Below are 57,671 nucleotides of genomic sequence, written 5' to 3' on the forward strand. Positions count from 1 at the left end.
ATGTAAGTTTTAGTGCTTTTAATTTCGCTTCTTTTTCGCTGCTCATGGCTTTGTTTTTTTACTAAAAATTGAAGGGCTAAAATACTATAAGTTTTATCATAACACAATAATAGTTTTCAACATAAATTCATGAAAAATAGAACGTTGTTTTGTGTCATTATCAATAAAAACAGAAGTGCTACGCAACCTTTATGAAGTGGTTGCATCTCATTATAAAGAACGAGTATTTTTAAAAATCTTGTTCTAAATAAAAGTAGTTTGACTAACTCAAAATTAAGCACTTAGACTTATGTTTAAGTGCTTTTTTTGTCTAAAAAATGGGATAACTACGATAAAATCGTACCTTTGCGCCTTCAAAAATAGTCTTTAACCTTATAAATTAGTATAGCATGCAACTGTACAATAAATTAAGTGCCAAAGAAAGAGCCGAATTAATCGAAAAAGCCGGAAAGGATCGATTAACACTTTCTTTTTATCAATATGCCAAAATTGAGAACCCTCAAGAATTTAGAGATCACCTTTTTTTAACCTGGGATCAATTGGATGTTTTAGGACGTATTTATGTCGCTACCGAAGGCATAAACGGTCAGTTATCCTTACCTGCCGATCGTTTTAACGAATTCAAATCACACCTAGATACCATCGATTTTTTAAAAGATATCCGTTTGAATATTGCCGTAGAGCAGGACAACATGTCTTTTTTAAAGTTGAAAGTTAAAGTGCGTAACAAAATTGTTGCCGATGGTTTAAACGATGACACTTTCGATGTGACTAATAAAGGTGTGCATGTGGCTGCGAATGATTTTAATGCCCTTATTGAAGATGAAAACACGGTATTGGTTGATATGCGTAACCATTACGAAAGTGAAATAGGCCATTTTAAAAACGCCATTACCCCCGATGTTGATACTTTTAGAGAGTCTTTGGATATTATTGAAGACGATTTAAAAGACCATAAAGAAGATAAAAACCTTGTGATGTATTGTACAGGCGGTATCCGTTGTGAAAAAGCGAGTGCCTATTTTAAGCATAAAGGTTTTAAAAACGTATTTCAGTTAGAAGGCGGTATCATTGAGTATACCCGTCAAATTAAAGAGCAAGGGCTCGAAAATAAATTTGTAGGTAAGAATTTTGTTTTCGACGAGCGTCGTGCTGAAAAAATTAGCGACGATGTCATTGCCTGCTGCCATCAATGTGGAGCTCCTGCCGATATTCATACCAATTGCGCTAATGATGCCTGTCATTTACTTTTTATTCAGTGCGATAGCTGTAAAGAAGAAATGAATAACTGTTGTTCTAACAATTGTAAAGAAATTCATGCCTTACCGTTTGAAGAGCAAAAAGCCCTTCGAAAAGGACAAGCCAACAGTAACGACATTTTTAAAAAAGGTCGTGCGGACCATTTACCTTTCAAAAAAGATTTAAGAAACATTTTTGAGACACTAAAAGTGGACAAACTTTAAAACTTAAAATCATGCAAAAAATTGAATTAATGGCACCTGCAGGGAACTTTGAATCTCTACAGGCTGCTTTAGATAATGGTGCCGATTCTGTTTATTTTGGTGTTGAACAATTAAACATGCGCGCTAGAGCAACGGTAAATTTTACTTTAGATGATTTAGATGAAATCGTAAAACGTTGCGAAGCTAAAAACGTAAGAAGTTATTTAACGCTTAATACCATCATTTACGATCACGATTTATCGATTGTAAAAACCTTAGTAAATAAAGCCAAAGAAGCGAATATTACTGCCGTTATTGCTATGGATCAGGCCGTTATTTCCATGGCTATAGAAGCTGGTATGGAAGTGCACATTTCTACACAAATTAACGTGACAAACATCGAAACTGTAAAGTTTTATGCCATGTTTGCCGATACCATGGTGTTGAGTCGTGAATTGAGCTTGCGTCAGGTTAAAAAAATTACAGAGCAAATAGAAAAAGATCAAATTAAAGGGCCTTCGGGAAACCTAGTTGAAATTGAAATATTTGGTCATGGTGCACTTTGTATGGCGGTTTCGGGTAAATGTTATTTGAGTTTGCATTCCGATAATTCCTCGGCTAACCGTGGCGCTTGCAAACAGAATTGCAGAAAGAAATACACCGTTATCGATCAAGAAACAGGCTTTGAAATGGAGTTGGATAACGAATATATCATGTCTCCAAAAGACTTGTGTACTATCGATTTTTTAAATGAAGTGGTCGATGCTGGTATAAAAGTTTTAAAAATTGAAGGGCGTGGTCGTGCACCTGAATACGTTGCTAAGGTGATAAAATGTTACCGTGAAGCCATTGATAGTATTGAAAATGGTACTTATAGCAAAGAAGAAGTTATAGAATGGATGAAAACGCTAGAAACGGTTTACAATCGCGGCTTTTGGAGTGGGTATTATTTAGGTCAGAAACTGGGCGAATGGAGTAAAGGCTCAGGGTCGCATGCTACACAAAAGAAAGTCTATATAGGTAAAGGAACGCACTACTTTCCAAAAGCAGAGGTTGGCGAATTTAAAATTGAAGCTTATAACTTAAATGTAGGGGATACCATTTTAATTACGGGGCCATCAACAGGGGCGCAGGAAATGCAAGTGGAAGATATGCTTGTTAATGATCAAAAGTTAAGTGAAGGTACCAAAGGCGATATGGTAACTCTAAAATTACCATTTAGAATCCGTCAATCCGATAAACTATACAAGATTGTCGAAAATAAAGTCGAAGCCTAATGGTTGTAGTTACCCTTCAGCGTAAAAAGTGTATTGGTTGTAATTATTGTGTAGAATTGGCTCCCAACCAGTTTCAAATGTCTAAAAAAGATGGTAAAACCGTTTTACTGCATGGGCAGGATAAAAAGGGGTTTTTTACATTAAAATCGAACGACGAATTTATCTTTGATAGTTGCGATAATGCCGCCAAAGCTTGTCCTGTAAAAATTATATCCGTAAAGCAAGTTTAACTTATAAAAGGTGAGTAATTAAGGGGTTGAGAACTATATTCTCATCTTCTTTTTTTAAGTCTTTAGAATAATCATATCTTTACGTCGTAAATGTTCTTGAAACTTGGTTTTAAAAACATAAAGAAAATGTGTTCTTCACGCGAAAGCGGAAAACAAAAAATTAATAAATCTTCATTCGTAATAAGTTAATTATTAGCGAATTCAATATATAATATATGGCTTGCGCAAGTTGCTCAACAAAAGACGGCTCTCCTAAGGGCTGCAAGAATAATGGTACTTGTGGTACAGATAGTTGTAATAAACTAACGGTATTCGATTGGCTGTCAAACATGTCCTTACCCGGTGGGGAAGCCCCATTTAGCTGGGTTGAGGTACGCTATAAGAACGGCAGAAAAGAATATTATAACAATACAGAAAACTTAACTTTAAGCATTGGCGATATTGTGGCGACACAAGCTAAAGCTGGTCACGATATTGGTATGGTTACCCTTACGGGGGAATTGGTGCGCGTTCAAATGAAGCGTAAAAATATACCAGTAAATGCTGAAGAAGGCCTGAAAATTTACCGTAAAGCAAGTCAGAAAGATATTGATATCTGGCAAACCGCTCGCGAACGTGAAGAAGCCATGAAGGTTAAAGCACGCCAGTTTGCGATCGATTTGAAGCTGCAAATGAAAATTTCAGACATCGAATTTCAAGGTGATGCCAGTAAAGCAACTTTCTATTATACGGCTGAAGATCGTGTTGATTTTCGTGAACTGATTAAGGTTTTTGCACGAGAATTTAGAACGCGTATCGAAATGAAACAAGTTGGTTTTCGTCAAGAAGCCGCTAGACTTGGTGGTATAGGTTCTTGTGGGCGCGAATTATGTTGCTCTACCTGGCTAACCGATTTTCGTTCGGTGAGTACTTCAGCAGCGCGTTATCAACAATTATCCCTAAACCCGCAAAAGTTAGCTGGGCAATGTGGTAAACTTAAATGTTGTTTAAACTACGAGTTAGATACTTATCTTGATGCTTTAAAAAGTTTCCCGAAATCGGATGTTAAATTATATACCGAAAAAGGTACGGCTGTTTGTCAAAAAACTGATATTTTTAAAGGCCATATGTGGTTTGCTTACGAAGGTGAATGGATGAACTGGCATAAGATAACCACCGAGCAGGCTAACGAAATTATTGCAATTAATAAGAAAAAAGAAAAAATTACAAGTCTTGAGGAGTACGCTTTAGATTTGGTTGAAGATACTAAAACAGAATTTGAAAACGTTGTAGGGCAAGATAGTTTAACACGTTTTGATAATCCGAAACCTAATAAAAAACGTAGAAATAACAGACGTAAAAAAGGTCCGGCTCAAGGCCAAAAAAATACTGGAGGTGATACGAAGTCAACACCAAGAAAAAATACACAGCCAGCAAATAAAAATACAGATCCTAATAAGCCAAAGGCTAAACCAAAGCAACGACCAAACCGATCGAATAAACCAAAGGCTGAAGGTGACGTGAAAAAACAAAATCCTAATCAAAATAGGAATAGAAACCAAAGAAGAAAACCTGGCAATAACCAGAATAAATCTCAAAACAGTAAAAATGCTGAAAAATAGAGTCTTATTACTTTTAGTTTGTGTTTTTTTTAGTCTTTCATCCTGCGATTCAAAATATTATTTTGATGAGTACAAATCGGTACCTAAAAAATGGCATAAAGATTCGGTTGTTAGTTTTAAAATCCATCCGCCAGATTCCATAAATCCCTATAATTTATTTGTAAACCTTAGAAATACGACTGCTTATAAGTACAGTAACTTATTTCTAATTGTCGAAATGGTTTTTCCTCACGGTAAAACGGTTAAAGACACCCTAGAATATAAAATGGCCGAGCCTAGCGGTAAATTTTTGGGCACTGGATATTCCGATATTAAGGAGAATAAATTGTGGTATAAAGAACAAGTTATTTTTAATGAGTCTGGAGAGTATGAAGTTAAAATACAACAGGCTATGCGTGAAAATGGTATGGTAAATGGCGTTGAAGAATTGGAGGGGATTACCGATGTTGGGTTTAGTATTGAAAAAAATAAAATTAAAAAATAGAGGCATCTTCTGTTTTGTATAAGCGAAGTAGTATCAAGATGTAGTAATAAATAGTACATGGCAAAGGCAAAAAAAGAAACGATCAACGTTCAAGATTTTTCAAAGTACATCCGTTGGATGTGGATTTTGTTTGTAGCAGGATTACTATCTGTAGTCTTCCTTTTTTTATTAGCATCATGGGGTGCATTTGGTGAAATGCCCGATCATACGGTTTTAGAAAACCCGAAAACCAATTTAGCTACCGAAATTATCTCTTCAGATGGTAAAACATTAGGGAAATTCTATTTTAACGATAATAGAACACCAGTGAGTTACGACGAGTTACCACAACACTTAGTAAATGCCTTAATTGCCACGGAAGACGCCCGTTTTCATGAACATTCTGGTGTTGATGCCCGAGGGACGCTTAGAGCAGTAATTAAGCCAGGAAGTGGTGGAGCAAGTACCATTTCACAACAGTTAGCCAAGCAATTATTTCATGGTGAAGGATCTAAGAATATTATTGAAAGGGTGCTTCAAAAAATTAAAGAATGGATTATTGCCATCCGTTTAGAGCGTCAATATACCAAAGAGGAAATTATCGCCCAGTACTTTAATATTTATGATTTTGGTAACAATGCCGATGGTATTCGAAGTGCATCAAGAATCTATTTCAATAAGGAACCAAAAGAATTAGACGTTAAAGAATCGGCTATGTTGGTAGGGATGTTTAAAAACTCTTCGCTTTATAATCCGAGACCTGAGCGTAACCCTATAGGAGTAAAAAACCGTAGAAATGTGGTTTTATCTCAAATGTATAAGTATGATTTCATTTCTGAAAAGGAAAAGGATTCACTTCAAAAAACAGAACTTGATTTACGTTATTCTCCGGAATCACACCGCGAAGGGATCGCCACATATTTTAGAGGTTACCTCGATGGATTTATGAAGGATTGGATTAAAAATAACCCGAAGCCCGATGGTACCAAGTGGAATTTATACAACGACGGACTAAAAATTTATACAACGATAGACTCTCGTATGCAAACCTATGCCGAAGATGCTGTGCAACAACACATGCCAAGGTTACAAGCCGAGTTTTTTCATCAAAATACCCCAGAAAGAAATCCAACAGCACCGTTTTTAGACTTAACTCCCGAAGAGGAACAAGCTTTAATGCGCCGTTCGATGCGTCAATCGGAACGTTGGAGACATATGAAATACGATTTGAAAAAATCGAACAAAGAGATTGAAGAATCTTTTAAGAAACCTATTAAAATGACTGTTTTTAAATGGGTTGATGGGAAACCTTCTGAGGTTGATACTCTTATGAAACCTATGGATTCCATGCGTTATTACAAATCGTTTTTAAGAACGGGTATGATGTCTATGGATCCTAAAACGGGACATGTAAAAGCATGGGTTGGTGGTATGAACTACAGACATTTCCAATATGATATGGTGAAACAAGGTAGACGACAAACAGGTTCTACATTCAAGCCTTTTGTTTATGCTACAGCTATTGATCAGTTGCATTTTTCTCCATGTGATGAATTTCCAGATACACCGTTTTGTATTGAAGCTGGGAAATTTGGAAACCCAGAAGAGTGGTGTCCTAAAAACTCAGGGAACGAATACGGCGGTAAGCGTACTTTAAAAGATGCTTTAGCAAATTCTGTGAATACTGTTACGGCGCGATTAATCGATAAAGTAGGGCCGCAAACTGTAGTTGATTTGGTTAAAAAACTAGGCGTTGAGGCCGATATTCCTGCGGTACCTTCCATTGCCTTAGGAACTACTGATATTAGTGTTTACGACATGGTTGGGGCTTATTCGACTTTTGCCAACCAAGGGGTGTATACCAAGCCTGTAATGGTGTTGAATATTGAAGATAAAAATGGTACTGTTTTATACCAATTTAAACCTGAAACGCGCGATGTGTTAAATGCTGAAACAGCTTATGTGACGGTAAAACTTATGGAAGGTGTTACACAGTCTGGTTCGGGCGGACGCTTACGTGGTAAAGGACGTGATTCGTATAGAGCCGATTATAGAGAAATCGTAACAGGGTATCCTTACGAATTTACAAATCCGATTGCCGGAAAAACAGGAACGACACAAAACCAAAGTGATGGTTGGTTTATGGGTATGGTACCTAATTTAGTGACTGGCGTTTGGGTTGGTGCCGAAGATCGTGCAGCACACTTTAAAACGATTACCTACGGTCAAGGTGCTGCTATGGCTCTACCGATTTGGGGTATTTATATGAAAAGTTGTTACGCCGATAAAGAGCTTGATGTGTCTAAAGAAGATTTTGTTGCGCCAGATAACTTGTCTATTAATGTGGATTGCTCGGCCGTTTCTCAAGATCAAAATAACGACGATGAAGAGGATCGTCTAGACGAGCTAGAGTTTTAAAAGGCATACTTAAAACGCTTAGAAGCTGATATCATGAACGATAATTTCGTAAATGAATTTTTTGGTATAGGTATTTTTAACGGAAAGACTCCCGAAAACCTTGGTGTTTTATGGCGTTCTGCACAAAATTTGGGCGCTAGTTTCATCTTCACCATTGGAAACCGTTATGCTAAACAGGCCTGCGATACCCACAATGCGGTTAAATCCATGCCTTATTACCACTATGAAAACTTCGATGAATTTTTTAATAACTTACCAAAAGGCACCAGAATTGTTGGTATCGAGCTAGACGATTCTGCAGAGGACCTAGAAACCTTTCATCACCCCAGACGTTGTGTATATTTATTGGGAGCCGAAGATCATGGACTAAGTAAAGAAGCTATCGAGAAATCGCACTTCTTGGTAAAGTTTAAATCTGAATTAAGCCTGAATGTTTCTGTGGCCGGTAGTATCGTCATGTATGATAGGGGTATCGATAAGCCAAGAAGTTAATTTATAGGGAATTCAAATATTTGAGACTGTTTTAAAAGTCGATTTCACGTCAATCTGAATTTATTTCAGATTCTTGTAATCTTTGAACTGCAATGGAATGAGATGCTGTGTTAAGCACATCATAACGGTTGTTTTTACTTTTTAGACAGCCCTATTTGTTTATATATGCTTAATTCTTAACAGTTACTTCCTTCCTAATTTCATTGAAATATTCGTAAATTTATAAGCATAAATATGACGAAATGATAAATAAAACGGTATCTAGTGTTGAAGAAGCTTTACAAGGGCTTTCTAGTGGTAACACACTCATGTTGGGTGGTTTCGGACTATGCGGTATTCCTGAGAATGCTATCGCACGTTTAGTGCAACTTGGTGTGACTAGCTTAACCTGTATTTCTAACAATGCTGGTGTCGATGATTTCGGATTGGGTTTACTGCTCCAAAAGAAACAAATTAAGAAGATGATATCTTCCTACGTTGGTGAGAACGATGAGTTTGAACGACAAATGCTTTCGGGTGAATTAGAAGTCGATTTAATCCCGCAAGGGACTTTAGCCGAACGTTGCCGCGCTGCTCAAGCAGGGATCCCAGCTTTTTACACTCCGGCGGGCTATGGCACCGAAGTAGCCGAAGGAAAAGAAACCAGAGAATTTGATGGCAAAATGTATGTGTTAGAGCATGCTTTTAAGGCCGATTTTAGCCTGGTTAAAGCGTGGAAAGGCGATGCCGCAGGTAATCTCGTTTTTAAAGGAACCGCCAGAAATTTTAACCCTGTAATGTGTGGCGCTGCAAAAATTACAGTCGCTGAGGTTGAAGAATTAGTGCCCCTAGGAACTTTAGACTCCAATCAAATTCATATCCCAGGCATTTTTGTACAACGTATTTTTCAAGGAAAAAATTACGAAAAACGGATTGAACAACGGACGGTAAGGGAGAGACGATGAGAAATATAAATGAATTGATTTGAAGATTTTTCAATTTGAAAATGAGGAAACAAAGATTGAATTTAAAAGTTTTAGCTGTTAGAAACTAGAAATAAAAAAGAGATATTTTTAAAAGATGATTTAGTTTATAAATGAGGAATGATAGTGATAATTTAATAGTAAGACTAAGCTTTGAGTTAGCCCTTGATGTTGTTTCTTTTTCTGAAATGATAAGAGAACAAAGAAAGTTTGAAATGGCTTCTCAAATTTTTAGATGCGGAACTTCTATTGGAGCTAATATTAGAGAAGCACAAAATGCAGAAAGTAAAAGAGATTTTATTCATAAGTTTAAAATTTCAGCTAAGGAAGCAGATGAACTTGAATATTGGTTGAAACTATGTCAGGCATCAGAGCATTATCCAGACCCAACTGAAAAATTATTAAAAGATTTAAAATCTATTATTTTAATTATATCAAAAATCATTTCATCAAGTAAAAAATCTTAATTAATCTTCAAATTTTCATATTGAACATAAGATTTTAATTAACCAATTTTCAAATCAAATAAGATGTTAGACAAAACAGGTATAGCAAAACGTATTGCACAGGAAGTTCAAGATGGTTACTATGTGAATTTAGGCATAGGGATACCGACTTTGGTGGCTAATTATGTTCGAGATGATATTCAGGTTGAATTTCAAAGTGAAAATGGCGTACTTGGTATGGGACCATTTCCTTTTGAAGGTGAAGAGGATGCTGATATTATTAATGCTGGGAAACAAACTATTACGACCTTGCCTGGAGCTAGTTTTTTCGATTCGGCATTAAGTTTTTCAATGATTCGTGGGCAACATGTGGATTTAACCATTTTAGGAGCTATGGAGGTTGCTGAAAATGGCGATATCGCCAATTGGAAAATTCCAGGGCGTATGGTTAAAGGTATGGGAGGCGCTATGGATTTAGTATCGAGTGCCGAAAACATCATCGTAGCCATGATGCATACGAATAAGCATGGCGATTCGAAATTATTAAAGCAATGTTCGTTGCCACTTACGGGTGTAGGCTGTGTAAAAAAGATAGTGACTAACCTGGCAGTCCTTGAAGTGACCGAACAAGGTTTTAAATTATTAGAACGAGCTCCAGGGGTATCTGTGGAACATATCCAAGAAGCTACAGAAGGGAAGTTAATAGTTGTAGGAAATATTCCAGAAATGAAAATTTAGAGTCGTAATATCTTACCTGATGTAGGGATGAAAATTACGAGTTTGTTAAAAAAATATGCGTTTCATCGATTTTATATGTTTTTAATCGGATAAAAGGAATATATTATCGATATTAGACTCAGTAAACAAAAAGAAAGTCTATAAACGGTTTTCCCCCAAAACTATCATAAATTTCAACCTTATGAACACTGCAACCAACCTACATGAAGTACCTACTAACCAAAGCAAATTTAGAGCGTCTGTAAAAGATACTTATGAGTTTGTAAGAAGCTTATGTTATTTAACAAAAAAGATTTTCATGCTATAATCCTTTCGGAATAGCATGAATAAGCTTTTTTGTATATGCTTTCTCAGGCTTTTTATAGATGATGTCTGCATCGTCTAACTCTTCAATTTGACCCTGGTTCATAACCAATAATTGATCTGACATGTATTTCACAACTGCTAAGTCATGTGAGATGAAAATATAGGTAAAATTGAAGTCTTTTTTAAGTGAATTAAGTAAGTTTAAAACCTGAGCTTGAACAGAAATGTCTAAGGCCGAAACTGATTCGTCACAAACAATGAGTTTCGGTTGAAGGGCAATGGTTCTAGCAATACCAATACGCTGGCGCTGACCGCCCGAAAACTCATGGGGGTAACGGTTAAAATATGCCTCCGACAGCCCAACTTTTTCCAATATATCAATCACTTTCTCTTTACGTTCGGCATCCGAGCTGTAAAGCTTATGCACTTTCATAGGCTCCATTATGGCTTCGCCAACAGGGATTCTCGGATTTAAGGAAGAGTACGGATCTTGAAAAATGATTTGAATATCTTTTCTAAGTTTTCTAGTTTCAGACTTTGACAGTTTTGTGGTATCAACGCCTTTATAAATTATTTTTCCTGCAGTAGCTTTATCTAATTGAAGTATGGCATTACCAAGTGTCGATTTTCCACAACCCGATTCGCCAACCAATCCTAAAGTTTCCCCTTCATATAGTTTAAAACTGACGTCATTTACCGCCTTAAAACGTTCTGGTTTGGAAAAGAATCCAGATTTTGAAAGATATTCCTTCTCCACATTTATCACTTCTAATAATGGCGGTTTACTATAAATTTTTTCGTGATTTTTTTTGCGATCTTCTGGTGTAATGATGCTGTTGGAGATGTTGTCCTCTAAAAAGTCTTTGATGGTGGGTAATACCTCCAAGCGAACATCTAAAGCAGGTCTAGAATTAATTAAAGCTTTGGTGTAATTGTGTTCGGGATGTTTAAAAATACGGGCTACCAAGCCTTGTTCGACGATGTTGCCTTTATACATCACTAAAACACGATCGGCAATTTCTGAAATTAAGGCCAAATCGTGGGTGATAAAAATGATGCTCATTTTTGTTTGTGCCTGCAGTTCTTTCAGTAAAATAATGATGTCTTTTTGTACCGTAACATCTAAAGCCGTAGTAGGCTCGTCGGCAATTAAAACATCGGGTTTACAGGCAATAGCCATGGCAATCATAACCCGTTGCTTTTGACCACCAGAAATCTCATGCGGATAGGCTTTAAAAACACGCTCAGGATCTGGAAGTTTAACCATGTTAAACAGGGCTAAAGTTTCTTCCTTGGCTAATTTTTTGGAAACATGAGTATGTTGTAATAAGATTTCTAAAACCTGGTTTCCACAGGTCATAGACGGATTCAAAGAACTCATAGGTTCTTGAAAAATCATGGCAATTTTGTTGCCTCGAATGCTTTCAAATGATGAGGACGATAATTCAATTAAATCACGATCTTCAAAGAGAATAGAACCAGAATTTATTTTAGCGATCTTTTTCGGTAGTAAACCCAGAATTGCTAAAGAGGATACTGATTTACCTGAGCCCGATTCACCTACAATGCCTAAAACTTCATTAGTATGTAGTTTATAGGAAATGTTATGAACCACTTCATTATCGCCAAATGAAACACTTAAATTCCGTACTTCTAAAATCTCGTTTTCTTTCATTAAATATGAATAATTTCATCATCAGTTAAAATGTCATCACCCCGTAATCGCAAAAATATTTGAGCTACCGCAATGGTATCTTTTTCACAATAGGTTACAATACGATCAATTTCATTTTCTTTATAATACACACGGTAGACTTCACTGCCATCAATATCATCTTTTGGTGATGGAATGCCTAAAACATGGGTGAGTAATTTTAAAGAGGTATAACTTTTAAAATCGCCAAATTTCCAGAGTTCTAAGGTGTCTAAATGCGGAACTTCCCATGGTTTTTTACCAAATAAATTGAGTTTATGAGGTAATTCGATGTTATGGATAATCATGCGTCGAGCAATATACGGAAAGTCAAATTCTTTAGCGTTATGACCACAAAGTAAATGCTTGGATTCGTTGTAGTGTGTGTTTATAAGGTTTTTAAAGTCTTTGAGTATTTTAGCTTCATCACCAAAAAAAGAGGTGGTTCTAAATTTTCTTAAGTCGTTTTGAAAGTTAAAATAGCCCACCGAAATACAAACAATTTTACCAAATTCGGCCCATATACCAGCACGATCATAAAATTCTTCGGCGGTATAATCATCCTTTCTTTGGTATTTGGATTTGTCTTCCCAAAGGATTTGTTTGGTGTCGTTCAGTTCTGAAAAATGCTCAGTTTCTGGAACGGTTTCAATATCGAGAAATAAAATATTCTCAAGATTAATCTTTCTAATCATGCCCTAGCATTTTATAGGCTTCTTCAATATAAACATCTTGGTCTTTGGTGAAGTGTGTGGTGCCTTCATCATCGGAGGTTCTTTGCCCAAGCCTCACAATAATTACATTGTCCTCTGGCTCGACCATAACCAATTGACTGTGGTGCCCTAGCATCATAAAAAAGTTTTTGTCTTCATGTTTTCGCAACCACCAGCCGTAACCATATTCTGGACTTTCTTTAAAACGAGGGCGAATTGATTTTGCCACATAGGCAGAATCTAAAAGCTGTTGGCCTTGCCATTTTCCGTGGTCTTTATAGAGTTTTCCAAAACGGGCAAAATCTCTCGCATTACTTGAAATACAACAAAATGTCTTTGCCAAACGATGCTCTTTGCCATCCAATTGCCATAAAGCATCTTGCGCAGCACCCATAGGTTTCCAAAAGTTTTCCGAAAGGTATTCTGCAAGGGGTTGTCCTGTAGCTTTTTGAATAATCATGCCTAACAATTCGGTGTTTCCGCTTAAATACTCAAAGGATTCCCCTGGGGTTTCAACAACTTTTTGATTTAAAATGGCCTTGGCTAAATTATTGTCATAATTAGCTCTAGCGGTAACCGAAAACGGACTGCTATAATGTTCAACCCAGTCTAAACCTGACGACATAGACGCCAAATCACCAACGGTAGTTTTTGCATAGCTGTATTGCGGATAAAAATCACTTATTGGCTGATCCAAGCTTTTGATATGTCCTTGCATGATGGCTTTTCCTAATAAAGCTGTGGTGATGCTTTTTGCCATTGAAAAGGAGTTGGTTTTTGAGGCATCGCTATAATCTGGCGCATACCACTCGTAATATATACTGTCGTTTTTAATTATTAAATAGGCTACAGTACCTAATTTTTCATTAAAAGCGTTAAGTTTTTCAGTAGATTCTACCGTGTTGTAATTTTTATGAAGTGGCCATGGCGAAATGTTGTTTCCTTTTTTAATAGTGTCGTTTTCAAAATATGGATAGTCGTCAATAAAAACGGTTTTATGTCCTGTGAAATATACAATTCTAGCACCTCTTAAAATATAGTCGTAATCGAAAATATACAGTAATGCAATGATGGCTACAACAAGAATAGCAAGCCATTTAATAACGCGTTTAATGAATTTCATATAAAAAACTTTTAGTTGAAATAAATATAGGAAATATTTTAAGTTTTAGTACCTATAACCGCTTTGAAAGCTTTTAAAACAAAGTTTGTTGCTTGTTAGAGCTCTCGTGATTGAGAAGCCATTGTTTACGATGTAAGCCACCAGCATACCCGGTTAAACTACCGCCGCTACCAATGACGCGATGGCAAGGCACGATAATCCACAAGGGATTTTTGGCATTAGCATTGGCTACAGCCCGAATGGCTTTTGGTTGATCCATTTGCTTTGATAACTCTAGATAAGACAGGCTTTTTCCAAAAGGAATTTGTTCCAAATATTTCCAGACTTTCTTTTGAAAATCGGTGCCTTCGGGGTTTAATGGTAATTGGAATCTTTGCCGTTCTCCGTTAAAATATTCTTGAAGTTGCCTAGTACAGTCCTTTAAAACATGAGGAATGATTTCGGTTTCTTTGGCTTCAGAATTGCTTATGCTAACCGAATTAATGCCGTTTTCATCACCACAAATTTTTGCATAGCCTAAGGGCGTATGGATGATGCAGCTTTCCATCTACTCTAAAGGCTTCGTTTTATCTTCAAAAATCCCGAGTTTTTTGGCGCGTACTTCCCAGCTTTTTCTGGCTAAAAGTTGCAGGTCTGATACGTTGTCACTCTCATCCATAATTTCTAGACCTAATAAGGTTTCGATAACATCTTCCATAGTTACTAGGCCGCTTACGGTACCATATTCATCGACTACCAAAGCCATGTGATTTCGGCTTTCGATAAGTTGTTCAAACAAATCGGGGATGGGCAGGGTACGGTTAACAATAATAATGTTTCGTTTAAGTTCGGAAAGTGTTTTGCTACCGTTCCCTAAAGCCATTTCTTTAAAAATTTCATCTTTAAGTACCAACCCTTTGATATCGTCGGGTTCGTTCACAAAAACTGGAATACGAGAAAAACGCAAATTGATATTTTGTTTGAAAAATTCTTCAACGGTGGTGTTTTCATCAACGGTTTTCATGACGGTTCTGGGCGTCATGATGTCTTTCGCGAAGACCTCTTTAAAAGTTAATAGGTTTTTTATGACTTTGCTCTCATTCTCTTGAAAAACGCCTTCTTCATGAGCTAAATCGGTCATATCCATAAAACTTTGGCGGGTTAAAACGCTACCATGACCTTTACCGCCTATAAGTTTAGTGGTAAGTTGTAGTAACCATAAAATACCCGTCCATTTTAATGGGAAAATTAAAATTGTTAAGGTTTTTGAAGTAAAATTAGCCAACTGCCTCCAATAGGTAGCGCCAATAGTTTTCGGAATAATTTCTGAAGCTACTAGAATTAAAAAAGTCATAATAGCCGATACTACACCAACGGTATTAATGCCAAAAAGTTCAATTTTAAATGGTAATTTTTCTGCTTGTATACCAACCATCATAGCTCCTAAGGTATGTGCAATGGTGTTAAGAGTTAAAATGGCTATAAGCGGTTTATCGACATCTTTTTTAAGGGACTCTAAAGTGAGTGCGTATTCTTTTTGTTCACGCTTTTTAAGGTTGATAAAAGTAGGCGTGACGCTCAGTAAAACGGCTTCCAGTATGGAACATAAAAAGGAAAAAAAGATGGATAAGGTTGCCCAAAAAATTAATGTGCTCATTAACATGTGTTTTGTTAAAAGCTAAATTACAAAATCAAATTAGATTAAGATAAGCTTTTAAAAAAGATCGCATAGTAACGCGGTTGATTAAATGAACAAAAACTATTAACTTAGTCAAATGAGCGCTTTATTCACTGGAAGACATTTTGATGTGAATTTTAAACTTTAAAAAAGCATTCCGTTACAACATTCATGTTAAAAATTATGAAAGGATCTTTCCTATTTTCTTTGTGTTTATTTTGTGTACAACTGCAGGCTCAAGCAAATTTGAGTGAAATGGAGCTGAATTTAATTTCATTAAGTTTAGAGAAGAGCTACGCCTTAAAAGAGGTAGGATACGATTTATCAATTGATAGTATTATACATAAAGGAATTCGTCAAAATTTTATACCAACACTAGAGTTTGATGCTTCTTATGGTTATGGTTCTACACGAATTACTGCAGATGTTCCAACCATTCAACTTCCCATTACTGGGCTTAATTTATTTGAAGGCGATACCCAATTTAATGCTAAAGGAAATATTCTTAACGCAAATCTTACAGCAAAAGCCTTGTTGTTTTCAGGGCTTCAAGTTAGCTATGGGTCAAAAGCATCCAGCGAAAAAATAAAAGCGAAAAACTTTATGCTTTTTAAAGAACGTGCCGATATCATTAAAGATGTTATCGATACTTTTGATAAGATTGAATTGCTTAACCAATCTAAGCATGTTTTAGAAGCAGGTATATTAAGGCTTAGTAAAGAAAAAGAACGGGTGCAAAAGGCGATTAACAATGGGCTAGCAACACCTTATGATCGAGGTAAAATTACCGCAGCAGAACTTAATTTAGCTTCAAAAAAAACTGAATTATACGGAAATTTGAACCTCTTGTATTTAAAATTATCCATGCTTACAGGCGTTGAAATTTCTAAATTGGAAGCACAAAAATTTGAGTTAAAACCTTGGCTTGTTAAATCAAATAAAAATACGTTTGTAGATCGTCCAGAGGTTAAAGCTTTAGATGCCTCCATTAATGCTTACGATTATAAATTAAAAATGAATAGAAATTTGTTTTTACCCAAAGTACAAGCCCTAGCATCTTTATCATATACCAATTTATTTAATGCCGAATTCGATACACCATATACCCTTCCTACAGTAAGTGATCCTGTGAATTTAGAGTTGAATAAATTAGAATTGTTTCCTACTTATTTCGTTGGATTGGGTATGAAATGGGACATTTTTACTGGACTAAAACATGATAATGAGATTCAAAAAACACGTATAGAAAAAAGCATTTCTGAAAACAAAAAGGCAGATGCTATTGAGAAATTAGAGCTGTTTAATAAGAAAGTTCTAGTGGATTTTGAAGTTAAAAATCAACAAATCTTATATAAAGAACAGGAGATACAAGTGGCATTGAACACTTTAAATTTAGCCATCAAAAGCTATAAAATAGGACTAATTTCCATTTCAGATCGATTAAAGGCTGAGACCGATTATCAAGATGTTGTGTTTGAATATTACAAGCTTATTGCCGAGCAACGTATGGTGGCATTAGAGTTATTAATATCAACAGGAAGTTTACAATTACAGAATTTGAACCCATAGAAACATGAAAAATAAAAAACAAATCTTCATATTGATAATTCCTATAGTGGTAATACTTGTTGGTATTATCGCATTATATATTTTAAAACCCGATAAAAAATCGAACCGTGTTTTTGTGGGTTTATTTGAAACGGTTGAAATTAAAGTTGCTTCAGAAATCCCTGGCCGAATAGAATCCATTTACGTAAGCTTAGGTGAGGAGGTTGAAAAAGGTCAGTTATTGGCAACTATTGAAAGTGATATTTTGGATGCCAAAATTCAGCAAGCCGAAGGTATGTTTAATGCCGCACAGTCGATAAGCGAAAAGGCTAATTCTGGCGCTAGAAGTCAAGAAGTATTGGCCGCAAAAAACAGTTATAAAATGGCTTTAAGTCAGTATAATTATGCTGAAAAATCTTATAATCGTTTAAAAAATCTGGTAGCAGATAGTCTAGTTTCTCAACAACAAATGGATGAAGTCACCTTTAAGCGTGATGCCGCATTTGATCAAATGAATGCCGCAAAGTCAATTTATGACATGGCGACAGAAGGAGCAAGATTAGAAGATAAGAAAGCGGCTAAAGGACAAATGAATGCGGCGGGAGGTAAGGTCAATGAAGCAAAGGCGTATTATAAAGAATTAGAAATTTACGCCCCGGTTTCAGGTGAGATATCATCAAAATTGGCTGAAGAAAGCGAAGTTATGCCTGCAGGATATCCCATATTTACCGTTCAAAAGCTTGAAACTATTTATGCGGTAATTCATATTAGAGAAGACTTCCTAAATGATTTTAAAATGGGTGCAGAAATTTCAGGTAAGTTACCCGCTTTTAATAATGATTCTTACAAATTTAAGGTGACTTATATTGCGCCCATGGCCGATTTTGCCGATTGGATTCCAACTGCCGATAAAGGCCGATTGGATATGAAAACATTCGAAATTCATTTAAAACCTGTTGATAAAATTGAAAATCTACGCCCTGGAATGAGTGTTAATATTAAACTTTGAAATATTCTATTGTAAACATAATTGTTAGAGAGTTTTTAATATTAAAAAAAAGACCAGCTGCCTGGGTTTTAATATTGGTAATTCCTACGGTTATATTTTTCTATTTAGGGTATATCTATAAAGAAGGTGGTATTGAAACAGTTAATATTGCGGTGTTAGATTTAGATCACTCTGCTTTAAGTAGAAAAGTGATTTCAAATGTTGAAGCGGCACCGAAATTAAAAATTATTAAGTTTTTAAATTCCAATGATAAGCTGGAAGATGTTTTTATTAAATATCCTGAGGTCAAAGGATTTTATGTGATTCCCGAGCATTTTGAAAAACAAATATTTAGAGGCGAACAGGCTAAACTTTTGGTTTACTCCAATGCATCAAATATTGTTTTTGGAAATTTAATTTATAAAGAAGCCGCAAGTTTTATAAATACAATGTCTGCCGGAATTAATTATAATGCTTTTAAAACACAAGGAATTCCAAACGAAAAAGCACTAAAAATGATTATGCCTGTAAAGGTTCATGTTAAACCATTATACAACCCTTATTATAACTATTTGTTTTATTTGATTCCGGGATTAACTACGGTATTACTTCAAATGTTGGTGTTTTTATTGGCTGCCCGTTCTATAAATTCTGAATATACGAATAACACATATAGTGAACTTTTAAACCTGGCTAATGGTAAGCTTTTTAATATTATTTTCGGCAAATTATTAGCTTATACCATCGTAGGATTTATGGTTGGTGTTTTTATTTTTTCAACTGTACATCCGCTTTTAGGAATTCCAATGAGTCCAAGTACTCTGGCTTTTTTGCCTGTTGTTTTATTATTTGTTATGGTCAATGCCATGTTAGGGATGATGGTTTCAGCCATTTTTAAAAATGAAGCCATAGCTATGGATGTTTCGTTTGTATATAATTCACCTGCCTTTGTTTTTAGCGGTTTTACGTTTCCAATTATGGCCATGCCTGCATTTAATATGTGGTATGCACAACTTATACCATATACCCATTTTTTAAGCGCTTTTATAAAAGGAGTAGAAATGAGTACACCTTTTGTTTTTTTAACGCAGCAAGTTATTTATTTGCTTTTGTTTTTAGCCGTGGGCTATATAGTTACAACCACCATATTGTTAGTACGACATAAAAAGAGTATGGTATGAAAAATTGGTTTTCTATATTAAAAAATGAGCTTGCGCTTATATTGGAGGACAAAAGTATTTTACTAACATGTTTAGTAGCTCCCTTGCTTTATGCCTTTTTTATAGGCTCTATATATTCTGAAAAAGAGGTAAATGAAATTCCTATAGCCGTTGTAGATTACGACCATTCTAATCTATCCAGAAAGGTTTCACAGCTTATTAATTCATCTGAAAAAGTAAACATAAATGGTCATTTTTCAAGTTTGGAAGAGGCCATGTTCTATTTTAATAATTTAGAGGTGCAAGGGATTGTTGTTATCCCTAAGGGTTTTCAGAATAAAACCATGAATTTAGATGGTTCTCATGTTGAATTGATTTTAAATAACACCAAGTTTTTAACGTCAAATGAAATAAATAAAGCAGTACAGCAGGTTGTTTTAACCGTTGCTGGAGGCGTACGAATGAGTTATTATGTTAGCAATAAAATACCTTTAGATATTGCGAAACAAAAAGCACAACCGATAATGCCGGTAATTAAATCAATATATAATGCAACCAATAATTATGGTGATTATTTATTGCCTATTTTATTGATTTTAATTTTACAACAAACCCTAATTATTGGTTTTGGGCAAAGTGTTGTTCATGAATTTAACCACGGCATGTTACAACATATTGAGAGCTATTCGTTTTATGATTATATGCGTGTTTTATCAGCGAAAAGTACTTATTATATCGTGCTTTATGTGGTGTACTTTTTCATTTTTTACAAATTGATATTTCCGCATTTCTTTTTGGCTTTCAACGGATCTATCGGCTTTCACTTGATGTTAAGTTGTTTGTTTATTACAATCGTTTTATTATACACCATTTTGTTGGCAAGTTTTTTTAAAACTACCATTGGTTGGACAGAAATATTAGCATTTTCCACCTATCCCTTATTTTTAATTTCGGGCTATTCTTGGCCTATAGAGTCTATGCCTGAACCTCTTCAGGTAGTTGCGAATTTGTTACCTTCAACACCTTTTTTTAAAATTTTTAATGCTTTGTCTAATGAAGGTGCACATCTAGTAGATATTACTAAAGAAGTCATGCACCTAATTATTTTATTAGCGCTTGGATATATGATGTTGTTTGTCCGATTTAAATTTTTAAAACGAAGAAAGCCTAAAGCAATAACTGATTAGGTTTTGTTGAAAAATTAAAACAGTGGTATGAATTTTAGCCGTTTAAAATTTTAACCACATCTTTTGCAAAATAAGAAGCGATAATATCGGCGCCAGCACGTTTAAAAGCGGTGGTAGTTTCCATCATAACTTGATCGTGGTCTAACCAGCCTTTTTCTGCAGCAGCTTTTATCATGGCATATTCACCAGAAACTTGATACACAGCTACGGGAACATCCGCTTCGTTTTTAATGTCTCTTAAAATATCCAAATAAGAAAGTCCTGGTTTTACCATCACGATATCGGCACCTTCATCAATATCCATTTCGGTTTCACGAAGTGCTTCAAAACGGTTACCGTAATCCATTTGATAGGTTTTTTTATCTTTTGGAATATCAACTAAATCCACAGGAGCAGAATCTAAAGCATCACGAAAAGGACCATAAAAAGCAGAGGCATATTTTGCTGAGTAGCTCATAATCCCTGTGTTGATGAAACCTTCATCTTCCAAAGCTTCACGAATGCTTAAAATACGACCATCCATCATATCGCTTGGCGCAACAAAATCGGCACCAGCTGTAGCGTGAGAAATGCTCATTTCGGCTAAAAACGCGGCAGTATCGTCGTTTATAATTTGTCCGTTTTCAATAATACCATCATGTCCGTAAATTGAGTATGGATCTAGGGCTACATCGGTCATAACCAACATATCAGGGCAGGCATTTTTAACGGTTTTAATAGCGCGTTGCATCAAACCGTTTGGGTTTAAGGCTTCAGTACCCTTATTGTCTTTTAAGTTATCTGGTACTTTTACAAAAAGTAACACCGATTTTAAGCCTAGTTGCCAAAGTGCTTTAACTTCAGCTTCTAATAAATCTAAACTGTAACGGAAGTAATTAGGCATCGATGGAATTTCATCTTTAACCCCTTTGCCTTCAACCACAAAAAGCGGTACTAAAAAATCGTTTGGCGTAAGTATAGTTTCTCTAACTAGCGAACGAATGGCTTCATTGGTTCTTAATCGTCTATTTCTTTTTAAAGGGAACATAGTTTTTTTATTTACTGAGTCCTAAATACATCCAAAGGTTGTTTTCTTTTAAAAATGCCGATTTTTCATGAATACAGTCTACTTTACCATTTTCATAAAAATAAGCATTAAAGGTAACAGTGCCTTCAGAATCTTTTTCTAGGCCTTTTGTGGTTTCTAATACGTCTAATTTAATCCATTGTAGCGATTTTGCCCAGTTTACAATGGCTTTCTTTTCTTTAGGTTGCCTTGTTTTACTGTGGTGACTAGCCATTAAATAATCGCCATCGGCCAAAACAAAAGCACTATATCTAGAGCGCATAAGTTGCTCGGCAGTTTTAGCATGAGCTATGTTTTGGTGCGCTTTTTTGCAACAATTGGCATAGGTTTCTTGGCTTCCGCAGGGGCAATTCATAACTTAGTTAAAATGTAGTTTTTTGTTAACGCTATCGGCTTTGTTTACCATTTTTCTGGAAGCTTTAAAACGATATCCTACAAAAAATTGTATGAAGGGGATGTTATCATTTAGATATGTAGAGCTATCGGAATTATGGTTTAAAACCAAATAACTGTAATCAGCACCTAAATAAATATTATCGACATCGTAGGTTAAAGTTCCTCTAAAATCTAGTTCAGTTAATAATGCGGTAGATTTCTTCCCATTGTCTTCTTTCGAGTAGTTAATTCCTATTCCTGCGGAAACTCCGGCAGATAAAAACAGGTTTTTAGTAGGTACAAAATTATAGAAATATGAAGGAGCAAGAGCTACATCAAAAGATTTTGAACCATCGGGAGGTGAGCCTAAAGTGTCTTCAAAATCAACATCATAATCTGTGTAGTAATACACAATTCTAGGAATAAAACTTCCTACACTTTTTAGTTGCTTTTCGTCCTGAGAAGCTATGGCACGGAATGAAAAATTTTCATTCATAATATATGAAGTCGAACCACCTATTTTTAGAGATTTTGTTCTGTTGGAATAGAAGTTGAAATCATTGTTTTTATTACTTAAATAAAACCCTTTTTGTGAATATATGTCTAAGGTTTGCATAAAGTGTTTGCCAAAATATGTTCTTATATTAAAATTTAAGAGTCTTGAATCTTCATTGTCCTTATTTTCGGCTAAGAAATTAGGTGCAAATGAATATGACATATTAATGGATCTAAACGCAATAGAAGCTCCAATTCTATTTTGTTTGTTAGGCGTTAAATCTGCACTTAAATCAGAATCGGTATCTTTAATTCTTAATGAATTAGAGGTATTTACATAGAATAACCTTGCTGTAACCCTATTCTTATACACGTAAATATAATCGTTATTTTGTACGCCGTAAATAATTTCTTGTAAGCTGTCGTTTACTGCATTTTGTGGTTCATTTTGAGCATAAAGTGAGGTGCTTAATAAGCTCAGAAGTAGGTAGATCGGTTTTAATTTCAAACCCATGATTTTGGTTCTTGTAATGTTTTAATTAGTTTTTCTTCGTCACTGCCAGGTTCTGGGTGGTGGTCATACACCCATTGTACATGCGGCGGTAAACTCATTAAAATACTTTCTATACGGCCGTTTGTTTTTAAACCGAAAAGGGTCCCTTTATCGTGTACCAGATTAAATTCTACATAGCGTCCACGACGAATTTCTTGCCAATTACGCTGGTCTTGGGTATAGGGAAGATCTTTTCTACGTTCAATAATAGGAACATAAGCATCTAGGAAACTATTGCCAACTTCGGTAACAAAGTTGTACCAATCTTCCATGGACATGGTGTCATTGGCTTTGCAATAATCGAAAAACAAGCCACCAATACCACGTCCCTCATTGCGGTGGGCATTATAAAAGTATTCGTCGCAACGTTTTTTATAGGTTGGGTAAAACTCGTGGTTGTGCTTATCGCAAGCTATTTTACAGGTTTGATGAAAATGTTTAGCATCTTCATCAAACAAGTAATACGGTGTTAAATCTTGTCCGCCACCAAACCAGCTATCAATAATTTCACCTTTATCATCATACATTTCAAAGTAGCGCCAATTGGCGTGCACCGTCGGAGCCATGGGGTTTTTAGGGTGGAGCACTAAACTTAATCCGCAGGCAAAAAAATCGACATCACCTACTTTAAAATAGGCCTGCATAGATTTAGGTAACTTACCATGTACCCCCGATATGTTAACGCCACCTTTTTCAAAAACATGTCCATTTTCAATTACTCGGGTTCTTCCGCCGCCACCTTCTGGGCGTTCCCATAAATCTTCTTGAAATGTGGCTTTACCATCAATAAGCTCTAATTTAGAAGTGATTTGATCTTGTAAATTTTGAATGTATTGATAAAATTTATCTTTCATCTATAAATGAATCTTCTTGTTTTAAATGGTGTTTAAGGTATTATTACTTCATCAGGATCTTGATTTTGTTTCACTTTCGAGCCCTGACTTTTAAGCAGCAAATAACCAATAATCCCTGAAATTGATGAACCAATTAAGATACCTATTTTGGCAGAATCTATATATTTTGGTTGATCTGCAAATGCTAAACTAGCAATAAATATCGCCATAGTAAACCCGATACCCGCTAAAAACGAAACACCAATAATTTGCGATTTCGAAATATCGATAGGGATACTAATGATTTTCAATTTATTTGCTAACAACACAAATACAGAAACCCCAATACTTTTACCTAATAATAAACATAAAGCAATATTAAGAACTAGTGGAAAATCTAAACCTTCGCTACTGCTTAATATAACTCCCGAATTGGCCAGTGCAAATATAGGAATGATAAAGTAAGCCACCCAATCGTGTAAATGATGTTCTAAATTTTGAAGTGGAGACTGGTATTTATAAGTCCATTCTTGTAATTCGTCAATTTCATGAATTTGTTCGGCAGAAAGAATGGGTTCTTTTAGCTCTGAAGATCCCTTAATTTTGGTGGTAATTTCCTCTAATCTTGATAAGAATTGCGAGGTGTCCACTTTTTGTCTAATCGGCACAGAAAAGGCTAATAAGATACCTGCAAGAGTAGGATGTACTCCAGATTTTAGGAATAAAATCCAAATGGCAATTCCGAAAATAATCATTAAGAATTTAGAATAATACCCTTTATTAGATAAGAAATATAAAATAGCTAGTAGTCCTAATGCAACACCTAAAAACACCATTTTAATAGTGCCCGTATAGAATAAGGCAATGACAATAACAGCACCTAAATCGTCTACAATGGCGAAGGCTGTTAAAAATATTTTAAGGCTGATAGGCACTCGATCTCCCAAAACTTTTAAAATAGCTAAAGAAAAGGCAATATCGGTAGCCATAGGAATTCCCCAACCGTGTAAAGTCGCATCGGCATGTCCGCTAAAATATTTATTGATTATAAGAAAAAACACTACGGGAATTACCATACCGCCAATAGCTCCAACAAGTGGGAAAGCTAATTTTTTAGGGGAATTAAGTTCTCCAATCAGAAATTCTCTTTTAATTTCCAGACCAATAAGGAAAAAGAAAACCGCCATGAATCCATCGTTTATCCAATGTAATAAGGATAAATTAAGTTCAAAACGATCCGATTTGTATCCTAAATGATAGTGCTGTAATGCTGTATACCCCTCTGCAAATGGCGAATTTGCCCAGATAAGGGCTGCAATGGCAGCAAAAAGGAGTAGTATACCACTAAAACTCTCAATTTTGATGAATTTTTGAAATGGGGATAAAAAGCTATTTTTTGTTTCCATATGTCTATTGTATTAATTTCTGATTTAGAACTTTAACGGTTTGGGTTGTAGCGGCGGTTACCGAAAGCGGTAATACTAAAATTACTCCAAGAAAAGGTATGAAGAGGCAAAGCATAAAAACGATACCGTTTCCTATAGCCAATCCGCGATTTTCATGTACAAATTTGATGCTATTTTTATAGTTAAAATGGCGTTCTAGGGTGTAATCCATATTCCCGAATCCCGCATAATAGGATTGTAAAAAAAATAATAATATGGTCGAGAAAATGTTCACAATGGGAATGAATTTCAATACTAAGATAGGTATTGTAAATAATAATTCTCTAATCAAATTACGCAGGTTAATGCGTATGCCCCGCCACAGTTGTTGTGCGAACGTGTTGTTTGTGGAATTTTGGTTTGGGTTATTGGTTAAATACACCTCAATTTTTTCGGAAACTGGACTCATAAAGGGCGCCGAAAATGCCATGACAATATGTTTAAATAGAATAATGCCAATAGCAATTATAATTAACAGACCTAAGATGGTGCCTAAGGTTGTAAACGCACTTTTTCCCCAGTCCCAAATCCATAAGTCTGAAACATAAGCACCTAAATTATCCGACAAGTTGTAAGCTATAATACTTATGCCAGAAGCTGTAATTAAGCTTATAAGCATAGGTATAATAAAGTATTTCCAGAGCTTTAGTTTAGATAACAAACTAAAAGCCCCTAAGTATGCTTTAACACCGCTTAGTATATTTTTTAGCATTTATTAACCAGTTTTTACTTTAATTCTTTAGGTTAAACGTTTAAGCAAGTTTTGCTGCTTTAAATATAAGCGTTATTTAGTTAGGTAAAAGCGGTTTATCGATACTCTTTCACAGCATCAATAAACGCTTTAGCATGGTCTAATGGTATATGTGGTAGAATACCATGACCTAGATTTACAATATATTTGTCTTTACCAAACGCATCAATCATTTGGTGAACCATTTTTTTAATTTCAGCTGGAGGAGATAACAAGCGTACAGGATCAAAATTACCTTGTAAAGTGATGTTTCCTCCTGTTAAGTAGCGTGCATTTTCAGGTGAGCAAGTCCAATCGACACCTAAGGCTGATGCGTTACTTTTAGCCATTTCTCCAAGAGCAAACCAGCACCCTTTTCCAAAAGCAATTACTGGAGCATCATCTTTTAAAGCTTCAATAATTTGATTGATGTATTGCCAAGAAAACTCCTGATAATCGGTTGGTGATAACATCCCTCCCCATGAATCAAACACCTGAACCGCATTTACACCTGCAACTACTTTTTCTTTTAAGTAAGCAATAGTCGTATCGGTTATTTTCTGCAATAGTTGATGTGCCGCAACGGGATTTGTAAAACAAAATTCCTTGGCTTTATCAAAGTTTTTGCTGCCTTGACCTTGTACACAGTAGCATAAAATCGTCCAAGGTGATCCAGCAAAACCAATAAGTGGAATCTCGTTATTTAATAGTTCTTTAGTAGCCTTAATACCTTCGAAAACATAGTTTAATGCCTCTTTAACATCAGGCACTATTACGTTATCTACATCTTTTTGAGTACGCACTGGATTTGGTAAATAAGGGCCAAAATTAGGTTTCATCTGTACCTCAATATTCATAGCTTGAGGAATTACCAAAATGTCACTAAACAAAATAGCAGCATCCATACCGTAGCGTCTAATAGGCTGAACAGTAATTTCACTAGCTAGTTCTGGAGTTTGACAACGCGTGAAAAAATCATATTTCTCACGAATAGCCATAAATTCTGGTAAATAACGTCCAGCTTGACGCATCATCCAAACAGGTGGACGTTCAACAGTTTCTCCTTTTAATGCTCTTAAAAATAAATCGTTTTTAATACTCATTTTCTTGTTCCGCGAAAGCGGTAATCTTTTATCTGAAATCAGAAATCGTGTAAAACTAATAGATAAATCATATTTCAAAAATGATATTTATCATAGTTTTAAATTCTCAACTAGAAAGTAGGTTTCCTTTTTAGGGTTACTTTAAAGTTTTAAATCTTTTTCGGTTCAGTGGTTATAAAATGTTTATGGCAGCCAAAAAATAGTTACTTGTTAGGAAGTATAATGCGTATTTACTAACTCAATTACACTTTCTACCGTTGGCACTTTCGCAATACGAACATCTTCAAAATGTTTTCTTGCTTCTTTAGCTGTGGTTTCACCAATACAGAATGCAATCACGTTCGACTTGTTGTTTTGAACGAAACTTTCAACCGTAGAAGGGCTGTAAAACATGACACTTTCTACAGAATCAGCAACTTTAAATCCGTCAAATTTAGTTTGATATGCTTCTACCTCGGTTACCTTAATGTTATTTTCTTCTAGAATATTTGGTAAATCGTCTAGCCTTAAATCACTGCAAAAATACATGACTTCAGTACCTTCTAAATAATCAACTAAATAGGAAGCCAGTTTTTTAGCGCTATTTTCGGAGTGCTTAACTTTTCCTATGGTATTTTCTACAAGGCGTTTGGTACGACGACCTACGCAGTAAATATTTTTAAATTGTAATTCTAAGGCCGAATAGTTTGTAATTAATGACTGTACGGCATTTTTACTGGTTATAATTACGTTTTCAACTTCGTTTTTTAGGAAACGAGGGTGAATACGATTTAGGCTTATTTTAATAAAATCGGAGCTTTCGCTTGCAACATTTTCATGGAATAATAAGCGTTGATCTTCGGTAAGAGATTTTGTTGAAAAGACTGTGGTTTTCTTGCTGGATTTTATGTTATCCATCAATCGTTTACCGCCACGTTCAATCACAAAATCGGCGCAAAATTGGGCCATGTCTTTATGTTCACCTAGTTTTTTAACTCGGGTGACATCAATACGTTTAGAGCCATCTTCGCTTAATAACACCCCTTTAAAGTGAATTTCTTCATCTTTAATATAGGCTAATGCGCCTATGGGAGCAGTACAACCACCTTCTAATTTATTTAAAAATTCGCGCTCTATGCTGGTGCAAATTTCGGTTTCTTCATGGTTTAATTCGGCACAAGCGGTTTTAACGAATTCGTCATTTTCTAATGCTGTAATCATAATCGCCCCTTGCGCTGGTGCAGGAATCATCCAATCTAAGTTAAAAGATTCTTCAGGACGAATGCCTATTCTACCAATACCTGCGGCAGCAAAAATAGCAGCGTTCCAATGCTCGTTATCTTGTAATTTTTGAAGGCGTGAATTGACATTACCTCTTAAATCTACAATGGTATGCGAAGGAAAGCGGTTGAGCCATTGTGCACGGCGTCTTAAGCTTCCGGTGGCAATGACTGCTTTTTTTGAAGCTAAAAACTCTTCATTGTGTTTAAAAACTAAGGTATCGTTAACATTGCCTCGTTTTAAAACGGCAGCCTGTATAATGCCCTTAGGTAGCACTGTAGGGACATCTTTTAAAGAGTGTACGGCAATATCGATATCATCATTAAGCATGGCAATATCAAGCGTTCTTGTAAAAATACCGGTGATGCCTAATTCATAAAGAGGCTTATCTAAAACTAAATCACCTGTAGATTTTACAGGAACCAGTTTAGTTTTATGCCCTAGGGCTTCCAGTTGGATTTTTACGATGTTGGCTTGCCATAGTGCTAATTCACTATCGCGCGTACCAATTCTTATGGTTTTAGACATTTTTTGTTGCGGGTTCTAACTGAAATACTTTTTTAATAAGTTCTAAACTATCGTCTGTAGAAATATTATCATCTTTAAGGTGATGAGCAAAGTGATTCGTTATTTTTTGAATGATGTTGTTGCTAATTAATTCGGCTTGAGCTTCATTAAAATCAACATTTTTTTTGCGTTGTGTGTCTAATTCTGCGGCAGCAAAATCAGATAATTTATGTTTTAAGGCCTTAATGGTTGGTGCAAACTTTCTAGTTTCTAACCAACTTTTAAATTCGGCTTTAATTTCTTCAATAATGACTTCAGCTGAAGGAATATGTGCTTTACGAGCTTCTAAAGTTTGATCGGTAATTTGAGATAAATGATCGAGGTGTACTAAATTGACATGATCTAATTCTTCAACATTAGAATCGACATTTTTAGGAATGGATAGATCTAATATTAAAAGTGGTTTTTCCGACTGAATGATATGTTTATCAATGGTAGGGCGTTGTGCGCCAGTAGCTACAATTAAGATGTCTGTTTTGTTTATCTCTTCTTGTAAATTAGCGTAATCTTTAACTACCAAATTGAATTTCCCAGCAATTTGCTCGGCTCTCGTTTTGGTTCTGTTAATTAGAGTAATGTGTTCGTTTTTAGTGTGTTTTACTAAATTTTCACAGGTGTTTCTTCCAATTTTCCCCGTACCAAATAACAAGATATTTTTATCTGAAACGTTTTCTATAGTGTTTAAGATATATTGAACAGATGCAAAGGATACCGATGTGGCTCCAGATGAAATGTCAGTTTCAGTTTTTATACGCTTACTCGCTTGTATAACCGCATTAACCAAACGCTCAGTATAATTGTTTAATAAACCGTGTTTTCTAGAAAGTTTGGTGCTTGTTTTTAACTGACTTATAATTTCAAAATCCCCTAAAATCTGACTATCTAAACCAGATCCTACACGAAACATGTGTGATATCGCCTCATTGTTTTTATAGATGTAAGCTACGTTTTGAAACTCTTCAAGAGTGCCTCGGGTATTGTCACAAAGCAGCTGAATGAGTTGGAAAGGGTGTTCTGCAAAACCGTAAATTTCAGTACGGTTACAGGTAGAAATAACCACAAGGCTTTCTATGCCATTTTCTTTGGCTTGTTTTAGTAATGCTTGTTTGGCATCTTCGTCTAAGCTAAAGTGGCCTCTAATTTCGGCATCGGCTTTTTTGTAACTTAAGCCAATGGCGTAAAAGTAAGAACCTCGTGATTTATTTTTATTGTGCATGCTGGTCGCTGAAATATGTCACAAAAATATGTTCCTGCCATCAGATAAAATAACGCTAGAAGAACTTTAAGTGTCGTTTGTGGTTTTTTAGCGATGTTTTTTACGGATATTAAGGAAATATGCTATTTTAGTACTAAAATAGGGTCATTGTAGCTTATTAGTTTAGAATCAATCTAAATAAAACAGATATGAATCAGGAATTGGATAGCGATAAAAGTATCGCTAAAAGTACTTTTAATGAAACCGCCGTTGAGGATGGTGTTATCGTGCTTACTTTTAAAAATGAAGCTAGCGAAGTGCAATCGGCTGTAAAAGATATAGATAGTGATTATATTCAATTTCATTTTTGTGTAAAAGGCTCTAGTCAGTTTTTATTTAATGAAGGCCGTTACAAATTAAATATCCTAGAAGAAAATTCGTTGTTGCTCTATAATCCGCAACGCGATTTGCCTATTCATTTAGAAATTAATCCGTACTCATGGATGGTTTCTATTTTAATTTCTATTAAAAAGTTTCATGGTTTCTTTTCACACGAGGCCGATTATATTACCTTTTTAAGCGAAGACAATCGCGATAAAAAATACTATAAAGATGGTGTGATTACACCTTCCATGGCCATTGTCCTTAATCAGCTCATCAATTATAATTTGAATCAATCGATTAAAGAACTTTATTTTAAAGGTAAGGCTTATGAGTTGTTAAGTTTGTATTTTAATAGAAGTGAAGATGCCGATGTGGAGCAGTGTCCGTTTTTAGTTGATGAAACCAATGTGATAAAAATACGTAAGGCTAAAGATATTATTGTGGCTCGTATGGCAGAACCGCCTAGTTTACAAGAACTCGCCGATGAAATTGGTTTGAGTTTGAAAAAGTTAAAAGAAGGATTTAAGCAAATTTATGGCGATTCGGTTTTTAGCTTTCTTTTCGATTATAAAATGGAAGTAGCCAGAAAATTATTGGAATCGGGTGAAAATAATGTCAATGAAGTGGGATTAAAAGTGGGGTACAGTGCTTCCAGCCATTTCATTTCGGCCTTTAAAAAGAAGTATGGTACGACACCAAAAAAATATATTATGTCATTGAACTGATTTAGACTTTTTTCATTTGCTGAAAAATTGTCCTTTTTCGCTTAAACACAAAAAGCCTAAATCAGTTCATTAAGTTGAATTTAAATTTGATGAATATGAAATATTTAACTCCAGAAATTGCCGCTTTTTATGAGCAAGCGTCAAAGAAATCTTTAGTGCAATCTAATACTTCTTGTGGCATCTTTCAAGCTTGTGAATACAATAATAAAGACCAAGAAGCTTATCAACAATATTTAGAGCGTCAACTACGTAAAGATTAATGTCGCTTTAATATTCTTTCTTCCTTAATACAAAACTTGCACTTAAAGTTCTGTAATACAGTTTTGTATGAAAAAACCTTCTTAAAATTACGTTTCATCGATTTTTTTAAAGGATAATCCTACTTGTATCAGTTTTTGCCTATATTGGTGTAGTACAAATTGTTAGAGTAACTAGCTAACGAATGTTTAAAATGATACTGAAAGGTTTTAGAATTCAGATTTATTTTAAATGAACATTCACTCCCTCATCCGCTAGGTAAACACCAATTGAACTTGAATGCGTTTTATAATTCGTTTTCATCTCTCTCAATTTCGGTAAAATTAAAAACAACCTTAGTGGCATGTCTTATTTTATTTGAATTGATTCTGAAAGCATAAAAAAGTATAAGACGGGTTTCGATAAGTTTATTGGTAAAAAGTGAAAAATTTAATCAACTAAATTATACTAACCAAGTAAGTTTAATAGCCACCAACACTATTAACTTGCATTAAACCCAAATTATGATGAGAACTTTACTAAAAACCCTATTAATTTTTTGTGTGATTGTATCATGTAAAACAAACGGATCGGAAACCAAAGTTTCAAAAAACTGCGATTTGTTTCAAATAGGAAATTATAAATTTTTTAACCCGAGAGTTTATGAACACCCTGTAATTTTTGAAAAAGGGAATCATAATTTACTTAACAAGGATTTTACTCCAGTTTGGTATAACGGCTATTGTGCGGAGAATTTGCCTTCGCATTTTGCTACTAAAGACGAATACCTTAAATACATCCCTACTTCTCGTATTAATAAGGAAGGACGTGCACCATTCGATTCTTTTTATGAAGTTAATAAGAAGAGTGTAAAAGGTAAACCAGGACTATATCACGACGATTATCACTTACTTTTTAGAGGAACGGTGAGTGTGAAGCATTTGAAATCGGATAAAGAATACCTTCTAGTTGCTGGAAAAAACTACATCCTAAAAGAAGAAGATTACGATAAAAATACTGAGTTTTATGAGCCTAGTGTAAAAACCATGTTTGCTTATTTATTAGAAGATGGGGTTTACAAATCGGTAGATATCGATTATGTGTTAGGAAACTTTACTAAAGCGCAACACGATAAAGTTTTTGAAGTTTTAAATGTGAAAAACTTAGTGAATTCAGTATGTGTTGAAAGTGTAAATACACAAGGCAAGCCAAATTTTGATAGTGCTTCATTACCTAAATGGGTGTATAATAAATCGTCGGTGAGCGATTATTAATAAGAACTGCGCTATCAGTTAAAGCTGATAATCAAAATATAAATTAAAGCTTCACTTTTGTGAAGCTTTTTTTTGTCTGTCTTTGTCCTTAACTAAATTTTAAGGGCTATTACAATTAACTATTGTATTTTTGTAGCAATTAAAAAAATTGATGAAAAAAGGCGTATTACTTGTAAATTTAGGATCTCCCGATAGTCCGGAGCCTAAAGATGTTAAAAGATATTTAGGTGAATTTTTAATGGACGAGCGCGTTATTGATATTCCCTTAGTGGCTAGAACGGCACTTGTAAAAGGAATTATTTTAAAAACGCGTCCGAAAGCATCGGCAGCAGCTTACAAGAAAATATGGTGGGACGAAGGTTCGCCCTTAATCGTAATTTCAGAAAGACTTCAAAAAGGTATTCAGAAACAAGTGGATGTGCCCGTAGCTTTAGCCATGCGTTATGGAAGTATGACCATTAAAAAAGGGCTTCAGGAATTGGTAGATCAAGGTGTTGATGAGGTTTTACTTTTTCCACTATATCCACAGTTTGCCATGGCTACCACCGAAACCATCACAGTTTTGGCAGAAGAAATTCGTCAGGCATCCTTTCCTAATTTAAAAATAGAATCTGTTCCCGCTTTTTACAACAAACCTGATTATATAGAAGTGCTATCAAATTCCGTAAATAGACATTTGGAAGGTAAGCAAATCGATCATTTATTGTTTTCGTATCACGGGGTTCCAGAGCGTCATATTAGAAAAAGTGATGTCACTAAATCGCATTGTAAAATCGATGGGAGTTGTTGTGCTACACCAAGTAACGCTCACGAATTTTGCTACAGACATCAATGCCTAGAGGTTACGCGTTTAGTTGCCGAAAAACTGAATCTGAAAGAAGGTACCTTTTCTACATCGTTTCAATCCCGTTTAGGATTCGATCCTTGGTTATTGCCTTATACCGATAGAACTATAGAGCGTTTAGGGAAAAATGGCATAAAAAATATTGCTATAGTAACACCTGCTTTTGTTAGCGATTGTTTAGAAACACTTGAAGAAATAGCCATGGAGGGTCAAGAAATCTTTCATGAAATGGGTGGAAAGGAATTTACGACCATCCCCTGTTTGAATGATGATAAACCTTTTGTAGATTTATTGTCTAACTGGATCAACACCTGGGTAACGCCACAAGCATAAATTAAATTATGGCAAAAATATCATCTCAAGACTTAGGGTCGCAGCCCATAGGAAAGCTTTTAATAAGACAAGCTGTTCCGGCGGCCATAGGAATTTTGGTGATGTCTTTAAATATATTAGTTGATACTATTTTCGTAGGCCACTGGATCGGGGTAACCGCTATTGCAGCTATAAATGTTGTACTTCCGGTATCTTTCTTTATTGCCGCTTTAGGTATGGCCATCGGTATAGGTGGTTCCTCTATTATATCTCGAGCACTCGGGGCATCAAACCATACAAAAGCACTTAAGACTTTTGGTAATCAAATTACCTTGACTTTATTGCTTTGTTGCACTTTTGTTTTTGTGGGATTGCTTTATCAAGATGCTATCATTCATTCTTTTGGAGGTAAAGGCGCTATTTTTGAGCCTGCAAAAATTTATTACCGCATTGTGCTTTATGGTGTGCCTATTTTAGCGTTGAGTATGATGGGTAATACGGTTATTCGTGCTGAAGGCAAACCCAAATTTGGGATGTATGCCATGATGATTCCGTCGGTAAGTAATTTGCTTTTGGATTATCTTTTTATAAATGTATTGGATTTTGGTATGGCGGGAGCTGCCTGGGCAACGACCTTATCATACGTATTTTGTTTTGCTTTTATTTTATGGTTTTTCTTATCGAAACATTCCGAACTAAAATTAAATTTTTCGCATTTCAGATTGCACCTTAGTGAGGTTAAAGAAATAAGTTCTTTAGGTTTTGTCACTTTAGCTAGACAAGCTGTTGTAAGTGTTACCTATTTGTTTATGAATAATATTCTGTATGAATTAGGTGGTGTTAATTCGGTTACCGCTTATGCGATTGTTGGGCGCATGCTTATGTTTGCTATGTTTCCTGTTTTAGGTGTTACCCAAGGTTTCTTGCCTATTGCTGGTTTTAATTATGGTGCTCAACAGTACGATCGCGTTAAACAATCCATTTATATCGCTATTAAATATGCATCGCTTTTAGCGACCTTAGTGTTTATAGTATTAATGACTTTTCCAGATGCGATCACTAAAATGTTTACTACCGATGCCGAGGTGATAAAAGAGACACCAAGTGCCATGCGATGGGTATTTGCGGCGACACCCATAATAGCACTGCAGCTTATTGGTGCCGCTTATTTTCAAGCTATAGGAAAGGCTAAACCGGCGTTGTTACTAACCTTAACACGACAGGGGTTTTTCTTTATTCCGCTTATTTTTATTTTACCACAATTTTATGGGGAACTAGGCGTATGGATTTCTTTTCCTATTGCCGATACCTTGGCTACGATTGTAACGGCCTATTTTTTAAATCGTGAAATTGTTAAGACATTAAATCCGATTAAAGTCTGAAAATACATCTACTATTATAATTATGGAATATTACAATTACATTAAATCTTTTCACCTCATTTTCGTTATCACTTGGTTTGCGGGTCTTTTTTATATTCCTAGGCTCTTTGTTTACCAAATTGAAGCTTTCCATAAGCCTTCTCCAGATAAGGAAATCCTTGGAGATCAGTTAAAACTCATGGCGAAACGACTTTGGTATATTATTACCTGGCCTTCAGCCATATTAGCCACTATTTTTGCGATTTGGTTACTTGTTTTGCAGCCGTATTGGCTAGAGCAACCTTGGATGCATGTTAAGTTAGCCTTTGTACTTTTACTCTTTGTATATCATTTTAAAACCCATCAGTACTTTAAGCAGCTACAAAAAGGAGTGGTTAAAAAAACATCAAACTTTATGCGCATGTGGAATGAAGGCGCCACTTTTATTCTTTTTGCGGTAGTGTTTTTGGTAGTGCTAAAAAATGCTATTAATTGGATTTGGGGTGTGGTTGGAATCATCGTTCTTGGTATTCTTATTATGATTGGTTTTAAGGTGTATAAACGCATTCGAGATAAGAATCCGAATGCTTAACATGATAAGACACTAGCCTTCTTTACTTTTTAGTTGGCTTTAAATCGCTTTGGTTTAATTATTGCTATATTTAAATCATTCAATATAAATTGACGTGCCGTTTAAATTTAAAAAACCATCGCTTCGTACTCGAATTTTTCTAGCCATGATCATGCTTGTGCTGCTGGGATCTGTGCTTATTTCTGTGGTTGCCATCAAACAATATAAACAACAGAGTGAAGATTATCACAACGACCGTTTATACGCAAAAGAGCATAGTATCAGTACGCATTTAAAGCGTGTGCTTAACGGTAGAAACAATACTTGGGAGGTTAAAACTGAGAATATTGCCGTTATTTTTAAGGAAGAAATTTATAACATAGCCGATATCCATAAACTTCAAATTAATTTATATGATTTAGATGGGACTTTGCTCATCTCTTCAAAAGCAGGTTTTAGAAATAATGTTGCAGATAAATGCATCAAAACAGAGGTTTTAAATGCGATTTCTAACACAGCAGGCCATCGGTATGTTGATAAGCACATGGAAAACGGCGAAACCTTTTTATCTTCATACACCTATCTTACCGATCAGAAATCTAAGGCCTTAGTTATCCTTAATATACCTTATCTAGAAAACGACGATTTTTTAACCAAAGAGCTTGAAGCATTCCTAACACGAATGGCTTATGCTTTTACTTTTGTGCTTTTTATGGCTATCGGATTGGCGTTTTTGCTTTCAAAATTCATAACCAAATCTTTAAAAACCATTAGTGATAAAATTAACGCCACACGCTTAGAAAGGTTAAATGAGAAAATTGTTATAGATGATACTAGCGAAGAGATTACAACGCTTGTAAATTCATACAATAGTATGATTGATGAACTTGAAGAAAGTGCCATACAATTGGCTAAAAGTGAACGTGAACAGGCGTGGCGAGAAATGGCGAAACAGGTTGCTCATGAAATTAAAAACCCGTTAACCCCAATGCGATTAACGGTGCAAGACTTTCAAAGAAAGTTTAATCCTGAAGATGAAAATATCTATTTAAAAGTTGATGAATATACCAAAACTCTAATTCAGCAAATCGACACAATGAGTTCTATTGCCTCGGCGTTTTCAAATTTTGCGAAGATGCCTGCGCAACAGAATGAAAATTTAAATGTGGTTGAAATTGTTAAACTGGCCTTAGATATTTTTAATGAAAATTATATTGTTTTCTCTTCCGATCGTGAACATATCATTGCAAAATTAGACCGCACACAATTAATTCGAGTGGTTACCAACCTTGTTAAAAATGCGATTCAGGCGATGTCTGAAAATGATGAGCCCAAAATTCTAGTTAATGTTTCAGAAGTGAATAATAACGTGGTTGTTTCGGTTTCAGATAATGGTGTGGGGATTTCCGAAGCAAGTAAAAATATGGTTTTCGAACCAAAATTTACCACTAAAACAAGTGGTATGGGATTAGGCCTAGCCATGGTTAAAAACATTGTGGAAACCTATAATGGAACCATTTCTTTTGTTTCAGAAAAAGGTAAAGGTACCACGTTTAAAGTGACTTTTCCAACCGCTAATTAGAATGTTGATTACTTCGAATTTAGAAACTCTTAACAGTTAAGCTTTAAAAAATCAGTAAATTTAAGACTTGAAAACATAGGCATTTTCGCTTATGTCACAACTTATTTTAAAAAACTTCGCTATGAGTTATAATACCATTCTTTTAAATAAATCGGCTGCCATTAGTACGATAACTATTAATCGTCCGGAAAAATTAAATGCTTTAAATAAAGAAACAATAGGCGAATTACATGACGCCATTGACGCTGCCGATCGCGATAAAGAAACAAAAGTGATTATAATTACCGGAAGTGGAGAAAAAGCTTTTGTTGCAGGAGCCGATATTAGTGAGTTTTCAAATTTTTCAGCGGCTCAAGGTAAAATGTTAGCTGCTGAAGGTCACGAAAGTTTATTCGATTTTATAGAAAATTTATCAACGCCAGTTATTGCCGCTATAAACGGTTTTGCTTTAGGTGGCGGATTAGAATTGGCTATGGCTTGTCATTTTCGCGTGGCTAGTAATAATGCGAAACTAGGACTTCCAGAAACCTCTCTAGGGCTTATTCCTGGTTATGGAGGTACACAACGCCTTCCACAATTAATTGGTAAAGGTCGCGCCTTAGAAATGATTATGACTGCAGGGATGATTAATGCTTCTCGGGCGTTGCATTATGGTTTGGTGAATCATGTGGTTGCTCAAGAGGAATTATTATCGTTTACTGAAAGTTTAGCTGATAAAATAACCGGTAATTCTAGTGTGGCAATAAGTACGGCTATCGAGGCTGTAAATGCTAATTTTAAGTCTGGTGTCGATGGTTTTCAAGTAGAAATACAAGGTTTTGGGGATTGTTTTGGAACCGACGATTTTAAAGAAGGTACTACCGCTTTCCTTGAAAAGCGAAAAGCTAACTTTCCAGGGAAATAATTGGGTTGCACCAATATATTGGTGTTCGTAGCCATGTTAACCAAACCTAGTTTAAATTTCCATACAGTTTACTAACTGGGAATGGTGGCAAAGATTTTTTTTCTATGATTAACGCCCCAATTGTATAATTCTAAAATAACTTTTTTTAAGGATTTAGAATGTTCTGTTGGGGTGTATTCTGTTCTTACAGGAAAACCATTTAAAACAGTTCTAGTAATCAACTGGTTTTCTTCCATATCCTTTAATTCTTTTGATAATACTTTAGTGCTTAATTTTGGAATACTACGTTCAATTTCTCTGAAATGTTTATTTCCTTCCCAAATTGAAATGAGTATTAAAATTTTCCATTTACCACCTATCACGTCTAATGTGTCTCTAACAGGAATCAGAGCAGACATACATTCTTTGTGTGCTTTCTTTTTCATTACTAATGATTTTGATTACCTTTAGGTAACTGGTTACCTAAAGGTATCTGATTACTAATGGTAATCAAAAATAGTTAATTTTGCCATATTAATAAAAACCAATATTTAAAATGAAAAATAAAGTCCTTACAGTTCTATGTATTCTTTTCGGATTAATGATGATTAATTCAGGTTTAAACAAATTCTTCCACTATATGCCAATGCCAGAAATGTCTGAAGACATGATGCAAATAATGGGTGGATTTATGGCTATAAAATGGATTTTTCCATTGGTTGCCATTGTTGAAATTATCGGTGGGATTCTCATTGCTATTCCAAAAAAACGAGCATTAGGTGCTATTATAATTCTTCCAGTCGTTATAGGGATTTTTGTGCATCATTTAGTACATGATGTAGCAGGCATAGGAATTGCAATAATATTATTAGCGATTAACATCTGGGCCATTAGTGCAAATTGGGATAAATTCAAGCCAATTGTAGGAAGTTAGTTTGCTTAATTAATAAGCCCTAGTAGCAAGTTTACACTATACAAATTCTTGGAAGAGCACTACTTCTAAATACATATTACGAAAAAAGAGGGCTAGTACAGCCCTCTTTTTAGTAGTTAATAAGTGGTTCTTAATTGTTTTAAAGGTGTTCAATAAATTCTCTGCCTTCGGTTTCGAAAACAATTTTATGACTGCCATCTTCTAAACCATTTAATCGATAAATGCGTTCAATGTTTGTCGTGTTTTCTATGGTTTCCGAATATAAAAGACCTTCATATCCTGTGGCTACAGCATATATGTGAATTTTAAGAGGTTCGCCATTTAAAGCCAATTTGCTAATGTAAACCACATTGCCTTCAACACGCGTATGTGGCTTATAAATGATTTGCTCTTCTTCTTTACTAAATAGTACCAATCCAGATTTAACAGTAAAAGGAATAGAACTAATTACAAGGCCTTTATCGACTTCAAACTTATAAGCGCCATTTGGCAATAATGTAAGATCAAATTTCGAAGAAAAATTCCCTGTTGCCTGTATCACTTCTTTATGTACTATCACGCCATGACTATCTTTAATAGATAGTAGGTTCCCTGCCTTTAATCGTGTTAAAACCAGAGAGGTGCTTGATGTTTCATTTTTAATGTTGAAAAATGAAACTTCATTTGCGAAACTTAACATGGCAGTGCACATAATTACCATCAAGATTCCTTTTTTTGAATGTTTAAGTACGTTTTTCATAATAAAGTGTTTTTAACGTTCAACATATCAAACTTAACAACTAAATACGAAATATAAAACACTGATATTGACGTGTTTATGTGTTATTTTACCTGTTATTTTTAGGTTGTTTTAAGGTTAATAAATGCCCTTTATTCCGCGCTCTTTTTTAAATTAATGGAAACAAAAAAGGTGGATCTTTCATAAGATCCACCTTTTTCAGCAAAATATAACTTTAAATTGTTAAATTGATTTTTCGAAAATACGGTCAGAAGAACGTAATACGACTTTATAGGTTCCAAAATTTAAACCGTCAAGTTTATAAGCTCTTTCAATTTTTATTTCGTTTGAAGCTAATTCAGAAAGAATTAATTTTTGATCATTACCTGCCTTGCTTGTGTAATAGATGTCTATTTCTAACGGTTCACCATCTACTGCTAGTTTCGTAATGTATAAGAAGTCTCCAGCAACTCTAATAAATGGTTTATAAACCGTTTTTTCTTTTCCTTTATTGAAAATAGCGTTTCCTGAGGTAATAGAAAAAGGAATTTCTCTAATTTCTAAATCCTTTTCAACCTCAAATCTGTATTTGCCATTGGTTAAAAAAGTTAAGTCAAATGCTCTAGAGTATCTGCCGGTTACTTTTATCATTTCCGAATAAAGTACAGTTCCATGGGTATCTTTAATCGATAATGCGCTACCTTCTTGCACACTGTTTAAGGTAAAGGTTGTTTTTGCTCCAACAACATCAACGCTGTAAGATAAATTTTCGTTAGCGAAACTTAGCATAGTAACAAATAATGTTACTAGTAGGATGCCTTTTTTTGAAAGTGTAAATATGTTATTCATAATCTATTGTTTTAATCTTTGTACACGACAAAGGTATAGCAGAAAGCTATGATGCAAAACATGGGGATTGACTAATTTATATACTATATTGTCTGCTGTGTTATTGTTGTATTTATTATAGGGTAATTTAGCATACAATCAGGTTAATTTGTCAGAATTTTTTCAGTCAGTCACAGAGTTACAAAGAGGCAATGATTAAAAGTTTGAAAGGTACTTCAAGAGTTCATGTGATAACTTGAGTGAGGTTGTGTTATTTTAAAAAAAGGAGAAACTTTCGCCCAGGAGGGGATTATAGGTGAGTCTAAATAATGTTTTTGTTTAGGGTTTATATCTCATTAATTTCAAAGCCGTGCTAATTAGTAAAAACAAAAAAAGGTGACCTTTTTTTTAAGATCACCTTTTTTATCAACTAAACTAAACTAAAATCTCTTAGATCTTTTTTTCGAATTTTCTACCTGCAGTGTAAAGGATCACTTGGTATTCTCCTTTTTTTGCACCACTTAATTGGTAAACTCTTTCAATTTTATCTTTATTTTTAATGGTTTCTGAAACTACAACACTAGAATTACCGCTGTTTTTAGGAGTAAAAATGATTTCAACATCTAATGGTTCACCATCAATGGCTAATTTGCTTACAAATACCATATCTCCAGATACACGAATGAAAGGCTTGTAAATCACTTTTTCTTCATTCTTATTAAATAATGCTACTCCAGATTTTACTGCGAAAGGAATTTCTTTAATCTCTAAATCTTTATCAACTTCGAACATGTAGTCTCCGTTTGCTAAGAATGATAAATCAAATTCTCTAGTGTATTTTCCAGATGTTTTAATAGTTTCTGAAGCAATAACATGTCCTAAAGCATCTTTAAGTGAAAGTAAACTTCCTTCTTTTACATTATTAATAGTTAAAGTTGTTTTGTTTGCTTCAATAGTAACATTGTAAAATGAATTTTCATTGGCGAAACTTACCATAGATACACATAATGCTACTAGTAAGAATCCTTTTTTTGTGTTTGTAATTATATTTTTCATAGTAAAATAATTTTATCTTTTTGTATACCACAAAGATATTGCAGAAGTACGTGCTGCAAAACATGGGAATTGACGAATTTATATGCTAGATTATCTGTTATATTTATGTTGATTTTATGTTAAGTTAATATAGTATATATCTGAGGTAATTTTGTTTTGTTTTGTGAGTTTTATCCCATGTCTTTCATCGAAGTTGGAACTAGGATTTCTTTGTGAATGCTGTTTAAAAAGCGGGATAAAAAAAGAACTGGCCTTTTTAATTCGATTGTACGTCAATCTGAATTTATTTTAGATTCCCATATCCATTGAATTTTATTAGCTTGAAATTCTGTTTCGAGTACAGATTGACTAATATTTTAATTTTTAACCTAATCCCTTGTATAAAAAAAGGGTAACCTTTTTAAAGATTACCCTTATGCTATAAATCTGAGATATGTTTAGATCTTTTTTTCGAAGCTTCTATTTGCAGAATGTAATATGATTTGGTATTCACCTTTATCTTTACCTTCTAACTTATAAACTTTTTCGATTTTATCGTTAGATTGTAACTTTTCTGAAACAACAAGTGTCGAATTGAATTTGTTTTTTTCAGTAAAATAGATTTTTACATCTAAAGGTTCGCCATCTAGAGCTAGTTTACTAATATATACTAGATCGTTTTCTACTCTAATAAATGGTTTGTAAACCACTTTTTCTTCATTAAATTCAGCAACTCCAGAATTTAAAGTAAAAGGAATTTCTTTAATCTCTAAATCTTTCACTAATTCAAAGTAGTAGTTTCCGTTTGGTAAAAAGTTTAGGTCAAACTCTCTTTTGTATCTTCCGGTTGTATTAATGTTTTCAGAATATAATACAGATCCGCTAACGTCTTTAATCGCTAAGGCTGTTCCTTCTTTAGCGTAATTTAAAGTTAATGTTGTTTTGTTAGCTTCTACAATGATACTGTAAAATGTGTTTTCGTTTGCGAAACTTAAGGTAGAAATTAATAATGCTGCGATTAATAATCCTTTTTTTGTGTAAGTCAATATGTTATTCATAATATATAAATTTTCTATTTTGATACTACAAAGATAAGTGAGGTATATGTGTTACAAAACACTGCAATTGACGTATTTATATACCATATTAACTGTCATCCTGGCATTTGTTATTACCTAGGGTAATTGAGCATATTTTAGTGGTAATTTTGATAATTTTTAGGTGACTCAAAAAAAAACGGAGCACTGAAAGTACACCGTTATTGCCATTAATCTGTTTGAGAATTATTAATATGATTTGTATAGATCGATTTTGTGTTTTTTAGGCTCTGTGTATAGCGTAATTTGCGACCTATGTTCGTAGATATTTTTAATATGACAAAAACTTTGAAATTGTTTAAGAGAAATTAGTGCTTCCTTGTTATTTATGAATGCTATTCCCGATGAAATAATTACGGGAATTCTCATAATGTTCTCAGCGTTTATTATTTTAAACGTGTAGCGGCCATCATTTAAAAATTGTAGGTCAACCGATTTAATGTTCCAATGGTGTTTCTTGAAAATGACCTGCTTTTTATCATTGAGTATGACTACAGAACTTCCCTGAGGAATATCGTTCAAGGTTAGAACCGATTGTTCTTTGGTATGACTAATATTATAGTAAGCAGCTTTCTTCGCATGACCTTGTATATGGTATAGCAAGACTATTAAAAGAAGGAAGGTTTGTGAGAGACTGGTTATGTTTTTCAAAATGAGAGGTTTACGTTGTAAAATTAATGTAGAGATCCTCATTTCAAAACACCATAATTGATCATAATATGTGTTATATTAACTTTAAAAGGATTATGATACTATTTTAATGCCTATTGAGATGGTTATTATGCTCCTGTGAGAAAGGAAACAGTCAAGAATTTTACGTTTTGCTTAGTAAAAAAAAGGCAAAAAAAAAGTGGGCCACCACAGCCCACTTTACCAACTAAACTAAACTAAATAAGACATTAAACTAATTATTAATGAATTTCGTGTACTCCTTGTTATTAGAGTGTATTGTAATTTTATAATTTCCTTTATTCAACTTATAAACCTTCTTGATCATAAAGGCATTTTCTACTAATTCAGAATGAATCATTTCGTAAGCACCTTGTTCAACTTCATTAAAAATACTAATGATAGCTGTTTCATCGTTAGAGCAAAGTTTCGTTACATATAGTAAATCGGCTTCTTTCTTAGTATGAGGTTTAAAGTATGTTGATTCTTCAGCTTCATCAAATTCTATTTCAGTAGCACTTACTGTAAATGGAATCATGTTTACTTCTAAATCTTTATCAATTTCAAAAACATATTCGCCACTGGCTAAATCTGTTAAATCAAATCCTTTTTTATAAGTTCCAGTGGTTTCCACTGACTCTTTAAAAATAATGATACCTTGGTTGTCTTTAATAGAAACTAAATCCCCTTGTTTGACATCCTCTAATGTTATAGACGTTTTCTTAGCGTCTCTCTTTACGATAACCTTAGCATCTCCTTCAGCGAATCCTAAAACCGTCGCTAGCATAGCTACCATCAGGATTCCTTTTTTAGTTAGTGTAAGTACGTTTTTCATAATGAGTCGTTTATAACGTTCAACGGTACAAAGATATGTGAGATGTAGAAGGTGCAAAACATCAATTTTGGCTTATTTATATGCTATTTTATCTGTTAACGATTTGTTAACTGTATGTGAAGTTAATTTAACATATATTTGAGTTAAATAAATATACAATGTATGCATAATAAGTATTAATTTTGCTAATAAAACAACCTCGGTTATGATTGCTAAGAAACCCACATTAAAGAAGCTAAGCCCAAGTTTTGGTAGCTCCATCTTGGTCAAACAGCATGTAGAACAGGTAGATAAGAACGGTGCCTTCTGGCATTTCCACCCAGAATTAGAACTTATATATATAAATAAAGGACAAGGTAAAACTCATATCGGTACACACTTGTCTTATTTTAACAATAGTCAATTAATATTAATTGGGTCTAATTTACCACATAATGGTTTTACAGATCGTTTAACAGCAAATGGTACAGAAACGACCATACAATTTAAGTCTAATTTTTTAGGAGACGATTTTTTAAGTGTTCCTGAAATGGCCAATGTCGCAGCTTTATTTGAAAGAGCTAAAAAGGGTATTCGCTTTAAAGTGGAAACCAAACAAAAATTAGGTCCGAAAATTGAAAAGTTATTTCAATATAATGGACTTAAACGTGTGATTAAGTTTTTGGAGATTTTACACTATTTATCAAAAACAGACGATTACAGTTTATTAAATGCCGATGGTTTGGCTTTCGAAGCCGAAGCTCAAGACAGTGCTAAAATAGGTGTGATTTTTAAATATGTGAATAAAAACTTTACACACCATATAGCTTTAGATGAAATTGCCGATAAGGTGAGTATGACGGTTCCTGCGTTTTGTAGATACTTTAAAAAGGCTACCGGAAAGACTTTTACACAAATTGTAAATGAATACCGCGTGGTTCATGCCACAAAATTACTTTCTGAAGAGTTAGAAATGAGTATTGCTGATGTTTGTTTCGAATGCGGATTTAATAACTTTTCACACTTCAATAAAACCTTTAATGATATTACAGGTAAAAGCGCCTCAAGTTATAGAAAGGAAATCAAGAAGATGATTAGCTAGGAGATTATCCTTTATGATATAAAATAAAAACCTCAGTTTGGTACTATCCAATCTGAGGTTTTTTTTGGTAACATTATTAATTCTGTCCTTCCCATTCCTTATAGAACTGATCTAAAAACCCTAACATATAATTATGGCGTTCTAAAGCTATTTTCTTTCCTGTTTCGGTATTCATACGATCCTTTAATAATAGGAGCTTTTCATAAAAATGATTGATAGAAGGTGCCGTTGAGTTTTTATATTCGGCTTTGGTCATATTTAAATTAGGAGCAATATCTGGATTATACAACGCTCGATTTTTAAACCCTCCGTAATTAAAGCACCTCGCAATACCTATGGCGCCTATGGCATCCAATCGGTCGGCATCTTGTACAATATCTAACTCTACCGATTTAAAACTTTGAGTTTCGTTTCCTCCTTTAAATGATATGTGTTTGATGATGTTTACTACGTGATTTATTACAGCTGTATCCACATGAAGCTCAGCTAAAAAACGTGAAGCCATTTTTGGTCCAACGGTTTCATCGCCATCGTGAAATTTACTATCGGCAATATCGTGAAGTAAGGCTCCTAAAGTTACGACTAATGCATCGGCCGATTCAGTCTTAGAAATGAGTAAAGCGTTATTGTAAACGCGTTCTATATGAAACCAATCATGACCACCTTCAGCATCGGCTAAAGTGGTTTTCACAAAGGCTATGGTTTTATTAATGATGACTTCGGAAGTATACATGTTTTAAATGAAAAAATTCCTTCCAGTTAAACTGAAAGGAATGGATTTGTGTTTTTATAATTTTGTATTTTCAGTTGAACGAATCAACAATCTATTTAATAATCGCTGGTTCTACCCATTTAAACTGGAATGAGTTTTCTGGCACTTTCATACGCTCAGATAAACGATACATTCGCGACGGAAGTTTCATTAAATAATCTCTAGCTTTTTCAGCTTCATCATTTAATCCGGTAATTTTATCAATTTCCCATCGGTCTATTAATTTCTGAAGGATATCTACATAATCAGTAGCCGTGTAAACACCAATACGTTGCGCTGTATTTGAAAATTCTTCGAAAGCAGAACTTATTTTACCCCCCGATTCTCTTAAGAAATGTGCAGGCATGGTAATTTTTTGTTTCATCATATAATGAAAAGCCATCATCATCTGGCTTGGATCTACCTTGAAAATACGGTCAACAAAATCAGAATAGGCATGGTGGTGACGCATTTCATCACCAGAAATAATTTTACACATTTTAGACAAACGCTTGTTGCCCATGTCTTTCGCAATTTTAGCTACACGGTTGTGCGAGATATATGTTGCCAACTCTTGGAAACTGGTGTATACAAAGTTTTTGTAAGGATCTCTATCGGTACCAATATCAAAACCATCGGCAATTAAATGCTGGGTGGTTTTTTCAATTTCTTTCATGTTTACCCTTCCAGAAAGATAAAGGTATTTGTTAAGTACATCACCGTGTCTGTTTTCTTCGGAAGTCCACTGGCGTACCCACTTGGCCCAACCATTTTCCTTACCATCCATTTGGTCGACACCTTCCACATCCATAAGCCACGATTCGTATGTAGGTAAGGCTTCTTCAGTAATCATATCACCTACTAAAACCACCCAAAAATCATAAGGGAGTTCTTTGGCTAGTTCTCTAATTTCTCTAACCTCTTCGAAAAACTTGTCATCGGTAGTTTCAGAATTGGGTAAAAAGTCAGTTGGTTGCCAGATGGAATCTATAGGAATTAAATATTTTTCCATTAGCATGTCAACGTCTTTTTCTAAAAACTGCATGACTTCTAATCTTTTATTTTTCAATGACATGGATTGTAATGTTATGGTTCTATACTGTTTGTAATAGTAGTTTCAATACTATGTATTAGCTCTTGCTTATCTGCAAAGGTACTAACTTTTAAAGGCTTATGCACGGTAAATGTGATATGAGTACCTAAACCCATAGGGAAATTCCCGTATTTTAACATTTTCCATGAGTTATTAATCGTGATAGGGACTACAAGCGCCGAAGGAATTTTTTTAAATAATATTTCTAAGCCTTTGGTTTGGAAAGGTTTTGGAGTCCCGTCTTTACTACGTGTACCTTCAGGGAAAATTACTGCTGCGCGCTTATTCGTTTCAATATATTCGCCAAACTTCATTAAAGTGGGAATAGATTGACGTGGGTTTTTACGATCTATTAAGGCGCCTCCACCATGTCGTAAATTATACGAAACACTAGGTATGCCTTTTCCTAATTCTATTTTGCTAATAAATTTAGGATGGTGTTTGCGCATATACCAAGTGATGGGGTAAATATCATGTAAACTCTGGTGGTTCGCCACGATTATTAAGGGCACATCAGTATCAATATTATAAGGGTTTGTAAATGTAAAACGGGTGCCTAAAATATTGGCACAGCGCATTAAAGCGAATTGCAAGGCATCGACAACTTTTTTATGCACACTATAACCAAAAACATTAAAGGCAAACCATTGTAAACCGTGAAAAATAACAAGGGTTATAAAAAAGAAAAAAGCATAAATAATACTTACTGGGTATGAGATGATTTTTCGCATGGTTCAAAAATAAGTAAATCTTGGTTTTGATTAAATGATGCTTAAATTATTTTATTTAACAATGGTCTAATTACATATAAACCTTCGCTTCCTGAATTTAGATTGCTCGCAGAGGGGAAAATCTTTAGAAAACTAATGTTACTTTGTTTTTCGAAATTTTTAGGAAGCATATAATAGGAGATAAAGTGTTGTATACCAAAAGAAATCCCTGCGCTTTTATGTCCCATTTCTTTAACTTTAAATACGTTTCCACTTATTTTTATGTTGATATATGCGGGACCCGAAAAAGAAACAGGTATACCTGTATAGGCGATAACACTTGCAACCTTTTGTTTTTTGAAATAAGATACCTTAATGTTTTTGTGCTCTGGATATTCCAAGCTGTCCTCCATAGTAAGTGTGATGTCATCGGGTATTGAAGAAAAAGTCTCACTACCAGCATTACGTGATGAGTATACTTGATTTACTGGGTTTTTTAGGTAAATATAACGTTGGTATTTTTCGGGGAATGCTTTTAGGAAGTTATCATAGCCACCATAAGATTCTCCAAATGTGTAGCCCTTTTTTAAAATGTTTAAGAGCGTCCATGTGTTTGCTGTTTTCAAATAAATTTTGAGATGTTCGGGACCATAAGGTCCAACATTGGCATAATACACAGCGCTGGCTTTATGGTAATACTGCTCTAGTAGCTTAGTGAAATTGTCTTCATGATGTGTTTCAATAGAAAAGGGTATTACCTCTTTTATTTCGGTTTTTCCTATGTATTTCTCAGTTAAATCGTAAACCGAATCATTTTCAAAGATGTAGGGACCTAGTTCGGTAAAAGAGGTGTTGTGTTTGGCTATTTTGAATATTTCAACGCCGGCGCTGTTTATTTTATGAATGTGATCATCACTATATACCACAAAATAGTTGTGTTTTTCATCGTAACCTATGGTGTTGTATGGTGTATCTGAAACTTTTACAATTTCAGTATTTGGATTGCGAACCCCTTCATGTAAATATTTGTAGTCGGTATATTTATTTTTGTTTACCAGCGCTAGTGGCGACAGATCTAAAACGGTGCATTTTTGAATAATTAATACAATAACGATCAATGCTAAAATCATTTTTTTTCTTTTTTTGATTGTTTTTAAAATCATAACAAAAAGCTACTTTTAAACTGGTGTGGCCTCAAATACGCGGGCATAAAAAAACCACGATGCACTAAAGATCGTGGTTTTTTTATAATATAAACTTTTATGGCTTAACAGTTTTCGTTGTAAGCATCTTTTAAGTTGTCTGCAATAAGTTCGGCTGGACGACCTTCAATATGATGACGCTCTAACATGTGAACTAATTCACCATCTTTAAATAAAGCCATGCTTGGTGAGCTTGGAGGGAAAGGTACCATATAACCACGTGCAGCATCAACAGCTTCTTTATCAACCCCAGCAAAAACCGTTACAATATGGTTCGGCTTTTTGGCATTGTCTAAACTCATTCTTGCTCCTGGACGTGCATTAGCAGCGGCACAACCACAAACTGAATTTACAACCACTAAAGTTGTTCCTTCTTTTGCTAAAGCAGCATCAACCTCTTGGGCTGTATGTAATTCTTCAAAACCAACTTTGGTCAAATCTTCGCGCATTGGTTTTACTAATTCTGCTGGATACATATTTTTAAATTTTAATTATTAACAATTTAGATTGCAAAGATACCAATTGTGTTACAATTGCGTAAAGCAATCCATTAACAAATATTATATTTACGCTCATAAATTAAATTTAAAATTTTAGCTGAGCGTAAACGCTATCATACACAAGTCTTTTCTAATTAAAAGAAATATGTAATGATGTGGTTTGACGTTTATTAAAACAAATACTTACATGAGTTATTCAAAATGGATTGGTGGTGCTATTGGGTGGTCGTTTGGAGGGCCTATAGGCGCTATCATTGGTGTGGCATTAGGGAGTTTAATTGATTCGATGTCGGAGGGTATTGATCCTTTTTTTTCCGATAAGGAAGCCTTCGATAAAAGACAAAGAGCCCAAACACGAACACAATCGGGCGATTTTGAGGTGAGTTTACTCATTTTAGCTTCTTCGGTTATAAAGGCTAATGGTAAATTAGATCAGCGTGAATTGGATTTCGTGCGTCAGCAGTTTGTAGGTATGTACGGAAAGGAACGTGCTAATCATGCCTTTAAACTTTTTAAGAACATCAACAAGCAACAGATTGAGCTTCGCCCGGTTTGTTTGCAAATTAGGCAAATGATGGAACACGCCTCAAGATTACAGCTACTTCACTTTTTATTCGGAATAGCTAAAGCCGATGGTGCTGTTACCCAAGATGAGGTGAATCAAATTTTTAAGATTTCGGGCTATTTGGGGATTTCAGAAAGAGATTATGAAAGTATTAAAGCTATGTTTTATAACGATAGCAATGCGGCTTATAAAGTTTTAGAGATCGATAAATCGGCTTCTGTCGACGAGATTAAAAAAGCCTACCGAAAAATGGCTAAAAAATACCATCCGGATAAAGTAATTCACCTCGGACCTGCACATCAAAAAGGCGCCGAAGAAAAGTTTAGGCAAGTGCAGGCGTCTTATGAACAAATTCAAAAGGAGCGCGGATTTAAATAAATTTCAGGGCTTTTTTAGTGATGAAACCAGAGGGCAAATGTTACAGGTCTTATCTTTGTGTTTCTGGGTTTTTTGCGTGTATCTATCTTGTTTTCAGCAGTGTATGTTCCGCTATGTTTCACGCGATTTTAATTGTAATTAATTTTTGTAGCGTTTTTATTACTATCTTTAGTATCAGTACTACAGCTAAATAAAAACAAAATATTTAATTATGGCAAGCAAAGAAACAATTGAAATCGTTAAGGCTACGGCGCCTGTTCTAGAAGAGCATGGAGAGGCCATCGCAAAGGTGTTTTATGAGATGTTATTTGATAAGCATCCAGAGCTAAAGAGTGTTTTTAATATGGCAAACCAAAAAAAAGGTACTCAGCAAAGGGCCCTAGCGAATGCTGTGTTTCAGTATGCTGTCCATATTGAAAAATTAGAAAAACTTGGTGATGCCGTAGAGCTTATTGCACAAAAGCATGCCAGTTTATCCATCCCAAAAGAAGCCTATCCTATCGTTGGGGAAAATTTACTTATAGCCATAAAAAAAGTACTAGGAGATGCAGCAACTCCAGAAATTATCGATGCCTGGGCAGAGGCCTATGGTGATTTGGCGGTTATTTTTGTAACTAGAGAGGAAGCGCTATACAGTAGTAGAGAAAAGAGTAAAGGCGGATTTAGAGGTATGAAACCCTTTGTTGTCACTCAAAAAGTTAAAGAGAGCTCTAATATCACGTCGTTTTATCTAAAAAGAGAAGATGGCGAGCCCATCCCAAACTTTGTTTCGGGTCAGTATGTAGCTATTACTATTGAAATTCCTGGAACGACACACAAGCATACTAGAAATTATAGTTTATCCGATTCTAATGATAAAGATTATCTAAGAATTAGTGTTAAAAAAGAAGAAGGGAATCCTAATGGAATGGTCTCTAATTACATACATTCCAATACGGAAGTGGGGTCTGTTTTACAATTAGGCATGCCTTCCGGTGAATTTGTTTTGAAACCTACCAAAAACCCAATTGTTTTTATTAGCGGAGGAGTGGGGGTTACACCTTTATTAAGTATGTTTAAAGAAGCTTCTAAACATCACGATAATCTAACTTTTATTCAATGTGCTCAAAATAGTGCTTGTCAGGCATTCGATGCCGAAATTAAAGCTTCAGCAGGTCAAAAATCACGGTTTGTAAAAGTGTTTGATTTACCATCACCCTCTGATAGTCTTGGTGTAAACTACGATTATAAGGGGTATTTCAGACCTGAAATATTGAGTGATTTAGGGATTAAAAACACTAGTGATTTTTATTTCTGTGGACCTAAGCCGTTTATGGCTAGTGTCTTATCAATCCTAAAGGGTTTAGGTGTGAAAGATGAAAATATTAACTTCGAGTTTTTTGGTCCGTTTGAAGAATTGAGTGTCGGTAATTCGTAAACTAGTAAACCTTAAAATATAGCGGTTTAAAAAGTCAGTTATATTTGATTTTTCAGGAAACTGTTGAAACCGATGCTATCAAAAAAACAAGGTTATTTTTCGAAGTATATTGTAGATTTTTCTTTTTCAACAGTCAAATCAACAACACGACCAAAAATTAAAGCACGATTGTCTTTGTCATGCCCTGCATGCATATTAAAGGCCACAGGAAAGTCGTAATCGGCTAAAACGTCTAAAATAAGCTGTTCTATAGAGCTACCCCAAGGGGTGGTGTTTTTCTTTATTTTGGTCATATCGCCAACAATAACCCCTGCGCAATGGTCAAAATAACCTGCCCGCTTTAAGCTTTGTAATAAGCGATCAATATGATATTTGTATTCACCAATTTCTTCAATAAATAGTATTTTTCCTTTGGTTTCTATTTGCGATTTAGAACCCAACATGGTTTGTAAAATACTTAAATTTCCACCTACTAATTCGCCAGAAACTGTTCCTGGTTTGTTATAGCTAGAGCCTTTTAAAGTATAGGAAATAGGCGTTCCCGTTAGGGCGTTTTTAAAGGTTGAAATAGTTTCTTTAATAGTTTCTGGAGGATCTTGTAAACTCGTACACATCATAGCGTGTAGCGATTGATAACCTAAATTATGGACATCGCTATGAAGGGCTGTAATGTCTGAATATCCAATAATCCACTTCGGATGCTTTTTAAAATTCGTCCAGTTCAATTTGTCCAAAATACGCACAGCGCCGTAACCGCCTCTAGCACACCAAACGGCTTTAATACTAGGGTCGTCTATGGCGTTTTGGAAATCTTCACAGCGCTCATCATCACTGCCAGCAAAATGATTGTTTTGTGTAAATACATGTTTTCCAACCACAGGGTGTAAGCCCCAGCTTTTTAAAAGGGCTTGCGCTTTTTGTATTTCAGCTTGTCTGTTTTTTAAAATGCCAGAAGGCGCTACAATAGCAACAGAATCGCCTGCTTCTAAATATGGTGGTTGTTTCAAACTGCTTTGTGATGTTTTAACAGCAACATTTTGAGCGGTATAATTTTGAATTCCGAAGAAAAAAAACGCGCAAAATAAGCTGAATGTTAGAAGGTTTTTTGCCATAATGTAAAAGTACATTTTTTTTCTAAATCGCTTGTTAAATGATTACTTTTGTGCCTTAAAAGAACAGTCATTACAAAAAAACGGAAGCCTTTTTCGAAATAGGAAGTTTATTGTTATGACTCCCATAATTATTTTTTTAGACTAGATGAATACACCAAAAAGATACACCGTTACTACAGCTTTACCTTATACAAATGGCCCAATCCATATCGGGCATTTAGCGGGCGTTTACGTGCCTGCCGATATTTATGTGCGCTATTTACGCTTAACAGGTAACGATGTTGCTTTTATTGGTGGTAGTGACGAGCACGGTGTGCCCATTACTATTAAAGCAAAGAACGAAGGGGTTACACCACAAGATATCGTAGATAAATACCATGCGATTATCAAGAAATCATTTGAAGATTTTGGGATTACTTATGATAATTATTCGCGAACTTCGGCTCCTATTCATCATGAAACCGCTTCAGAATTTTTTAAAACTTTATACGATAAGGGTGAATTTATTGAAGAGTCTACCGAACAATTATACGATGCTGAAGCCAATCAGTTTTTAGCCGATCGTTTTGTCGTTGGAACCTGTCCGAAATGTGGCAACGAGGAAAGTTATGGTGATCAATGTGAAGCTTGTGGAACTAGCCATAATGCTACCGATTTAATTAATCCGAAATCGGCACTCACAGGAAATACACCAACACTAAAAGAAACTAAGCACTGGTTTTTACCATTAGATAAACATGAAGCCTTTTTAAAAGAATGGATTCTTGAAGGTCATAAAAAAGATTGGAAACCTAATGTGTATGGCCAAGTGAAATCTTGGATAGATGATGGTTTACGACCAAGAGCGGTAACTCGCGATTTAGATTGGGGTATTCCTGTACCTGTTGAAGGTGGAGAGGGTAAAGTGCTTTATGTGTGGTTTGATGCGCCTATAGGTTATATTTCATCAACTAAAGAATGGGCCGCTCGAGAAGGGAAAGATTGGGAACCGTATTGGAAAGATAAAGATACCAAATTGGTACATTTTATAGGTAAAGATAATATTGTATTTCACTGTATCATTTTTCCGGCGATGCTTAAAGCTGAAGGCTCTTACATCATGCCAGACAATGTACCTGCAAACGAATTTTTGAATCTTGAAGGGAATAAACTGTCAACTTCTAAAAACTGGGCGGTTTGGTTACCAGAATATTTAGAAGAATTTCCAGGGCAACAAGATGTGCTACGTTATGTATTAACCGCAAATGCTCCAGAAACAAAAGACAACGATTTTACTTGGAAAGATTTTCAAGCTAGAAATAACAACGAGTTGGTTGCTATTTTTGGGAACTTCATCAATCGTGTGGTGGTTTTAACTAATAAATATTACGAAGGCATTGTTCCTACACCTAACAGTTTAGAAGCTGTCGATGAAGAGACTTTAGCTGCTGTAAAAGCATATCCAGATGTGATTTCAAGTTCTATAGAGCGCTACCGTTTTAGAGAGGCCGGACAGGAACTTATGAATTTAGCACGTCTAGGAAATAAATACCTGGCCGATGCTGAGCCATGGAAAGTGATTAAAGTCGATGAAGAACGCACCAAAACGATTATGTATGTGGCACTTCAAATTGCTTCAGCTTTAGCGACTTTAAGCGAACCGTTTTTACCATTTACTTCCGAAAAACTTAAAAACATTTTAAATTTAAATACGGAAGCAACAAATTGGAACGAGGTTAAAACTAAAGACGTGCTGCTTTCCGCAGGACATAAAATAGGAAAAGCCGAATTATTGTTTTCTAAAATTGAAGATGAAACCATCCAAAAACAATTGGATAAATTAGAAGCCAGTAAAAAGGCTAACGAAGCTGCTAATAAAGCTGTCGAGCCTCAAAAAGATACGATTACTTTCGATGATTTTACTAAGCTAGATCTTCGTGTAGGGACTATTATTGAAGCTGAAAAAATGCCAAAGGCTAAAAAGTTATTGGTTTTAAAAGTTGATACAGGCATCGATGTGCGTACCATAGTTTCTGGAATTGCCGAGAGTTTTAAACCAGAAGATATTATTGGTAGACAAGTTACTGTTTTGGTGAACTTGGCCCCTAGAGCACTTCGTGGTGTAGAAAGTGAAGGCATGATTTTAATGACTGAAAACGCCGAAGGAAAATTAGTTTTCGTTAATCCAGATGAGGCTAACATACCAAATGGGTTAACCATTAGCTAGGTCCGGCATTTCATATTAATGCCTTAAATGAGTTAGCTGCTAAATCTGAAGTTTTAATTAATTGCGTTAGTGATGGTTTTTATACAGCTAAAAGAATTGCTAAAAAACGTTCTTTTTTGTTTTATAGAATATACATGACTATATTTATTTAAAACTTTATAAAAACCATAATCCATGAAAAAATTAGTATTAGTATTAATGACCTTAAGCCTTATGGCTTGTGGATCTAGTAAAACAGCCGCGCCTGTAAAACCAAAAAAAGAAATTAAGGGCGATTGGACTCTTAGTGCGATTTCTTATAGTGAAGAAGGTGAGTTTAATGTGACGCTTTTAAATGAAGATAATAAGGCATGCTTTGAAGGCAGTACTTGGAATTTCATACCTAATAACAACACAGGAAGCTATTCTATAGATGGCGCCGATTGTAATTCGGGACTGAGACATTTTATCTTCACCATCCAAAAAATAGATGAGCAATCAGGACTATACGATTTCTTATTAAAACCAACCGATGCTAAAGGAAAGTCTATGACGAACCAAGGCTATCGTTTTAATCTGACTTCAATTTCTGAATCAACTATGACGTGGGAACAAGCCCTTACCGTAGATAATGAGCCTTTTGTAATCACTTGGCATTTCAGTAAATACTAATTATAAAATCCCTTAAAAATTAATAGTAACCGTTAAATTAAATAACATGAAAAAATATATTCAAAAAACATCAATAGTATTATTGGCAGTGATCACTTTATTTTCTTTTGTGAATTGTAAGGCTGTAGATAACGCGAATAATAAACAAAAAGGTGCTGCTATTGGTGCTGTGGGTGGTGCGCTTTTAGGTGCCATTATTGGTAACAATGTTGGTCATGGAAACAGCGAATTAGGAGCTGCCATTGGAGCTGCTATTGGTGGTGGAGCCGGAGTTATCATTGGAAATAAAATGGATAAACAAGCTCAACAAATTGAGCAAGAAGTTCCAGGTGCTCAAGTAGAGCGTGTTGATCAAGGTATTGTAGTAACTTTTGAAGATGGTAGTGGGGTATATTTCGCTACGAACAAATACAATATTAATGGTGAGTCTGAAACCACATTAAATAAATTAGTTGGAATTATTCAGGACTATCCTGACACTAACTTATTAGTAGTAGGACATACTGATAGCCAAGGTGATGCTAATTATAACATGACGCTTTCAAAAAATAGAGCTAATGCGGTAACTAGTTTCTTAAAACAAAAAGGTGTTAATTCAGGAAGATTAACAACGCACTGGTTTGGTGAAGAACAACCTGTTGCAGATAATAGTACTGCCGAAGGTCGTGCTCAAAACAGACGTGTTAATATCGTAATCGTACCTAATGATGATATGATTAACGACGCTAAACAAGAGGCTGGAAACTAAAATAGTTTCGAGTTATTCCTAAAAAAAGACTGCTGAAACAGGTGTTTCAGCAGTCTTTTTTTTTCTGATTTAAATTAATTAAGACTCATTATGTTTTAGTGATATTCTTTTTACTGTTTTTAAAAAAGAATAAAGAAATCTGTAACTTTACGTAAAAAGCAAACATTATGTTATCAAAAACGATAGAAGATGCGTTAAACACGCAAATAAGAATAGAAGCCGAATCCTCTCAAATATATTTAGCCATGGCTTGTTGGGCCGAAGTTAAAGGTTTGGAAGGTGTAGCAAATTTTATGTACGCACAGTCTGATGAAGAACGTGAGCACATGTTAAAACTGGTAAAGTTCGTAAACGAACGTGGCGGGCATGCTAAAATTTCGGAGCTAAAAGCACCTAATGTGACTTTTACTTCCTTTAAAGAAATGTTCGAAAAATTATTCGATCACGAAGTGTATGTGTCTCAAAGTATTAATGAATTGGTACATATTAGTCTTCAAGAAAAGGACTATGCAAGCCATAACTTTTTACAGTGGTACGTGGCCGAGCAAATAGAAGAAGAAGCTGTAGCGCGTACGATCTTGGATAAGATTAATATGATTGGCGATGATAAAGGTGGCCTGTATTTATTTGATAGAGATATCGAAAATTTAACCGTAACTACCGCTGCAACAGATGCGCCACAATAAATTTTAACATTTAATCTTATTTAGATTTAATTAAAATAATTTACATTTGCCCACAAGTGTTAATTATAGAATCCTATTGTGGGCAAAAAAAAGCAAAAAAAGGCAGAGAAAAAATTACGTAAATTAGGAATCGAACTTCCTGAAAAAGTAAAAAGTAGCTGTTGTAAAAAGTTTAAAAAAGGAGAAAACAAGCGCTGTAAAAAATGCCCTTGTTTC

General features: G+C 34.9%; 57 protein-coding genes (1 of these 57 only partly in view). 30 read left to right on the top strand and 27 right to left on the bottom strand.

Annotated elements, in window-relative coordinates:
* Positions 1–46 carry the start of a recombinase RecA gene (gene recA, locus JJL45_RS03670; RefSeq protein ID WP_067146759.1) on the bottom strand. Its footprint begins 956 nt before the window's first position, so the window shows 46 of its 1,002 coding nt (coding positions 1–46); it begins with the start codon at positions 44–46; its stop codon lies beyond the left edge, outside the window.
* Positions 47–389: 343 nt separating this feature from the next.
* Here recA and JJL45_RS03675 point away from each other — a divergent pair, with 343 nt between their 5' ends.
* The 10 genes from JJL45_RS03675 to JJL45_RS03720 all read left to right on the top strand — a co-directional run bounded on the left by JJL45_RS03675 (position 390) and on the right by JJL45_RS03720 (position 10,069).
* Positions 390–1,463 carry a rhodanese-related sulfurtransferase gene (locus tag JJL45_RS03675; RefSeq protein WP_068603315.1) on the top strand — a complete coding sequence of 358 codons (1,074 nt, stop codon included), beginning with the start codon at positions 390–392 and terminating at the stop codon, positions 1,461–1,463.
* A gap of 11 nt (positions 1,464–1,474) precedes the next feature.
* Complete coding sequence (locus JJL45_RS03680) at positions 1,475–2,719, top strand: peptidase U32 family protein (RefSeq protein WP_068603317.1); 1,245 nt, start codon at positions 1,475–1,477, stop codon at positions 2,717–2,719.
* Complete coding sequence (locus JJL45_RS03685; RefSeq protein ID WP_067146766.1) at positions 2,719–2,949, top strand: ferredoxin; 231 nt, start codon at positions 2,719–2,721, stop codon at positions 2,947–2,949. The genes JJL45_RS03680 and JJL45_RS03685 overlap by 1 nt, the downstream gene beginning before the upstream one ends.
* Before the next feature lie 215 nt (positions 2,950–3,164).
* Positions 3,165–4,550 (top strand): stage 0 sporulation family protein, encoded by a 1,386-nt coding sequence (locus tag JJL45_RS03690; protein WP_068603319.1) that lies wholly within the window; start codon positions 3,165–3,167, stop codon positions 4,548–4,550.
* On the top strand, positions 4,537–5,034 hold the full coding sequence (locus JJL45_RS03695; RefSeq protein WP_068603321.1) for a gliding motility lipoprotein GldH: 498 nt from the start codon (positions 4,537–4,539) through the stop codon (positions 5,032–5,034). Before JJL45_RS03690 ends, JJL45_RS03695 begins: the two co-directional genes overlap by 14 nt.
* A 57-nt stretch (positions 5,035–5,091) precedes the next feature.
* On the top strand, positions 5,092–7,431 hold the full coding sequence (locus JJL45_RS03700; RefSeq protein ID WP_068603323.1) for a penicillin-binding protein 1A: 2,340 nt from the start codon (positions 5,092–5,094) through the stop codon (positions 7,429–7,431).
* A gap of 33 nt (positions 7,432–7,464) precedes the next feature.
* The gene (locus JJL45_RS03705; RefSeq protein WP_068603324.1) at positions 7,465–7,923 is read left to right on the top strand and encodes an RNA methyltransferase; all 459 of its coding nucleotides are present in this window, start codon (positions 7,465–7,467) and stop codon (positions 7,921–7,923) included.
* Between the two features lie 242 nt (positions 7,924–8,165).
* Complete coding sequence (locus JJL45_RS03710) at positions 8,166–8,867, top strand: CoA transferase subunit A (RefSeq protein ID WP_068603326.1); 702 nt, start codon at positions 8,166–8,168, stop codon at positions 8,865–8,867.
* Positions 8,868–8,998: 131 nt separating this feature from the next.
* A complete protein-coding gene (locus tag JJL45_RS03715) occupies positions 8,999–9,352 on the top strand; it encodes a four helix bundle protein (RefSeq protein WP_068603328.1) in 354 nt (117 codons plus the stop codon).
* Between the two features lie 63 nt (positions 9,353–9,415).
* Positions 9,416–10,069: a CoA transferase subunit B gene (locus tag JJL45_RS03720; RefSeq protein ID WP_068603330.1), complete on the top strand. Its 654-nt coding sequence runs from the start codon at positions 9,416–9,418 to the stop codon at positions 10,067–10,069.
* 301 nt (positions 10,070–10,370) lie between these two features.
* On the opposite strand, the gene JJL45_RS03725 is transcribed toward JJL45_RS03720, so the two are convergent.
* The 5 genes from JJL45_RS03725 to JJL45_RS03745 all read right to left on the bottom strand — a co-directional run bounded on the left by JJL45_RS03725 (position 10,371) and on the right by JJL45_RS03745 (position 15,540).
* On the bottom strand, positions 10,371–12,050 hold the full coding sequence (locus JJL45_RS03725; RefSeq protein WP_202664250.1) for an ABC transporter ATP-binding protein: 1,680 nt from the start codon (positions 12,048–12,050) through the stop codon (positions 10,371–10,373).
* Positions 12,050–12,763, bottom strand: coding sequence for a 3'-5' exonuclease (locus JJL45_RS03730; protein ID WP_202664251.1), 714 nt, complete (start codon positions 12,761–12,763; stop codon positions 12,050–12,052). The genes JJL45_RS03725 and JJL45_RS03730 overlap by 1 nt, the downstream gene beginning before the upstream one ends.
* Positions 12,756–13,904: a serine hydrolase domain-containing protein gene (locus JJL45_RS03735; protein ID WP_202664252.1), complete on the bottom strand. Its 1,149-nt coding sequence runs from the start codon at positions 13,902–13,904 to the stop codon at positions 12,756–12,758. The genes JJL45_RS03730 and JJL45_RS03735 overlap by 8 nt, the downstream gene beginning before the upstream one ends.
* A 73-nt stretch (positions 13,905–13,977) precedes the next feature.
* On the bottom strand, positions 13,978–14,451 hold the full coding sequence (locus JJL45_RS03740) for a methylated-DNA--[protein]-cysteine S-methyltransferase (protein WP_068603336.1): 474 nt from the start codon (positions 14,449–14,451) through the stop codon (positions 13,978–13,980).
* Complete coding sequence (locus JJL45_RS03745; RefSeq protein WP_068603338.1) at positions 14,452–15,540, bottom strand: CNNM domain-containing protein; 1,089 nt, start codon at positions 15,538–15,540, stop codon at positions 14,452–14,454. It lies immediately after the preceding gene.
* 276 nt (positions 15,541–15,816) lie between these two features.
* Between JJL45_RS03745 and JJL45_RS03750 the strand changes: the two genes are divergently transcribed.
* Genes JJL45_RS03750 through JJL45_RS03765 form a run of 4 tightly spaced genes read left to right on the top strand, consistent with a single transcriptional unit; the run spans position 15,817 to position 20,444 of the window.
* Positions 15,817–17,130, top strand: a complete 1,314-nt coding sequence (locus tag JJL45_RS03750; RefSeq protein WP_202664253.1) for a TolC family protein — start codon at positions 15,817–15,819, stop codon at positions 17,128–17,130.
* Positions 17,131–17,134: 4 nt separating this feature from the next.
* Positions 17,135–18,118, top strand: a complete 984-nt coding sequence (locus JJL45_RS03755; RefSeq protein WP_068603341.1) for an HlyD family secretion protein — start codon at positions 17,135–17,137, stop codon at positions 18,116–18,118.
* The gene (locus JJL45_RS03760; RefSeq protein WP_068603343.1) at positions 18,115–19,278 is read left to right on the top strand and encodes an ABC transporter permease; all 1,164 of its coding nucleotides are present in this window, start codon (positions 18,115–18,117) and stop codon (positions 19,276–19,278) included. Before JJL45_RS03755 ends, JJL45_RS03760 begins: the two co-directional genes overlap by 4 nt.
* On the top strand, positions 19,275–20,444 hold the full coding sequence (locus JJL45_RS03765) for an ABC transporter permease (protein WP_068603345.1): 1,170 nt from the start codon (positions 19,275–19,277) through the stop codon (positions 20,442–20,444). Before JJL45_RS03760 ends, JJL45_RS03765 begins: the two co-directional genes overlap by 4 nt.
* 34 nt (positions 20,445–20,478) lie before the next feature.
* Here the strand turns inward: JJL45_RS03765 and hemB are convergent, their stop codons facing one another.
* The 9 genes from hemB to hemA all read right to left on the bottom strand — a co-directional run bounded on the left by hemB (position 20,479) and on the right by hemA (position 30,087).
* Positions 20,479–21,471, bottom strand: a complete 993-nt coding sequence (gene hemB, locus JJL45_RS03770) for a porphobilinogen synthase (protein WP_202664254.1) — start codon at positions 21,469–21,471, stop codon at positions 20,479–20,481.
* Positions 21,472–21,478: 7 nt separating this feature from the next.
* Positions 21,479–21,865, bottom strand: coding sequence for a YchJ family protein (locus JJL45_RS03775; RefSeq protein ID WP_068603349.1), 387 nt, complete (start codon positions 21,863–21,865; stop codon positions 21,479–21,481).
* Positions 21,866–21,868: 3 nt separating this feature from the next.
* On the bottom strand, positions 21,869–22,888 hold the full coding sequence (locus JJL45_RS03780; protein WP_202664255.1) for a DUF4421 family protein: 1,020 nt from the start codon (positions 22,886–22,888) through the stop codon (positions 21,869–21,871).
* Positions 22,885–23,787, bottom strand: a complete 903-nt coding sequence (gene hemF / locus JJL45_RS03785; protein ID WP_202664256.1) for an oxygen-dependent coproporphyrinogen oxidase — start codon at positions 23,785–23,787, stop codon at positions 22,885–22,887. The genes JJL45_RS03780 and hemF overlap by 4 nt, the downstream gene beginning before the upstream one ends.
* Before the next feature lie 32 nt (positions 23,788–23,819).
* Complete coding sequence (nhaA, locus tag JJL45_RS03790; RefSeq protein WP_068603352.1) at positions 23,820–25,172, bottom strand: Na+/H+ antiporter NhaA; 1,353 nt, start codon at positions 25,170–25,172, stop codon at positions 23,820–23,822.
* 4 nt (positions 25,173–25,176) lie between these two features.
* Positions 25,177–25,923, bottom strand: coding sequence for an EI24 domain-containing protein (locus JJL45_RS03795; RefSeq protein ID WP_202664257.1), 747 nt, complete (start codon positions 25,921–25,923; stop codon positions 25,177–25,179).
* A gap of 95 nt (positions 25,924–26,018) precedes the next feature.
* Positions 26,019–27,044: a uroporphyrinogen decarboxylase gene (gene hemE, locus JJL45_RS03800; RefSeq protein ID WP_068603354.1), complete on the bottom strand. Its 1,026-nt coding sequence runs from the start codon at positions 27,042–27,044 to the stop codon at positions 26,019–26,021.
* Between the two features lie 210 nt (positions 27,045–27,254).
* Complete coding sequence (hemC, locus tag JJL45_RS03805; protein ID WP_068603355.1) at positions 27,255–28,832, bottom strand: hydroxymethylbilane synthase; 1,578 nt, start codon at positions 28,830–28,832, stop codon at positions 27,255–27,257.
* Positions 28,825–30,087 (bottom strand): glutamyl-tRNA reductase, encoded by a 1,263-nt coding sequence (gene hemA, locus JJL45_RS03810; RefSeq protein ID WP_068603356.1) that lies wholly within the window; start codon positions 30,085–30,087, stop codon positions 28,825–28,827. Before hemA ends, hemC begins: the two co-directional genes overlap by 8 nt.
* A 188-nt stretch (positions 30,088–30,275) precedes the next feature.
* On the opposite strand from hemA, the gene JJL45_RS03815 reads away from it, so the two are divergent.
* The 8 genes from JJL45_RS03815 (at position 30,276) to JJL45_RS03850 (ending at position 38,260) form a co-directional block, all read left to right on the top strand.
* On the top strand, positions 30,276–31,175 hold the full coding sequence (locus tag JJL45_RS03815; RefSeq protein ID WP_068603358.1) for a helix-turn-helix transcriptional regulator: 900 nt from the start codon (positions 30,276–30,278) through the stop codon (positions 31,173–31,175).
* 89 nt (positions 31,176–31,264) lie between these two features.
* Entirely contained in the window at positions 31,265–31,435 is a 171-nt protein-coding gene (locus JJL45_RS03820) for a hypothetical protein (protein WP_202664399.1), read from the top strand.
* A gap of 501 nt (positions 31,436–31,936) precedes the next feature.
* Complete coding sequence (locus JJL45_RS03825; protein WP_202664258.1) at positions 31,937–32,686, top strand: hypothetical protein; 750 nt, start codon at positions 31,937–31,939, stop codon at positions 32,684–32,686.
* Positions 32,687–32,837: 151 nt separating this feature from the next.
* Complete coding sequence (gene hemH / locus JJL45_RS03830; RefSeq protein WP_068603363.1) at positions 32,838–33,863, top strand: ferrochelatase; 1,026 nt, start codon at positions 32,838–32,840, stop codon at positions 33,861–33,863.
* Between the two features lie 8 nt (positions 33,864–33,871).
* On the top strand, positions 33,872–35,224 hold the full coding sequence (locus JJL45_RS03835) for an MATE family efflux transporter (protein WP_068603365.1): 1,353 nt from the start codon (positions 33,872–33,874) through the stop codon (positions 35,222–35,224).
* 22 nt (positions 35,225–35,246) lie between these two features.
* Positions 35,247–35,795 carry a CopD family protein gene (locus tag JJL45_RS03840; RefSeq protein WP_068603366.1) on the top strand — a complete coding sequence of 183 codons (549 nt, stop codon included), beginning with the start codon at positions 35,247–35,249 and terminating at the stop codon, positions 35,793–35,795.
* A gap of 145 nt (positions 35,796–35,940) precedes the next feature.
* Complete coding sequence (locus JJL45_RS03845; RefSeq protein ID WP_068603368.1) at positions 35,941–37,356, top strand: sensor histidine kinase; 1,416 nt, start codon at positions 35,941–35,943, stop codon at positions 37,354–37,356.
* Positions 37,357–37,477: 121 nt separating this feature from the next.
* Positions 37,478–38,260 (top strand): enoyl-CoA hydratase/isomerase family protein, encoded by a 783-nt coding sequence (locus tag JJL45_RS03850; protein WP_068603589.1) that lies wholly within the window; start codon positions 37,478–37,480, stop codon positions 38,258–38,260.
* A gap of 71 nt (positions 38,261–38,331) precedes the next feature.
* On the opposite strand, the gene JJL45_RS03855 is transcribed toward JJL45_RS03850, so the two are convergent.
* Complete coding sequence (locus JJL45_RS03855) at positions 38,332–38,685, bottom strand: winged helix-turn-helix transcriptional regulator (protein ID WP_068603370.1); 354 nt, start codon at positions 38,683–38,685, stop codon at positions 38,332–38,334.
* Between the two features lie 110 nt (positions 38,686–38,795).
* On the opposite strand from JJL45_RS03855, the gene JJL45_RS03860 reads away from it, so the two are divergent.
* Entirely contained in the window at positions 38,796–39,173 is a 378-nt protein-coding gene (locus JJL45_RS03860) for a DoxX family protein (protein ID WP_068603373.1), read from the top strand.
* 139 nt (positions 39,174–39,312) lie between these two features.
* On the opposite strand, the gene JJL45_RS03865 is transcribed toward JJL45_RS03860, so the two are convergent.
* The 5 genes from JJL45_RS03865 to JJL45_RS03885 all read right to left on the bottom strand — a co-directional run bounded on the left by JJL45_RS03865 (position 39,313) and on the right by JJL45_RS03885 (position 44,355).
* On the bottom strand, positions 39,313–39,912 hold the full coding sequence (locus JJL45_RS03865) for a hypothetical protein (RefSeq protein WP_068603375.1): 600 nt from the start codon (positions 39,910–39,912) through the stop codon (positions 39,313–39,315).
* A 222-nt stretch (positions 39,913–40,134) separates the two neighbouring features.
* Entirely contained in the window at positions 40,135–40,740 is a 606-nt protein-coding gene (locus JJL45_RS03870; RefSeq protein ID WP_068603377.1) for a hypothetical protein, read from the bottom strand.
* 429 nt (positions 40,741–41,169) lie between these two features.
* Positions 41,170–41,775, bottom strand: coding sequence for a hypothetical protein (locus tag JJL45_RS03875; RefSeq protein WP_068603379.1), 606 nt, complete (start codon positions 41,773–41,775; stop codon positions 41,170–41,172).
* A 437-nt stretch (positions 41,776–42,212) separates the two neighbouring features.
* Positions 42,213–42,812 (bottom strand): hypothetical protein, encoded by a 600-nt coding sequence (locus JJL45_RS03880; protein ID WP_068603381.1) that lies wholly within the window; start codon positions 42,810–42,812, stop codon positions 42,213–42,215.
* 943 nt (positions 42,813–43,755) lie between these two features.
* Positions 43,756–44,355 (bottom strand): hypothetical protein, encoded by a 600-nt coding sequence (locus JJL45_RS03885; protein ID WP_067146838.1) that lies wholly within the window; start codon positions 44,353–44,355, stop codon positions 43,756–43,758.
* Between the two features lie 205 nt (positions 44,356–44,560).
* Here JJL45_RS03885 and JJL45_RS03890 point away from each other — a divergent pair, with 205 nt between their 5' ends.
* Entirely contained in the window at positions 44,561–45,436 is an 876-nt protein-coding gene (locus JJL45_RS03890; RefSeq protein ID WP_067146840.1) for an AraC family transcriptional regulator, read from the top strand.
* A gap of 76 nt (positions 45,437–45,512) precedes the next feature.
* On the opposite strand, the gene JJL45_RS03895 is transcribed toward JJL45_RS03890, so the two are convergent.
* The 5 genes from JJL45_RS03895 to JJL45_RS03915 form a co-directional block, all read right to left on the bottom strand.
* Positions 45,513–46,169 carry an HD domain-containing protein gene (locus JJL45_RS03895; protein WP_068603385.1) on the bottom strand — a complete coding sequence of 219 codons (657 nt, stop codon included), beginning with the start codon at positions 46,167–46,169 and terminating at the stop codon, positions 45,513–45,515.
* Between the two features lie 91 nt (positions 46,170–46,260).
* The gene (locus tag JJL45_RS03900) at positions 46,261–47,262 is read right to left on the bottom strand and encodes an acyl-ACP desaturase (RefSeq protein WP_067146844.1); all 1,002 of its coding nucleotides are present in this window, start codon (positions 47,260–47,262) and stop codon (positions 46,261–46,263) included.
* Between the two features lie 11 nt (positions 47,263–47,273).
* Positions 47,274–48,011: a lysophospholipid acyltransferase family protein gene (locus JJL45_RS03905; RefSeq protein WP_068603386.1), complete on the bottom strand. Its 738-nt coding sequence runs from the start codon at positions 48,009–48,011 to the stop codon at positions 47,274–47,276.
* Positions 48,012–48,052: 41 nt separating this feature from the next.
* Positions 48,053–49,120 carry a hypothetical protein gene (locus JJL45_RS03910; protein ID WP_202664259.1) on the bottom strand — a complete coding sequence of 356 codons (1,068 nt, stop codon included), beginning with the start codon at positions 49,118–49,120 and terminating at the stop codon, positions 48,053–48,055.
* Positions 49,121–49,257: 137 nt separating this feature from the next.
* Positions 49,258–49,668, bottom strand: a complete 411-nt coding sequence (locus tag JJL45_RS03915) for a BrxA/BrxB family bacilliredoxin (protein ID WP_068603391.1) — start codon at positions 49,666–49,668, stop codon at positions 49,258–49,260.
* Positions 49,669–49,879: 211 nt separating this feature from the next.
* On the opposite strand from JJL45_RS03915, the gene JJL45_RS03920 reads away from it, so the two are divergent.
* Together JJL45_RS03920 and hmpA are read left to right on the top strand one after the other, a co-directional pair.
* A complete protein-coding gene (locus tag JJL45_RS03920; protein WP_068603393.1) occupies positions 49,880–50,635 on the top strand; it encodes a TerB family tellurite resistance protein in 756 nt (251 codons plus the stop codon).
* Positions 50,636–50,846: 211 nt separating this feature from the next.
* Positions 50,847–52,052: an NO-inducible flavohemoprotein gene (gene hmpA / locus JJL45_RS03925; protein ID WP_068603394.1), complete on the top strand. Its 1,206-nt coding sequence runs from the start codon at positions 50,847–50,849 to the stop codon at positions 52,050–52,052.
* A 92-nt stretch (positions 52,053–52,144) separates the two neighbouring features.
* On the opposite strand, the gene JJL45_RS03930 is transcribed toward hmpA, so the two are convergent.
* Positions 52,145–53,164, bottom strand: a complete 1,020-nt coding sequence (locus JJL45_RS03930; protein ID WP_082935935.1) for an LD-carboxypeptidase — start codon at positions 53,162–53,164, stop codon at positions 52,145–52,147.
* A gap of 145 nt (positions 53,165–53,309) precedes the next feature.
* On the opposite strand from JJL45_RS03930, the gene metG reads away from it, so the two are divergent.
* From metG to JJL45_RS03950, 4 genes are all read left to right on the top strand, one after another.
* A complete protein-coding gene (metG, locus tag JJL45_RS03935) occupies positions 53,310–55,370 on the top strand; it encodes a methionine--tRNA ligase (protein WP_068603396.1) in 2,061 nt (686 codons plus the stop codon).
* A 174-nt stretch (positions 55,371–55,544) separates the two neighbouring features.
* Positions 55,545–56,021, top strand: coding sequence for a lipocalin family protein (locus tag JJL45_RS03940; RefSeq protein ID WP_068603398.1), 477 nt, complete (start codon positions 55,545–55,547; stop codon positions 56,019–56,021).
* A gap of 46 nt (positions 56,022–56,067) precedes the next feature.
* Positions 56,068–56,769 (top strand): OmpA family protein, encoded by a 702-nt coding sequence (locus tag JJL45_RS03945; protein WP_068603400.1) that lies wholly within the window; start codon positions 56,068–56,070, stop codon positions 56,767–56,769.
* A gap of 167 nt (positions 56,770–56,936) precedes the next feature.
* Positions 56,937–57,455, top strand: coding sequence for a ferritin (locus JJL45_RS03950; RefSeq protein ID WP_068603402.1), 519 nt, complete (start codon positions 56,937–56,939; stop codon positions 57,453–57,455).
* The last annotated feature ends 216 nt before the right edge of the window (positions 57,456–57,671 follow it).

This window comes from Tamlana sp. s12 (genome assembly GCF_016767215.1).
Taxonomy (GTDB): Bacteria; Bacteroidota; Bacteroidia; order Flavobacteriales; family Flavobacteriaceae; genus Pseudotamlana; species Pseudotamlana agarivorans.

Bases quoted from the DNA above. Each gene is read 5' to 3' on its own strand.
- JJL45_RS03675 (WP_068603315.1), top strand. From the start codon at position 390: ATGCAACTGTACAATAAATTAAGTGCCAAAGAAAGAGCCGAATTAATC.
- JJL45_RS03680 (WP_068603317.1), top strand. From the start codon at position 1,475: ATGCAAAAAATTGAATTAATGGCACCTGCAGGGAACTTTGAATCTCTA.
- JJL45_RS03685 (WP_067146766.1), top strand. From the start codon at position 2,719: ATGGTTGTAGTTACCCTTCAGCGTAAAAAGTGTATTGGTTGTAATTAT.
- JJL45_RS03690 (WP_068603319.1), top strand. From the start codon at position 3,165: ATGGCTTGCGCAAGTTGCTCAACAAAAGACGGCTCTCCTAAGGGCTGC.
- JJL45_RS03695 (WP_068603321.1), top strand. From the start codon at position 4,537: ATGCTGAAAAATAGAGTCTTATTACTTTTAGTTTGTGTTTTTTTTAGT.
- JJL45_RS03700 (WP_068603323.1), top strand. From the start codon at position 5,092: ATGGCAAAGGCAAAAAAAGAAACGATCAACGTTCAAGATTTTTCAAAG.
- JJL45_RS03705 (WP_068603324.1), top strand. From the start codon at position 7,465: ATGAACGATAATTTCGTAAATGAATTTTTTGGTATAGGTATTTTTAAC.
- JJL45_RS03710 (WP_068603326.1), top strand. From the start codon at position 8,166: ATGATAAATAAAACGGTATCTAGTGTTGAAGAAGCTTTACAAGGGCTT.
- JJL45_RS03715 (WP_068603328.1), top strand. From the start codon at position 8,999: ATGAGGAATGATAGTGATAATTTAATAGTAAGACTAAGCTTTGAGTTA.
- JJL45_RS03720 (WP_068603330.1), top strand. From the start codon at position 9,416: ATGTTAGACAAAACAGGTATAGCAAAACGTATTGCACAGGAAGTTCAA.
- JJL45_RS03725 (WP_202664250.1), bottom strand. From the start codon at position 12,050: ATGAAAGAAAACGAGATTTTAGAAGTACGGAATTTAAGTGTTTCATTT.
- JJL45_RS03730 (WP_202664251.1), bottom strand. From the start codon at position 12,763: ATGATTAGAAAGATTAATCTTGAGAATATTTTATTTCTCGATATTGAA.
- JJL45_RS03735 (WP_202664252.1), bottom strand. From the start codon at position 13,904: ATGAAATTCATTAAACGCGTTATTAAATGGCTTGCTATTCTTGTTGTA.
- JJL45_RS03740 (WP_068603336.1), bottom strand. From the start codon at position 14,451: ATGGAAAGCTGCATCATCCATACGCCCTTAGGCTATGCAAAAATTTGT.
- JJL45_RS03745 (WP_068603338.1), bottom strand. From the start codon at position 15,540: ATGAGCACATTAATTTTTTGGGCAACCTTATCCATCTTTTTTTCCTTT.
- JJL45_RS03750 (WP_202664253.1), top strand. From the start codon at position 15,817: ATGGAGCTGAATTTAATTTCATTAAGTTTAGAGAAGAGCTACGCCTTA.
- JJL45_RS03755 (WP_068603341.1), top strand. From the start codon at position 17,135: ATGAAAAATAAAAAACAAATCTTCATATTGATAATTCCTATAGTGGTA.
- JJL45_RS03765 (WP_068603345.1), top strand. From the start codon at position 19,275: ATGAAAAATTGGTTTTCTATATTAAAAAATGAGCTTGCGCTTATATTG.
- hemB (WP_202664254.1), bottom strand. From the start codon at position 21,471: ATGTTCCCTTTAAAAAGAAATAGACGATTAAGAACCAATGAAGCCATT.
- JJL45_RS03775 (WP_068603349.1), bottom strand. From the start codon at position 21,865: ATGAATTGCCCCTGCGGAAGCCAAGAAACCTATGCCAATTGTTGCAAA.
- hemF (WP_202664256.1), bottom strand. From the start codon at position 23,787: ATGAAAGATAAATTTTATCAATACATTCAAAATTTACAAGATCAAATC.
- nhaA (WP_068603352.1), bottom strand. From the start codon at position 25,172: ATGGAAACAAAAAATAGCTTTTTATCCCCATTTCAAAAATTCATCAAA.
- JJL45_RS03795 (WP_202664257.1), bottom strand. From the start codon at position 25,923: ATGCTAAAAAATATACTAAGCGGTGTTAAAGCATACTTAGGGGCTTTT.
- hemE (WP_068603354.1), bottom strand. From the start codon at position 27,044: ATGAGTATTAAAAACGATTTATTTTTAAGAGCATTAAAAGGAGAAACT.
- hemC (WP_068603355.1), bottom strand. From the start codon at position 28,832: ATGTCTAAAACCATAAGAATTGGTACGCGCGATAGTGAATTAGCACTA.
- hemA (WP_068603356.1), bottom strand. From the start codon at position 30,087: ATGCACAATAAAAATAAATCACGAGGTTCTTACTTTTACGCCATTGGC.
- JJL45_RS03815 (WP_068603358.1), top strand. From the start codon at position 30,276: ATGAATCAGGAATTGGATAGCGATAAAAGTATCGCTAAAAGTACTTTT.
- JJL45_RS03820 (WP_202664399.1), top strand. From the start codon at position 31,265: ATGAATATGAAATATTTAACTCCAGAAATTGCCGCTTTTTATGAGCAA.
- JJL45_RS03825 (WP_202664258.1), top strand. From the start codon at position 31,937: ATGATGAGAACTTTACTAAAAACCCTATTAATTTTTTGTGTGATTGTA.
- hemH (WP_068603363.1), top strand. From the start codon at position 32,838: ATGAAAAAAGGCGTATTACTTGTAAATTTAGGATCTCCCGATAGTCCG.
- JJL45_RS03835 (WP_068603365.1), top strand. From the start codon at position 33,872: ATGGCAAAAATATCATCTCAAGACTTAGGGTCGCAGCCCATAGGAAAG.
- JJL45_RS03840 (WP_068603366.1), top strand. From the start codon at position 35,247: ATGGAATATTACAATTACATTAAATCTTTTCACCTCATTTTCGTTATC.
- JJL45_RS03845 (WP_068603368.1), top strand. From the start codon at position 35,941: ATGATCATGCTTGTGCTGCTGGGATCTGTGCTTATTTCTGTGGTTGCC.
- JJL45_RS03850 (WP_068603589.1), top strand. From the start codon at position 37,478: ATGAGTTATAATACCATTCTTTTAAATAAATCGGCTGCCATTAGTACG.
- JJL45_RS03855 (WP_068603370.1), bottom strand. From the start codon at position 38,685: ATGAAAAAGAAAGCACACAAAGAATGTATGTCTGCTCTGATTCCTGTT.
- JJL45_RS03860 (WP_068603373.1), top strand. From the start codon at position 38,796: ATGAAAAATAAAGTCCTTACAGTTCTATGTATTCTTTTCGGATTAATG.
- JJL45_RS03865 (WP_068603375.1), bottom strand. From the start codon at position 39,912: ATGAAAAACGTACTTAAACATTCAAAAAAAGGAATCTTGATGGTAATT.
- JJL45_RS03870 (WP_068603377.1), bottom strand. From the start codon at position 40,740: ATGAATAACATATTTACACTTTCAAAAAAAGGCATCCTACTAGTAACA.
- JJL45_RS03875 (WP_068603379.1), bottom strand. From the start codon at position 41,775: ATGAAAAATATAATTACAAACACAAAAAAAGGATTCTTACTAGTAGCA.
- JJL45_RS03880 (WP_068603381.1), bottom strand. From the start codon at position 42,812: ATGAATAACATATTGACTTACACAAAAAAAGGATTATTAATCGCAGCA.
- JJL45_RS03885 (WP_067146838.1), bottom strand. From the start codon at position 44,355: ATGAAAAACGTACTTACACTAACTAAAAAAGGAATCCTGATGGTAGCT.
- JJL45_RS03890 (WP_067146840.1), top strand. From the start codon at position 44,561: ATGATTGCTAAGAAACCCACATTAAAGAAGCTAAGCCCAAGTTTTGGT.
- JJL45_RS03895 (WP_068603385.1), bottom strand. From the start codon at position 46,169: ATGTATACTTCCGAAGTCATCATTAATAAAACCATAGCCTTTGTGAAA.
- JJL45_RS03900 (WP_067146844.1), bottom strand. From the start codon at position 47,262: ATGTCATTGAAAAATAAAAGATTAGAAGTCATGCAGTTTTTAGAAAAA.
- JJL45_RS03905 (WP_068603386.1), bottom strand. From the start codon at position 48,011: ATGCGAAAAATCATCTCATACCCAGTAAGTATTATTTATGCTTTTTTC.
- JJL45_RS03910 (WP_202664259.1), bottom strand. From the start codon at position 49,120: ATGATTTTAGCATTGATCGTTATTGTATTAATTATTCAAAAATGCACC.
- JJL45_RS03915 (WP_068603391.1), bottom strand. From the start codon at position 49,668: ATGTATCCAGCAGAATTAGTAAAACCAATGCGCGAAGATTTGACCAAA.
- JJL45_RS03920 (WP_068603393.1), top strand. From the start codon at position 49,880: ATGAGTTATTCAAAATGGATTGGTGGTGCTATTGGGTGGTCGTTTGGA.
- hmpA (WP_068603394.1), top strand. From the start codon at position 50,847: ATGGCAAGCAAAGAAACAATTGAAATCGTTAAGGCTACGGCGCCTGTT.
- JJL45_RS03930 (WP_082935935.1), bottom strand. From the start codon at position 53,164: ATGGCAAAAAACCTTCTAACATTCAGCTTATTTTGCGCGTTTTTTTTC.
- metG (WP_068603396.1), top strand. From the start codon at position 53,310: ATGAATACACCAAAAAGATACACCGTTACTACAGCTTTACCTTATACA.
- JJL45_RS03940 (WP_068603398.1), top strand. From the start codon at position 55,545: ATGAAAAAATTAGTATTAGTATTAATGACCTTAAGCCTTATGGCTTGT.
- JJL45_RS03945 (WP_068603400.1), top strand. From the start codon at position 56,068: ATGAAAAAATATATTCAAAAAACATCAATAGTATTATTGGCAGTGATC.
- JJL45_RS03950 (WP_068603402.1), top strand. From the start codon at position 56,937: ATGTTATCAAAAACGATAGAAGATGCGTTAAACACGCAAATAAGAATA.